Origin of the sequence: Streptomyces shenzhenensis, from assembly GCF_003688995.1 — a bacterium.
GTDB lineage: Bacteria > Actinomycetota > Actinomycetes > Streptomycetales > Streptomycetaceae > Streptomyces > Streptomyces shenzhenensis_A.
The window spans coordinates 57,672-115,342 of record NZ_PENI01000020.1 but is presented as its reverse complement, the minus strand read 5'-3'; the positions used below and the strand labels follow the sequence as shown (position 1 = coordinate 115,342).

44 protein-coding genes and 3 pseudogenes (1 of these 47 only partly in view) are annotated in these 57,671 nt (G+C 70.5%); 15 read left to right on the top strand and 32 right to left on the bottom strand.

Annotation, left to right across the window (positions count from 1 at the left end):
• Positions 1–191: 191 nt before the first annotated feature.
• Both CTZ28_RS27780 and CTZ28_RS27775 read right to left on the bottom strand, forming a co-directional pair.
• Complete coding sequence (locus tag CTZ28_RS27780; RefSeq protein WP_121892448.1) at positions 192–1,580, bottom strand: M16 family metallopeptidase; 1,389 nt, start codon at positions 1,578–1,580, stop codon at positions 192–194.
• Positions 1,577–2,980, bottom strand: a complete 1,404-nt coding sequence (locus CTZ28_RS27775; protein ID WP_121892447.1) for a M16 family metallopeptidase — start codon at positions 2,978–2,980, stop codon at positions 1,577–1,579. The genes CTZ28_RS27780 and CTZ28_RS27775 overlap by 4 nt, the downstream gene beginning before the upstream one ends.
• A 313-nt stretch (positions 2,981–3,293) precedes the next feature.
• Here CTZ28_RS27775 and CTZ28_RS27770 point away from each other — a divergent pair, with 313 nt between their 5' ends.
• A complete protein-coding gene (locus tag CTZ28_RS27770) occupies positions 3,294–5,753 on the top strand; it encodes a DNA gyrase/topoisomerase IV subunit A (RefSeq protein WP_121892446.1) in 2,460 nt (819 codons plus the stop codon).
• Positions 5,754–5,840: 87 nt separating this feature from the next.
• Here the strand turns inward: CTZ28_RS27770 and CTZ28_RS27765 are convergent, their stop codons facing one another.
• Positions 5,841–6,992, bottom strand: a complete 1,152-nt coding sequence (locus CTZ28_RS27765; RefSeq protein WP_121892445.1) for a CobW family GTP-binding protein — start codon at positions 6,990–6,992, stop codon at positions 5,841–5,843.
• Between the two features lie 321 nt (positions 6,993–7,313).
• On the opposite strand from CTZ28_RS27765, the gene CTZ28_RS27760 reads away from it, so the two are divergent.
• From CTZ28_RS27760 to CTZ28_RS27735, 6 genes and pseudogenes are all read left to right on the top strand, one after another.
• The gene (locus tag CTZ28_RS27760) at positions 7,314–7,898 is read left to right on the top strand and encodes a DUF6082 family protein (RefSeq protein ID WP_220795412.1); all 585 of its coding nucleotides are present in this window, start codon (positions 7,314–7,316) and stop codon (positions 7,896–7,898) included.
• A gap of 277 nt (positions 7,899–8,175) precedes the next feature.
• A complete protein-coding gene (locus tag CTZ28_RS27755) occupies positions 8,176–8,412 on the top strand; it encodes a hypothetical protein (protein ID WP_121892444.1) in 237 nt (78 codons plus the stop codon).
• Positions 8,413–8,588: 176 nt separating this feature from the next.
• Positions 8,589–9,310: pseudogene (locus CTZ28_RS27750) on the top strand (citrate/2-methylcitrate synthase); the annotation flags it as partial.
• The gene (locus tag CTZ28_RS27745) at positions 9,307–10,248 is read left to right on the top strand and encodes a sucrase ferredoxin (RefSeq protein WP_121892442.1); all 942 of its coding nucleotides are present in this window, start codon (positions 9,307–9,309) and stop codon (positions 10,246–10,248) included. The pseudogene CTZ28_RS27750 and the gene CTZ28_RS27745, both read left to right, overlap by 4 nt.
• Positions 10,249–10,350: 102 nt before the next feature.
• On the top strand, positions 10,351–12,069 hold the full coding sequence (locus tag CTZ28_RS27740) for a sensor histidine kinase (protein WP_183154614.1): 1,719 nt from the start codon (positions 10,351–10,353) through the stop codon (positions 12,067–12,069).
• Positions 12,066–12,746, top strand: a complete 681-nt coding sequence (locus CTZ28_RS27735; RefSeq protein ID WP_121892440.1) for a response regulator — start codon at positions 12,066–12,068, stop codon at positions 12,744–12,746. The genes CTZ28_RS27740 and CTZ28_RS27735 overlap by 4 nt, the downstream gene beginning before the upstream one ends.
• Before the next feature lie 18 nt (positions 12,747–12,764).
• Here CTZ28_RS27735 and CTZ28_RS27730 read toward each other — a convergent pair whose 3' ends face one another.
• From CTZ28_RS27730 to CTZ28_RS27720, 3 genes are read right to left on the bottom strand one after another with little or no spacing between them, the layout of a single operon-like run.
• Complete coding sequence (locus CTZ28_RS27730; protein ID WP_121892439.1) at positions 12,765–13,832, bottom strand: ABC transporter substrate-binding protein; 1,068 nt, start codon at positions 13,830–13,832, stop codon at positions 12,765–12,767.
• Between the two features lie 58 nt (positions 13,833–13,890).
• On the bottom strand, positions 13,891–14,754 hold the full coding sequence (locus CTZ28_RS27725; protein ID WP_121892491.1) for an ABC transporter permease: 864 nt from the start codon (positions 14,752–14,754) through the stop codon (positions 13,891–13,893).
• Positions 14,744–15,559: an ABC transporter ATP-binding protein gene (locus tag CTZ28_RS27720; RefSeq protein WP_121892438.1), complete on the bottom strand. Its 816-nt coding sequence runs from the start codon at positions 15,557–15,559 to the stop codon at positions 14,744–14,746. Before CTZ28_RS27720 ends, CTZ28_RS27725 begins: the two co-directional genes overlap by 11 nt.
• Positions 15,560–15,720: 161 nt before the next feature.
• Between CTZ28_RS27720 and CTZ28_RS27715 the strand changes: the two genes are divergently transcribed.
• Complete coding sequence (locus CTZ28_RS27715; RefSeq protein ID WP_121892437.1) at positions 15,721–16,413, top strand: response regulator; 693 nt, start codon at positions 15,721–15,723, stop codon at positions 16,411–16,413.
• A 44-nt stretch (positions 16,414–16,457) separates the two neighbouring features.
• Here the strand turns inward: CTZ28_RS27715 and CTZ28_RS27710 are convergent, their stop codons facing one another.
• The 6 genes from CTZ28_RS27710 to CTZ28_RS27685 all read right to left on the bottom strand — a co-directional run bounded on the left by CTZ28_RS27710 (position 16,458) and on the right by CTZ28_RS27685 (position 23,636).
• Positions 16,458–18,050 carry a solute symporter family protein gene (locus tag CTZ28_RS27710; protein ID WP_121892436.1) on the bottom strand — a complete coding sequence of 531 codons (1,593 nt, stop codon included), beginning with the start codon at positions 18,048–18,050 and terminating at the stop codon, positions 16,458–16,460.
• Positions 18,047–18,604: a DUF485 domain-containing protein gene (locus CTZ28_RS27705; RefSeq protein WP_121892435.1), complete on the bottom strand. Its 558-nt coding sequence runs from the start codon at positions 18,602–18,604 to the stop codon at positions 18,047–18,049. Before CTZ28_RS27705 ends, CTZ28_RS27710 begins: the two co-directional genes overlap by 4 nt.
• Before the next feature lie 69 nt (positions 18,605–18,673).
• Positions 18,674–19,354, bottom strand: a complete 681-nt coding sequence (locus CTZ28_RS27700) for a response regulator (RefSeq protein WP_121892434.1) — start codon at positions 19,352–19,354, stop codon at positions 18,674–18,676.
• The gene (locus CTZ28_RS27695; protein WP_121892433.1) at positions 19,351–20,502 is read right to left on the bottom strand and encodes a sensor histidine kinase; all 1,152 of its coding nucleotides are present in this window, start codon (positions 20,500–20,502) and stop codon (positions 19,351–19,353) included. Before CTZ28_RS27695 ends, CTZ28_RS27700 begins: the two co-directional genes overlap by 4 nt.
• Positions 20,499–21,023 carry a CcdC protein domain-containing protein gene (locus CTZ28_RS27690; protein WP_121892432.1) on the bottom strand — a complete coding sequence of 175 codons (525 nt, stop codon included), beginning with the start codon at positions 21,021–21,023 and terminating at the stop codon, positions 20,499–20,501. The genes CTZ28_RS27695 and CTZ28_RS27690 overlap by 4 nt, the downstream gene beginning before the upstream one ends.
• Positions 21,024–21,512: 489 nt before the next feature.
• The gene (locus CTZ28_RS27685) at positions 21,513–23,636 is read right to left on the bottom strand and encodes a DNA gyrase/topoisomerase IV subunit B (RefSeq protein WP_121892431.1); all 2,124 of its coding nucleotides are present in this window, start codon (positions 23,634–23,636) and stop codon (positions 21,513–21,515) included.
• A gap of 441 nt (positions 23,637–24,077) precedes the next feature.
• Between CTZ28_RS27685 and CTZ28_RS27680 the strand changes: the two genes are divergently transcribed.
• Complete coding sequence (locus CTZ28_RS27680; protein ID WP_030171920.1) at positions 24,078–24,308, top strand: DUF7455 domain-containing protein; 231 nt, start codon at positions 24,078–24,080, stop codon at positions 24,306–24,308.
• Positions 24,309–24,416: 108 nt separating this feature from the next.
• Here the strand turns inward: CTZ28_RS27680 and CTZ28_RS27675 are convergent, their stop codons facing one another.
• The 7 genes and pseudogenes from CTZ28_RS27675 to CTZ28_RS27650 all read right to left on the bottom strand — a co-directional run bounded on the left by CTZ28_RS27675 (position 24,417) and on the right by CTZ28_RS27650 (position 33,690).
• The gene (locus CTZ28_RS27675) at positions 24,417–25,277 is read right to left on the bottom strand and encodes a S1 family peptidase (RefSeq protein ID WP_121892430.1); all 861 of its coding nucleotides are present in this window, start codon (positions 25,275–25,277) and stop codon (positions 24,417–24,419) included.
• A 142-nt stretch (positions 25,278–25,419) separates the two neighbouring features.
• Complete coding sequence (locus tag CTZ28_RS48680; RefSeq protein WP_121892490.1) at positions 25,420–26,964, bottom strand: RNA polymerase sigma factor; 1,545 nt, start codon at positions 26,962–26,964, stop codon at positions 25,420–25,422.
• 458 nt (positions 26,965–27,422) lie between these two features.
• The gene (locus tag CTZ28_RS27665; protein WP_121892429.1) at positions 27,423–28,310 is read right to left on the bottom strand and encodes a FadR/GntR family transcriptional regulator; all 888 of its coding nucleotides are present in this window, start codon (positions 28,308–28,310) and stop codon (positions 27,423–27,425) included.
• A gap of 162 nt (positions 28,311–28,472) precedes the next feature.
• Positions 28,473–30,680 carry an ABC transporter ATP-binding protein gene (locus CTZ28_RS27660; RefSeq protein ID WP_121892489.1) on the bottom strand — a complete coding sequence of 736 codons (2,208 nt, stop codon included), beginning with the start codon at positions 30,678–30,680 and terminating at the stop codon, positions 28,473–28,475.
• Between the two features lie 75 nt (positions 30,681–30,755).
• Positions 30,756–31,514, bottom strand: a complete 759-nt coding sequence (locus CTZ28_RS27655) for an NUDIX hydrolase (protein WP_121892428.1) — start codon at positions 31,512–31,514, stop codon at positions 30,756–30,758.
• 131 nt (positions 31,515–31,645) lie between these two features.
• Positions 31,646–32,033, bottom strand: a pseudogene (locus CTZ28_RS48675) (glycogen debranching N-terminal domain-containing protein); the annotation flags it as partial.
• Positions 32,034–32,184: 151 nt separating this feature from the next.
• The gene (locus CTZ28_RS27650) at positions 32,185–33,690 is read right to left on the bottom strand and encodes a DUF4192 domain-containing protein (protein ID WP_121892427.1); all 1,506 of its coding nucleotides are present in this window, start codon (positions 33,688–33,690) and stop codon (positions 32,185–32,187) included.
• A 141-nt stretch (positions 33,691–33,831) separates the two neighbouring features.
• Here CTZ28_RS27650 and CTZ28_RS27645 point away from each other — a divergent pair, with 141 nt between their 5' ends.
• Positions 33,832–35,997, top strand: a complete 2,166-nt coding sequence (locus tag CTZ28_RS27645) for a RecQ family ATP-dependent DNA helicase (protein WP_121892426.1) — start codon at positions 33,832–33,834, stop codon at positions 35,995–35,997.
• A 282-nt stretch (positions 35,998–36,279) separates the two neighbouring features.
• Positions 36,280–36,900 (top strand): hypothetical protein, encoded by a 621-nt coding sequence (locus CTZ28_RS27640; RefSeq protein WP_121892425.1) that lies wholly within the window; start codon positions 36,280–36,282, stop codon positions 36,898–36,900.
• A 280-nt stretch (positions 36,901–37,180) separates the two neighbouring features.
• Here the strand turns inward: CTZ28_RS27640 and CTZ28_RS27635 are convergent, their stop codons facing one another.
• The 3 genes from CTZ28_RS27635 to CTZ28_RS27625 form a co-directional block, all read right to left on the bottom strand.
• Entirely contained in the window at positions 37,181–37,792 is a 612-nt protein-coding gene (locus tag CTZ28_RS27635; RefSeq protein ID WP_121892424.1) for a hypothetical protein, read from the bottom strand.
• 68 nt (positions 37,793–37,860) lie between these two features.
• Positions 37,861–38,562: a ribonuclease HII gene (locus CTZ28_RS27630; RefSeq protein WP_121892423.1), complete on the bottom strand. Its 702-nt coding sequence runs from the start codon at positions 38,560–38,562 to the stop codon at positions 37,861–37,863.
• A gap of 82 nt (positions 38,563–38,644) precedes the next feature.
• Complete coding sequence (locus tag CTZ28_RS27625) at positions 38,645–39,268, bottom strand: TetR/AcrR family transcriptional regulator (protein WP_121892422.1); 624 nt, start codon at positions 39,266–39,268, stop codon at positions 38,645–38,647.
• 187 nt (positions 39,269–39,455) lie between these two features.
• Here CTZ28_RS27625 and CTZ28_RS27615 point away from each other — a divergent pair, with 187 nt between their 5' ends.
• Positions 39,456–41,003 carry an MFS transporter gene (locus tag CTZ28_RS27615; RefSeq protein ID WP_121892421.1) on the top strand — a complete coding sequence of 516 codons (1,548 nt, stop codon included), beginning with the start codon at positions 39,456–39,458 and terminating at the stop codon, positions 41,001–41,003.
• A 295-nt stretch (positions 41,004–41,298) separates the two neighbouring features.
• Here the strand turns inward: CTZ28_RS27615 and CTZ28_RS27610 are convergent, their stop codons facing one another.
• From CTZ28_RS27610 to CTZ28_RS27600, 3 genes are all read right to left on the bottom strand, one after another.
• The gene (locus CTZ28_RS27610; RefSeq protein ID WP_121892420.1) at positions 41,299–42,201 is read right to left on the bottom strand and encodes an ADP-ribosylglycohydrolase family protein; all 903 of its coding nucleotides are present in this window, start codon (positions 42,199–42,201) and stop codon (positions 41,299–41,301) included.
• Between the two features lie 12 nt (positions 42,202–42,213).
• Positions 42,214–42,873 carry a histidine phosphatase family protein gene (locus tag CTZ28_RS27605; protein ID WP_121892419.1) on the bottom strand — a complete coding sequence of 220 codons (660 nt, stop codon included), beginning with the start codon at positions 42,871–42,873 and terminating at the stop codon, positions 42,214–42,216.
• Positions 42,874–42,991: 118 nt separating this feature from the next.
• Positions 42,992–43,597, bottom strand: coding sequence for a YdbC family protein (locus CTZ28_RS27600; protein ID WP_121892418.1), 606 nt, complete (start codon positions 43,595–43,597; stop codon positions 42,992–42,994).
• Between the two features lie 148 nt (positions 43,598–43,745).
• On the opposite strand from CTZ28_RS27600, the gene CTZ28_RS27595 reads away from it, so the two are divergent.
• The gene (locus tag CTZ28_RS27595; RefSeq protein ID WP_398656837.1) at positions 43,746–44,294 is read left to right on the top strand and encodes a TerD family protein; all 549 of its coding nucleotides are present in this window, start codon (positions 43,746–43,748) and stop codon (positions 44,292–44,294) included.
• A 268-nt stretch (positions 44,295–44,562) separates the two neighbouring features.
• On the opposite strand, the gene CTZ28_RS27590 is transcribed toward CTZ28_RS27595, so the two are convergent.
• Positions 44,563–47,448 carry a vitamin B12-dependent ribonucleotide reductase gene (locus CTZ28_RS27590; RefSeq protein WP_121892416.1) on the bottom strand — a complete coding sequence of 962 codons (2,886 nt, stop codon included), beginning with the start codon at positions 47,446–47,448 and terminating at the stop codon, positions 44,563–44,565.
• Positions 47,449–47,611: 163 nt separating this feature from the next.
• Positions 47,612–48,163: a transcriptional regulator NrdR gene (nrdR, locus tag CTZ28_RS27585; protein WP_121892488.1), complete on the bottom strand. Its 552-nt coding sequence runs from the start codon at positions 48,161–48,163 to the stop codon at positions 47,612–47,614.
• Positions 48,164–48,669: 506 nt separating this feature from the next.
• On the opposite strand from nrdR, the gene lexA reads away from it, so the two are divergent.
• Positions 48,670–49,449 (top strand): transcriptional repressor LexA, encoded by a 780-nt coding sequence (gene lexA, locus CTZ28_RS27580; protein WP_121892415.1) that lies wholly within the window; start codon positions 48,670–48,672, stop codon positions 49,447–49,449.
• Positions 49,450–49,598: 149 nt separating this feature from the next.
• On the opposite strand, the gene CTZ28_RS27575 is transcribed toward lexA, so the two are convergent.
• From CTZ28_RS27575 to CTZ28_RS27560, 4 genes and pseudogenes are all read right to left on the bottom strand, one after another.
• On the bottom strand, positions 49,599–51,575 hold the full coding sequence (locus CTZ28_RS27575; RefSeq protein ID WP_121892414.1) for an ATP-dependent DNA helicase: 1,977 nt from the start codon (positions 51,573–51,575) through the stop codon (positions 49,599–49,601).
• Between the two features lie 401 nt (positions 51,576–51,976).
• Positions 51,977–52,160, bottom strand: a pseudogene (locus tag CTZ28_RS48670) (MFS transporter); the annotation flags it as partial.
• A 263-nt stretch (positions 52,161–52,423) separates the two neighbouring features.
• Positions 52,424–53,422, bottom strand: coding sequence for a GNAT family N-acetyltransferase (locus tag CTZ28_RS27565; RefSeq protein ID WP_121892413.1), 999 nt, complete (start codon positions 53,420–53,422; stop codon positions 52,424–52,426).
• 62 nt (positions 53,423–53,484) lie between these two features.
• Complete coding sequence (locus tag CTZ28_RS27560) at positions 53,485–55,584, bottom strand: IucA/IucC family protein (protein ID WP_121892412.1); 2,100 nt, start codon at positions 55,582–55,584, stop codon at positions 53,485–53,487.
• Between the two features lie 556 nt (positions 55,585–56,140).
• Here CTZ28_RS27560 and CTZ28_RS27555 point away from each other — a divergent pair.
• Positions 56,141–57,364 carry a trypsin-like serine peptidase gene (locus CTZ28_RS27555; RefSeq protein WP_121892411.1) on the top strand — a complete coding sequence of 408 codons (1,224 nt, stop codon included), beginning with the start codon at positions 56,141–56,143 and terminating at the stop codon, positions 57,362–57,364.
• A 178-nt stretch (positions 57,365–57,542) separates the two neighbouring features.
• Here the strand turns inward: CTZ28_RS27555 and hflX are convergent, their stop codons facing one another.
• Positions 57,543–57,671 carry the final stretch of a GTPase HflX gene (gene hflX / locus CTZ28_RS27550; protein WP_121892410.1) on the bottom strand. 1,365 nt of this gene lie beyond the right edge of the window, so the window shows 129 of its 1,494 coding nt (coding positions 1,366–1,494); its start codon lies off the right edge, out of view; the stop codon is at positions 57,543–57,545.

Here is a 57,671-nt window from a genome sequence, read left to right as displayed (position 1 = left end):
AACAGCCCGGACGACGCTAAGGGGGACGACCTTTGATCCCCAAACGGAACCGGGCGTTTGTAGCACATCCCACAGGGCAGACACGCAATCTTCACCACAATTCGGACACCCCGGGGGGACGGAAGGGCCCTGCCGACCGGTCGGTCGTCAGGGCCCCACGCGCGTGTGCCGGACCGCGAACCACCCGGGGGCTACTCCGCGGACACCACGTTGACCTCGCCGATGCCGAGCGCCTCGACCGGCTCCTTGATCTGCGCCGCGTCGCCGACCAGGACGGTCACCAGCCGGTCCACCGGGAACGCGTTCACCACCGCGGCGGTGGCCTCCACGGTGCCGGTGGCGGCCAGCTGCTGGTACAGCGTCGCCTGGTAGTCGTCGGACAGGTACTGCTCCACCTGGTCGGCGAGGGTGCTCGCCACGGCCGCCGCCGTCTCGTACTTCAGCGGCGCCACCCCGACCAGGTTCTGCACGGCGACGTCGCGCTCGGTGTCGGTGAGCCCCTCCCCGGCCAGCGTGCGCAGCACCGTCCACAGGTCGGCCAGCGCGGGACCGGTGTTCGGGGTGTCCACGGAGCCGCTGATGGCGAGCAGCGAGACGCCCGTGCCGTCCGGGGCGGACCTGAGGACCTGGCCGAACGCGCGCACCCCGTAGGTGTAGCCCTTCTCCTCGCGCAGGACGCGGTCCAGCCGGGAGGTGAGGGTGCCGCCGAGGCAGTACGTGCCGAGCACCTGTGCGGGCCAGACCCGGTCGTGCCGGTCGGCGCCGACGCGGCCGATGAGCAGCTGCGTCTGGACGGCGCCGGGACGGTCCACGATGACGACCCGGCCGCGGTCGTCGGCGCTCACCGACGGCACCGGCCGCGGCTGGGACGTGGCGCCGGTCCAGGCCCCCAGGGACGCGCCGAGCAGCGCGTCCAGGTCGATGCCGGTCAGGTCGCCGACGACCACGGCGGTGGCCGTCGCGGGCCGCACGTGCCGCTCGTAGAAGGCGCGCACGGCCGCCGCGTCGATCTTGGCGACGGTCTCCTCGGTGCCCTGGCGCGGGCGCGACATGCGCGAGGCCGCCGGGAACAGCTCCTTGGAGAGTTCCTTGGCGGCGCGGCGGGACGGGTTGGCCAGCTCGTGCGGGATCTCGTCGAGGCGGTTGCGGACCAGCCGCTCCACCTCGCTGTCGGCGAACGCGGGGGCGCGCAGCGCGTCGGACAGCAGCCCGAGGCCCTTGGCCAGCCGGGAGGCCGGGACCTCCAGGCTCAGCCGGACGCCGGGGTGGTCGGCGTGCGCGTCCAGCGTGGCGCCGGCCCGCTCCAGTTCGGCGGCGAACTCCTCGGCGGAGTGCCGGTCGGTGCCCTCCGAGAAGGCCCGCGCCATGATCGTGGCGACGCCGTCGAGACCGGCCGGCTCGGCGTCCAGGGGCGCGGACAGCAGCACCTCGACGGCGACGACCTGCTGGCCCGGGCGGTGGCAGCGCAGCACGGTCAGGCCGTTGTCCAGCGTGCCGCGCTCGGGGGCCGGGAAGGCCCACGGCTTCGCCTCGCCCGCGCGGGGCTGCGGGTGGAACTCCATCGCGGCGAGCTCGGTCACTTGGCCGCCTCCTCGTTGTTGTCGCCGGCTTCGACGGTGGCTTCGGACTCGGGGTCCTCGGGGACGTCCACGTCCTCGGTGTGCTCCGCGGACTCGGCGGAGAGCGGCTCGTAGACGAGCACCGCGCGGTTGTCCGGGCGCAGCCGGGCCTGGGCGACCGCCTGGACCTCCTCTGCGGTCACCTCCAGGACGCGCTGCACGGCGGTGAGGGCGAGCTGCGGGTCACCGAACAGGACGGCGTACCGGCACAGTTCGTCGGCGCGGCCCGCGACCGTGCCGAGCCGGTCCAGCCACTCGCGCTCCAACTGCGCCTGGGCGCGCTCCATTTCCTCGGCCGTGGGGCCTTCCTCGGCGAACCGGGCCAGCTCCTCGTCGATGGCGGTCTCGATGACCGGCACCTCGACGTCACCGGAGGTCTTCACGTCCAGCCAGCCCAACGAGGGCGCGCCGGCCAGCCGCAGCAGGCCGAACCCGGCCGCGACCGCCGTACGGTCCCGCCGCACGAGCCGGTTGTACAGGCGGGAGGACTCGCCGCCGCCGAGGACGGTGAGCGCCAGGTCGGCCGCGTCGCAGTCGCGCGCGCCGTCCTGCGGCAGCCGGTAGGCGGCCATCAGGGCGCGGGCCGGGACCTCCTCCACCACGACCTCGCGCAGCTGCTCCCCGATGGTCTCGGGCAGCGAGCCGTCGCGGGGCTCGGGCTTGCCGTCGTGGGACGGGATCGAACCGAAGTACTTCTCGATCCAGGCGAGCGTCTGCCGCGGGTCGATGTCGCCGACCACGGAGAGTACGGCGTTGTTCGGCGCGTAGTAGGTGCGGAAGAACGCGCGCGCGTCCTCCAGGGTGGCCGCGTCCAGGTCCGCCATCGAGCCGATGGGCGTGTGGTGGTACGGGTGGCCCGCCGGGTAGGCGAGGGCGGTCAGCCGCTCGAAGGCGGTGCCGTAGGGCACGTTGTCGTAGCGCTGGCGGCGCTCGTTCTTGACGACGTCCCGCTGGTTCTCCATGGACTCGTCGTCGAGCGCGGCCAGCAGAGAGCCCATGCGGTCGGCCTCCAGCCACAGGGCCAGCTCCAGCTGGTGGGCGGGCATGGTCTCGAAGTAGTTGGTCCGCTCGAAGCTGGTGGTGCCGTTCAGCGACCCGCCGGCGCCCTGCACCAGCTCGAAGTGCCCGTTGCCCTTCACCTGCCCGGAGCCCTGGAACATCAGATGCTCGAAGAGGTGAGCCAGACCGGTGCGCCCCTTGACTTCGTGGCGGGAGCCGACGTCGTACCAGAGGCAGACCGCCGCGACCGGGGTCAGGTGGTCCTCGGAGAGCACCACGCGCAGACCGTTGGCCAGGCGGTGCTCGGTCGCTGTCAGGCCCCCGGAGCCTGCCTCGGCTGTGGCCGTGTGACCCATGGGCATGTACGTCCCTTCGATCGCGGATGCGGTCGCGAAACCGCGGTTTTCCTGCCAGTCCTGCCACTGTATGCAAGCGTGCGCGCCCTGGGCGAAGTTCCCGCGGGACGTACGCCCACAGCGGATCGCGTAGCCTGCGGGGGTCGTGCCGCGGGGCGGCCCCCCGCGGCAGCTGCGGCGCCGGGGCGGACCGGCCGACACCGGGGCCTGGCCCGGGTTGTCAGTGTCGAGGTCCACAATGGTCCGCATCAGATCACTTTCACGCTTCCGCACGAACGCCCCGTAGGCGAGCGACCGAAAACAGGAGGAGCCGGCAGCGATGGCCCGCCGCAGCACGAAGACCCCGCCGCCAGACGAACCGTTCGAGGAGAGAATCCTCGACATCGACGTCGTGGACGAGATGCAGGGCTCCTACCTTGAGTACGCGTACTCGGTCATCTACTCCCGTGCCCTGCCGGACGCCCGCGACGGCCTCAAGCCGGTGCACCGCCGCATCGTGTACCAGATGAACGAGATGGGCCTGCGCCCCGACCGCGGCTATGTGAAGTGCGCGCGTGTCGTCGGCGACGTCATGGGCAAGCTTCACCCGCACGGAGACGCGTCCATCTACGACGCCCTGGTGCGCATGGCCCAGCCCTTCTCGATGCGCGTCCCGCTGGTCGACGGCCACGGCAACTTCGGCTCGCTGGGCAACGACGACCCGCCGGCCGCCATGCGGTACACCGAATGCCGCATGGCCGAGGCCACCAGCCTGATGACCGACTCGATCGACGAGGACACGGTCGACTTCGCCCCGAACTACGACGGCCAGGAGCAGGAGCCGGTGGCGTTGCCCGCCGCGTTCCCGAACCTGCTGGTGAACGGCGCGTCGGGGATCGCGGTCGGCATGGCCACGAACATGCCGCCGCACAACCTCGGCGAGGTGATCGCGGCCGCCCGGCACCTGATCCGGCACCCGAACGCCGACCTGGACGCCCTGATCAGGCACGTGCCGGGCCCCGACCTGCCCACCGGCGGCCGGGTCGTCGGCCTCTCCGGCATCCGCGACGCGTACGAGACCGGCCGGGGCACGTTCAAGATGCGCGCCACGGTGTCCGTGGAGACGGTGACCGCCCGCCGCAAGGGCCTCGTGGTCACGGAACTGCCCTTCGCCGTCGGGCCGGAGAAGGTGATCTCCAAGATCAAGGATCTGGTCGGCTCGAAGAGGATCCAGGGCATCGCCGACGTCAAGGACCTCACGGACCGGGAGCACGGCCTGCGCCTGGTCATCGAGATCAAGAACGGCTTCGTGCCCGAGGCGGTCCTGGAGCAGCTCTACAAGCTGACGCCGATGGAGGAGTCCTTCGGCATCAACAACGTGGCCCTGGTCGACGGCCAACCCCTCACGCTGGGCCTGAAGGAACTCCTGGAGGTCTACCTCGACCACCGCTTCAACGTGGTGCGCCGCCGTTCGGAGTTCCGCCGCAGCAAGCGACGCGACCGGCTGCACCTGGTGGAGGGCCTGCTCACCGCCCTGGTCGACATCGACGAGGTCATCCGGCTGATCCGCTCCAGCGAGAACAGCGCGCAGGCGAAGGCGCGGCTGATGGAGCGCTTCTCGCTGTCGGACATCCAGACGCAGTACATCCTGGACACGCCCCTGCGCCGACTGACCAAGTTCGACCGGATCGAGCTGGAGGCGGAGAAGGAGCGGCTCAACGCGGAGATCGCGGAGCTGACCCGGATCCTGGAGTCGGACGCCGAGCTGCGCAAGCTGGTCTCCGCCGAACTCGCCGCGGTCTCCAAGAAGTTCGCCACCCCGCGCCGCACGCTGCTGCTGGAGGCGGGCGCCTCCCCGGTCGCGGCGGTGCCGCTGCAGGTGGCCGACGACCCGTGCCGGGTGCTGCTGTCCTCGACCGGGCTGCTGGCCCGGACGGCGAACGGCGAGCCCTTCCCGGCGGACACCGGCGCCAAGCGCGCCAAGCACGATGTGATCGTCTCGGCGGTACCGGCGACGGCGCGCGGCGAGGTGGGCGTGGTGACGTCCGCCGGGCGCCTGCTGCGGGTCAACGTGGTCGACCTGCCGCAGCTGCCGGAGGTGGCGGCGCCGCCGACCCTCGCCGGAGGAGCGCCCGTCGCGGAGTTCGTCACCCTGGAGGACGAGGAGACGGTGGTCTGCCTGACCACGCTCGACGAGTCGTCCCCGGGCCTGGCGCTCGGCACCGAGCAGGGCGTGGTCAAGCGGGTGGTGCCCGACTACCCGTCCAACAAGGACGAGTTGGAGGTCATCGCGCTCAAGGAGGGCGACCGGATCGTCGGCGCGGTGGAGCTGCGCACCGGCGAGGAGGACCTGGTCTTCATCACGGACGACGCACAGCTGCTGCGCTACCAGGCCTCCCAGGTCCGCCCGCAGGGCCGGCCGGCGGGCGGCATGGCTGGCATCAAGCTCGCCGAGGGCGTCAAGGTGATCACCTTCACCGCTGTCGACCCGGCCGCTGACGCGGTGGTCTTCACGGTGGCGGGCTCGCGCGGCACGCTGGACGACTCGGTGCAGACGACCGCCAAGCTGACCCCGTTCGACCAGTACCCGCGCAAGGGCCGGGCCACCGGCGGCGTGCGCTGCCACCGGTTCCTCAAGGGCGAGGACTGCCTGTCCCTGGCCTGGGCGGGCGCCGTCCCGGCGCGGGCCGCGCAGAAGAACGGCACGCCGGTCGACCTGCCGGAGCTGGACCCACGCCGCGACGGCTCGGGCACGTCGCTGCCGAAGACGGTGTGGGTGGTCGCGGGCCCGGTCTACTAGGCGGACGCCTCCGGCCGGGCTTCCCTGGACGGGTTTCTGGGGCGGCCGAACGGACGCCTCGGACGGCTGGACAGGGTCCCGGATCGGCTACTGGGCGGACGCGCCGGACGGCTCGGAAGGCCCGGCGGGCTCCAGGAACGGTGAATCCTCGGGGTCCGGATCCCCGGGGTCCGGTTCCTCGGCGGTCCACCGCCCGGGGTCCTGCTCGTCCGGGGCCGCCACATAGCGCAGGACGCCCCACATGCCGTGCTCGTCGGTGTGTGGGGCGTCGCTCTCGCAGGCCCTCAGCTCCCTGCCGAGGGCGCCGGTGTCGATGCCGGAGCCGATGAGGACGAGCTGGGTCAGCCGCTCCCCGGCCCCCGCCCACGGCTCGGGGTAGAAGCGCAGGAACCGCCCGACGGCGTGCACGGCGTACCGGTTGAGGCCGTCGTACGCCCCGAAGTCGACGTACCCCTTGATCCGGTACAGCCCCTCGGGCCTGCTGTCCAGGAACCGCATCAACCGGCGCGGGTCCAGGGGCACTTCGGAGACGAAGGACACACTGTCGTAGCCGGTGTGCAGATGACCGGCGTGCTCGTCCTCGCCGTGCTCGTGCAGGTCGTCGAAGGTCAGCTGCCCGATGCGCTCCCCGACCGGCCTGCAGTCGAAGAGGAACTCGGGATCGATACGGCCGTAGGAGGCGGGCACGACAGCGGCGCCGTCGGTGAGCGAGCCGACGAGGCCGAGCACCCGCGCGCCGTCCTCGGCCCGGTCGAGCTTGTTGACCACGACCAGGTCGGCGAGGGCGAGGTGCCGGTCGATCTCCGGGTGCCGGGCACGGGTGGCGTCGAACTCGGCGGCGTCGACCACCTCGACCAGCCCGCCGTACACGATCCCCGGATGCTCGCTGGCGAGCAGCATCCGGACGAGTTCCTGGGGTTCGGCGAGCCCGCTGGCCTCGATGACGATGACGTCGATGCCCGTGGCCGGTGCGGCGAGCCGGGCCAGGTACGCGTCGAGCTCGCTCGCGTCGACGGCGCAGCACAGGCAGCCGTTGCCCAGCGAGACCGTGGAGTCGCCGAGCGCGCCCGCCACGGCCATCGCGTCGATCTCGACGGCGCCGAAGTCGTTGACGATCGCCCCGATGCGGCTGCCGCCGCTGCGGTGGAGGAGGTGATTGAGGAGCGTGGTCTTCCCGGAGCCCAGGAATCCGGCGAGTACGACGACCGGGATCTGCTGCGGACTGCGGCGGTGCCCCACTGTGCGACCTCTCTCACGCGAACGCGTGCACCGGGGCTCACGGCCCGACGCACGGACGGGATGGCATGGCGATCCAGGATACGAGCAGGGAGAACTCCACGAAGTGAACGATTGTTAGCAGCCACCGCCGGGCAGACGATGGGCAGGCGCCGGAGTGTGCGACCCTCGCTTCCCTCCGTGCGCCGCCTCTCCGCCTCCCCGCCGATCAGAGCCGCTCGGCACACTCTGGGAGACGGCTAGCGCCGCCCACCGCTCGCCGGTCCCCTCCTGTAGCCCCGCACCCCGACGACCGGCGGACGACCGCCTGATTCGGGGGTTGACATGGCCACACGGAAGACGGGGAACTGGGGGCCGGGCTCAGTCACCGCGGTCCTCGCACTTTCGATCACCGGGACCGCGGCGTCCCTCCTGGCGTACCGCCGCGCCCTGGAGGCGCTCGTCCGCACGAACGCCGAGATCCTGCGGCGGCTGGACGCCCTGGACGATCAGCGCCGGCAGGCGTCCCGGCGGGCGGACCGCATCGAGTACCAGCGCGATCACCGGCAGCTCCTGCTCGCGGCGATGAAGGACCACGATCTGCTTCCCGTGCTCGACGCCTACGAGGGCGACGTGCCGCCTCGGGTGCAGAAGCAGTATCTCTTCGCCAACGCCCTGTACGTGCACGCCCTGCACGGCTACCGGATCGGCCTGCTCACCCGGGCCGAACTGCGCGGCTACGTCCGTGTGCTGTTCCAGAGCCCGACGGCCCGCGCCTACTGGGAGGCCACGCGCCACCACCGGGCGAGCCTGCGGGACGGCTCCGAAGAGGCCGAGATCGGCAAGATGACCGACGACCTGCTGACGGAGCTGGACGAGGCCGACACGGACGAGTGGTGGGTGGTGGGCGACCGTCCCGCCGAGGAGTGAGGCCCTGGAGAAGGAGGGGCTCCGCACGAAGAACAGGGCTCCGCACGAAGGATAGGGCTCCGCAAAGACGAGTAGGGCCGCAAAAACGAATCACCCGCTCAGACACACAAATCCCAGCCCCAAGCGCGATCTTCTCAGGCTAGGTTGTCCCCGCCTGCCACGTGCACACCCACCGTCCCAGCAGGCTCAGACATCGTTGCCGCCTCCGGACACACCCATGCTCCGGCCCCGGCACGAGGACCACCCATGACCGATTCAAGCAAGGACCGGGATCGACTTGAAGATCGTGCGCCGCATTGGTGCGTCACCTCGCGAAAGAGGGAGCGTTAACGGGCAGACCTGCCCGGACATCTTTGAACTGCAGGACGGGAATTTCGCGGTGATCGGTACGGACCGTACCGAGGCACTCGACTCCGAGCTGCCGCCGGACGCCGGACGCGCCGACTACGAGCGGATCGTGGTGATCAGCCGCGAGACGCTGGTGCGCGCGAAGGCCGATATTCCGGACGCCTAGGCACGGCCATCCGGTCACGGGGAGGCGCCGCCGAGGCGAGCGCACCGTGATCCGCGGATGAACCGCGCCCCGCACGGGCCCAGCTCGATGCACTTTCGGCAGCGGGCTGGGCTTTCCTCAACCCATCGCCGGGACCGCCGCGGGCAGGGCGGTCCGACGGAACGGGCCACCGGCCGGATGATCTCCGAGTCGGCCGTGCTGCGGCCCGGACAGCATCCCCAGGGCACCTACGAGGCATACCGCCACCTCATCCCGCCCCCGTCACCCTGTCACCCCGCCCGCACGCCCGGGACGGCGGCCGGCTCGTTCTGCGCCTGTGGGGCCGACTGACCGACCGTGCGCCCGACGAGGCGTCACTGCACGCCCTGGACACGGCACTTTCCCTCTTGACCGACCACGACCTGGCCGCCGCAACGCTCGCGGTACGGGTCGTCACCTCGGCCCGGGCCCATGTCCATGCGGTCGTCTCTGCCGGACTGGGCGTGCTCGAGGGCCCGTTGCACGGCGCTGCCGGCGGACTGGCCCACCGGTCGCTGCCCGATCCGCTGGACGAGGGCAGCGCGGTTCCGGTGATCGCGGCCGAACACCGCGCCGACCGCCGCATCACGGGGCGCGGACCCATGCGCGCGTGCCCTGTGTTCACCTCACGCGCGCATGCCCTGTTCGCGCTCCCGGAGCACGCCCCGCGCGCGGAACCCGCCCGCCTCGCGGCCCACGACATCGTCGCCATCACGGTCCGTCACACCCGCCGCACGCCGATGTGGACCCGCTGCGGATGCGCCCCAACGGCCACTACGTGGGCCCGGGGCTCTCGCGGTTCGGGCCGGTTCAGGGCGTGGGCGGGGACGGTGGGCCGGAAGTCGCCCCGGGCAAAGTCAGGTTAGGCTCACCTCTGTGAGTACGTGCGCAACCGTCTCCCGGAGCCTCGACGAGCCCATCTCCGGTACGGCGGCCATGGCGACGACATGGCTGCTGCTGGAACAACCCGGCCCCTGGGGGGCCAAGGCGCTCACGTCGAGCCATCTGGACCGCGCGCTCGGCCGCGCCCTGGAAACCGCCACCGGCGACACCGGCGTGAGGATCGCGCTCATCCGGCGCCCCGGGCGCCACGCCGACCCCAGAACCCCAGCTCAGCGCCGGGTGTACGCCGCCCACACCGTTCCCGGAAAGGTGTGGCTGCGTACCACCACGACCCGCGACCCGCGCAAACTCCTCGACCTCGATTTCGCCGCCCTCGGCGCGGGCGACCACCGCTCGTTCGACGCGGCGCTCGGCGGTCGCGCGCACCGCACCGGCCCGCTCGCGCTCGTCTGCACCAACGGCAAGCGCGACCGCTGCTGCGCGCTGCTCGGCCGTCCCCTCGCGAGCGAACTCACCACTTCCGGCGTACCTGGCGTATGGGAAGTCACCCATTTGGGTGGACATCGCTTTTCGCCTACGGTGCTCGTCCTGCCGTACGGCTACTCGTACGGGCGAGCCGAGGCACACACGGTCAAGGAAGTCCTGCAAGGCGTCCAGGAGAAGCGGATCGTCGTCCAGGGGTGCCGCGGAAACTCGGCCTGGGACAGACCCGGTCAGGCGGCCGAACTGGCCGTACGCGCGGCGAAGGGCGAGTACACGGCGGAGGCGCTGAGCGTCGTGCGCACCGACGGCGCGGCGCCCCGCTGGGCGGTGACCGTGGCCCATGCCGACGGCCGCCACTGGCGCGTCATCGTGGCCCAGGGCGCCTCGCTGCCGCCGCGCCCGGAGAGCTGCGGCGTCTCGGCGCTGGGCACACCGGCGCGAATGGACGTGGTGTCCGTGCGCGCGCTGACGGCCGCGGCCCTGGCGGGCTGACCCCGTCCGCCGGGAGCCGGCCCGCTTCCCCGAGAATCTGTCAGGAGATCCGCGCCACACCCCCCTACGGTTCGGTCCGCCCGCCCACGTACCGTCATGGGTATGAGCCCCACTCCCCCCGGACGCCGTCTGCGTCTCGGTCTGCCGCGGCGGGCGTTCTCGCAGGTCCTGCTGATGCAGGTGACGATCGCCGCGGGGGTCGCTGTGCTCGCCACCGGGCTGTTCCTGGCCCCGCTGAGCAAGCAGCTCGACCAGGAGGCGATGCGCCGCGCACTGGCGATCGCGGAGACCACGGCGCAGGATCCGCAGATCGCCGAGGGCGTCCAGCACACGGAGCCGTCCATCGACGGCCCGGTGCAGGTGGAGGCCGAGCGGATCCGGCTCGCCACGCACGCCGAGTACATCGTGGTCATGGACCTGCGCGGCGTGCGCTGGTCGCACACCACGCTCGCGGAGATCGGCGGCATCGTGTCCACCGACCCGAGCGCGGCCCTGGCCGGACGGCAGGTCATGGAGATCGACGACGGCACCCTGGGCCGCTCCGCGCGCGGCAAGGTGCCGCTGTACGACGCCGACCACCGGATCATCGGGGCGGTCTCGGTGGGCATCGCGTACGACAGCGTGCGGGCCCGCCTGCTCAGCGCGATACCGGGGCTGCTGGCCTACGCCGGCGGCGCCCTCGCGGTCGGCGCGCTGGCCGCCTGGCTGATCTCCCGCCGGGTGCAGCGGCAGACCCGGGACCTGGCCTTCTCCGACATCTCGGCGCTGCTCGCGGAGCGGGAGGCGATGCTGCACGGCATCCGGGAGGGTGTCGTCGCCCTCGACCGCACCGGCCGCATACGTCTGCTCAACGACGAGGCGCGGCGCCTGCTCGGCATCGGCGACGAGGCCGTCGGGCGGACCCCGGACGAGGCGCTGGGCGAGGGACGGACGACCGATGTCCTGGCCGGCCGGGTGACCGGCACCGATCTGCTCACCGTGCGCGGCCAGCGGGTGCTGGTCGCCAACCGGATGCCCACCGGCGACGGCGGCGCGGTGGCCACCCTGCGCGACCGCACCGAGCTGGAGCAGCTCGGCCGCGAACTCGACTCCACGCGGGGCCTGATCGACGCCCTGCGCGCCCAGGACCACGAGCACGCCAACCGCATGCACACCCTGCTCGGCCTGCTCGAACTGGAGATGTACGACGACGCGGTGGAGTTCGTCGGAGAGGTGGTCGGCGACCACCGGGTCACCGCGGAACAGGTCACGGAGAAGATCCAGGACCCGCTGCTCGCCGCGCTGCTGGTCGGCAAGGCGACGGTCGCGGCCGAGCGCGGGGTCGCCCTGTGGGTCTCGGACCGCACCCGGCTCCCGGACCGGCTGATCGAGCCCAGGGGCCTGGTCACGGTCGTGGGCAACCTGGTCGACAACGCGCTCGACGCCGTCGCCGGAACCCTCCACGCGCGCGTGGAGGTCGAACTGCGCGCCGAGGGACGCACGGCCGTGCTCAGGGTGCGCGACACGGGACCCGGTGTCCCGGTGGAGCAGCGCGAACTGGTCTTCACCGAGGGGTGGTCCACCAAGGAGCCGCCCGCGCACGGCAAACGCGGCCTCGGGCTGTCCCTGGTGCGCCGGTTCGCCGAGCGGCAGGGCGGGAGCGTGACGGTGGGCGAAGCGGGCGGCAGGGGCGCGGAGTTCACGGTCGTCCTGCCCGAGGCCCTGGCCGAGCCGGACCTGGAACCGGGGCCGGAGCACGGGCTGGAGCACGGGCTGGAGCACGGGCTGGAGCCGGCGCTGACGGCGCCCGCGGAGACCGCCACCGAGGAGGGTGCCCGATGATCGAGGTCCTGGTCGTGGACGACGACACCCGGGTCGCCCGGGTCAACGCCGCCTACGTGGCGAAGGTGCCCGGCTTCCACGTGGCGGGCGCGGCCCACAACGCGGCCGAGGCACTGCGCCAGATGGAGGCGCTGCCGCGGCTCGACCTGGTCCTGCTCGACCACTGTCTGCCCGACGAGACGGGCCTCGCGGTCGTCCGGGAGATGCGCCGGCGCGGCCACCAGACCGACGTCATCATGGTGACGGCGGCCCGGGACCTGTCGACCGTGCAGGCGGCGATGCGGCACGGTGCCCTGCAGTACCTGGTGAAGCCGTTCGCGTTCGCCGGACTGCGCACCAAACTGGAGGCGTACGCACAGCTGCGCCGCACCCTGGACGGCGGCGGCGAGGCCGACCAGTGCGAGGTGGACCGGATCTTCGGGGCGCTGTCCGCGCCGTCGGAGCCGGAGCTGCCCAAGGGGCACTCCCCCACCACCGCCGAACTGGTGCGCCAGTGCCTGATGAACGCCGGGAGCCCGCTGTCGGCCCAGGAGATCGCCGAGCGGACCGGGGTGAGCCGGCAGACCGCCCAGCGCTATCTGAAGCTCCTGGAGCGCACGGGACGGGCCCGGCTGACCCTCAAGTACGGCGACGCGGGCCGCCCCGAACACCGTTACGTGTGGGCGACCCGCGTCTGACGGCTCCCGGTCGGGGCGTCAGCCGGCCGACTGCGCGGCCTTCTCGACGAACTCCGTCGTGTAGGTCTTGCTCAGGTCGACCTGGGCGTTCTTGATGTTGGGGTTGAACGCCTTGAGGACCTTCTCGACGGTCTCCGGGCCGTTCTGCGGCATCACGCCGTCGTCGGTGAACATCGGCAGCGTGCTCTTGATCGCCTCCGCGTACAGGGTCTTGTTGCCCTGGGAGTAGTCGGCGGGCATCTTGGCCGCTATCTCGTCCGCGCTGTGCGTGGACATCCACTTGAGCGTCTTGACGAACGCGTTGACCAGCTTCTGCACGGTGTCCTTGTGGCTGTTCACCCAGTCCGTCTGCATGTACAGACTTGACGACGGGTACGGGCCGCCGAGCGCCTCCTGCGAGCCCTCCGGGGTGCGCATGTCGAGGAGGATCTTGCCGGCCTTCTTGTCCAGGATCGTCGCCACGGTCGGGTCGGTCGTCATGCCGCCGTCGATGGAACCCTGTTCCAGCGCGGAGATGAACGTCGGTCCCGCTCCCACCGCGACAGGCGTGAACTCGTGGACGTTCACCCCGTTCTTGACGGCGAGGTACTTGGTGAGGAAGTCCGTCGAGGACCCGAGCCCGGTGACGCCGAGCTTCTTGCCCTTGAAGTCCTTGGGCGAGCTGATGTCGCCGGCCGCCTTGTTGGAGACGACCTCCACCTCGCCCGGCGCGTGCGAGAACTGCACGACGGACTCGACGGACTTGCCCTTCACCTGGAGGTCGAGCGTGTGGTCGTAGAAGCCGACCGTCCCCTGGACCTGGCCGGCGACGAGCGCGGTCTCGGCCTGGACACCGGCGGGCTCGCTCAGCAGCTCGACGTTCAGGCCCTCGGCGCCGAAGTAGCCGAGCCGCTGGGTGAGCATCGCGGGCAGGTAGATGACCTTGTCCAGGCCACCGACCATGATCTTGACCTTCTCCCCCTTGCCGCCTCCGCCGCTGCCGCTGTCGGCGGTCGTGCTGGCCGCTTCGTTGGCACAGGCGGTGAGCGAGGAGAGGGCGAGCAGGCCGGCGGCGGAAAGCGCCGCGAGTCTGGCGGTCTTGCGCATGGCGGTTCACGTCCTTGTGAGAATGCGGTGCGGGGAAGGGGGGTGGCTCTGGGGGCCGTCAGTCGTCGGAGTCGGCCGGCTTCCAGCGGAAGATGCGCCGTTCGGCGAAGGTCAGCAGCCCCTCGGCGACGAGCGCGACGACGGCGAGAATGACCATCGCGGCGTACACACCGGCCGAGTTGAAGGTGCCCTGGGACTGCGCGACGAGCAGGCCGATGCCCTTGGTGGCGCCGATGTACTCGCCGACGATGGCGCCGATCAGGGCGAAGCCGAAGCTGACATGGAGGCTGGTGAAGATCCACGAGGTGGCCGACGGGATGACGACCTGGAGGGTCACCCTCCGGTCGCTGGCGCCCAGGATGCGGGCGTTGGCGACCAGGTTGCGGTCGACCTCCCGGGCGCCCTGGAAGGCGTTGAAGAAGACCGGGAAGAAGACGAGCACCACGGCGGACGCGACCTTGGACGCGGGGCCGAGGCCGAACCAGATCACGAAGATCGGGGCGAGGACGATCCTGGGTATGGAGTTGAGCACCTTGATGTAGGGACCGAGGACATCGGCGAGGAAGGCGACCCGCCCGAGCGCGATACCGAGCACGACACCGGCGACCACACCGATGACCCAGCCCAGCAGCGCCTCGTACAGCGTGTACCAGACCTGCTCGCCCAGTGAGCCGAGCGCCGTCCCGTGGGTGACCCAGGTGTAGATCTGGTCCCAGATCTTCGACGGCATCGAGAAGTTGAACGGATCGATGATCTTGGCCCGGGAGAACCACTCCCACAGGCCGAGCACGGCGACCAGGAGCAGCGCCCGGCCGGCCATGACGACGGCCTTGCGTCGGCGGGCGGCTCTGGCCCGGCTCTGGGTGCGGTCCGTGGTCTTGCCCGTGTCGACGACGGGGGTGCTGAGGACGTCATGCGACATGAGCCGCACCCCTCTCACGGGTGATACGGACCTCTTCGCCGAGGGACTCCCAGATCTCGCGGTAGATCTCGATGAACCGCGGTTCCAGGCGCACCGACTCGACCTTGCGCGGCCGGGGCAGGTCGATGTCGAAGACCTGCTTCACGGTCGCGGGCCCGGCGGTCATCACGACGACCTTGTCGGCCAGCGCGATGGACTCCTCCAGGTCATGGGTGACGAAGACGACCGAGGCGCCCGTGCCCTCCCACAGCTCCAGGAGCTCGTCCGACATCAGGGCCCGGGTCTGTACGTCGAGCGCCGAGAACGGCTCGTCCATGAGCAGGATCTCGGGATCGTTGACGAAGGTCGCGGCGAGCGCGACGCGCTTGCGCTGGCCGCCGGAGAGCTGGTGCGGGTAGCGGTCCTCGAAGGCGGCGAGACCGACCCGGGCCAGCCACTCGCGGGCCTTCTGCCTGGCCTCCGCCTTCGGTACGCCGCGGAAGCGGGGGCCCGCCATGACGTTGGACAGGACCGTCCGCCAGGGGAAGGTCGCGTCCTGCTGGAAGACGAAGCCGACCTTCTCGCCGACACCGGTGACCGGTTCCCCGGCCACCAGCACATCGCCCTCGGTGGGCTCCTCCAGGCCGCTGACCAGGGTCAGCGTGGTGGACTTGCCGCAGCCGGTCGGTCCGACGACGGCGACGAACTCACCACGCCCGATGGTGAGGTCCAGACCCCGGACAGCCGTGTGCAGACCCCCTGACGGGGTCCTGAAGATCTTGCTCGCGCCCCGCAGCTCGATGGCGGGGCTGGTGTCTGCGCTCATGGCCCGGGACCGTAGGTGTGGCCCCGGCCACAGCAGCAGTCTTCTGAGCGCAAGCCGTTCTTTTGCTCGCAGGAGCCTTTTGTGCTCGTTTTGCTCGCGTTACAACTGCGGAGCCGAAACACGGGCTTAACGCTCGCCTGGCCTTGAGGAAATGAGGCCCCATGATTGACGTCCTGGTGGTGGACGACGACTTCCGTGTCGCCGAGATCAACGCCAAGTACGTGGGAAAGGTTCCCGGCTTCCGGGTGGCCGCCCGCGCGCACAGTGCTGCCCAGGCCCTGGCCACCGTGGAACGCGGAGCCATCGATCTGGTCCTGCTCGACCACTACCTGCCCGACCGGACCGGTCTTGAACTGGTCCACCGGATGCGGGAAGAGGGCCATGGCACCGACGTCATCATGATCACCGCGGCCAGCGATGTCACGACCGTGCAGAAGGCGATGCGCCTGGGCGCGCTGCACTATCTGGTCAAGCCGTTCACGTTCACCGCGCTGCGCACCCGGCTGGACTCGTACGCCGCCCTGCGCCGCACCGTCGACCGGGTCGGCGGGCGGGGTCTGGCGGGCCAGGAGCAGGTCGACCGGATCTTCAGTGCGCTGCGCACCGCGCCCACACCGAGTTCACCCGGCCTGCCGAGCGGCCACTCGGAGCCCACCACCGACCTCATCTGCGGGGTCCTGCACCGCGCCGACCATCCGCTGTCCGCGCACGAGGTCGCCGCCGAGACGGGCCTGAGCCGCTCCACCGCACAGCGCTATCTGCGCCATCTGGAACAGGCCGGCCGGCTGCGTCTGTCCCTGAAGTACGGCGACACGGGACGCCCCGAGCACCGGTACGCCTGGGTGACCCCCTGACACCCCCGCCCGCCCGCCGGTACGGCTCGCAGCGGGGACTCTCCCTACACGGCTCCCGCCCCGGTCAGCGACCGCACCTCGGTCTCCGCGTGCTTGGCCTCGTCCGGGACCTCGTCCGAGGTGACGGTGCCGAGCCAGCCCGCGACGAAGCCCAGCGGGATGGAGACGATGCCGGGGTTCTCCAGCGGAAAGTACTGGAAGTCGACGGCCGGGAACAGCGACCCGGGGCTGCCCGACACCACCGGGGACAGCACGACCAGTCCCAACGCGGGCACCAGCCCGCCGTATACGGCCCACACGGCGCCGCGCGTCGTGAAGCCGCGCCAGAACAGCGAGTACAGCAGCACCGGCAGGTTCGCGGACGCGGCCACGGCGAAGGCGAGGCCCACCAGGAAGGCCACATTGAGGTCGCGGGCCAGCAGACCGAGCCCGATCGCGATCACACCGATGCCGACCGCCGCCACCCGGGCGACGGTGACTTCGCTGCGCGCCTCGCCACGCCGCCGCCGCAGCGAGGCGTACAGGTCGTGGGCCACGGACGCCGAGGAGGCCAGCGTGATCCCGGCGACCACCGCGAGGATCGTGGCGAAGGCCACGGCCGCCACGACCGCGAACAGCACCGTCCCACCGGTGGAGTCCGCCCCGCCGCCGAGATCGAGGGCGAGCAGCGGAACCGCCGTGTTCCCCGCCGCGTTCGCGTCCCGCACGGCATCCGGCCCGACGATCGCGGCCGCCCCGAACCCGAGGACGAACGTCATCAGATAGAAGCCTCCGATCAGCCCGATCGACCACACCACCGAACGGCGTGCCGCCCGCGCGGTCGGCACCGTGTAGAAGCGGGACAGGATGTGCGGAAGCCCGGCTGTGCCCAGGACCAGTGCGAGCCCCAGGCTGATGAAGTCGAAACGGGAGGTCCAGTCCCCGCCGTACTTCAGGCCCGGCGCCAGGAACGCGTCCCCGTGCCCGCTGCGCTCCGCGGCCGTGCGCAGCAGCCGGTCGAGGTCGCCGTGAAAACGCAGCAGCACCAGCACGGTCAGCACGATGGTCCCGCCGAGCAGCAGAACCGCCTTCACGATCTGAATCCAGGTCGTGGCCCGCATCCCTCCCAACGACACATAGACCACCATGAGCGCGCCGACACCGATCACCGTCCACGCCTGCGCCGCCGCGCCCGTCCGCCCGAGCAGCAGCGCGACCAGGCTGCCCGCCCCCACCATTTGCGCCACCAAATACAGAACGGAGACGGTGACCGAGGAAGTTCCCGCGGCGATCCGCACCGGCCGCTCGCTCATCCGCGCGGCCACCACGTCGGCCAGAGTGAACCGCCCGCAGTTGCGCACCAGTTCGGCGACCAGAAACAGCACCACCAGCCACGCGACGAGGAAGCCCACGGCATACAGGAGCCCGTCGTAGCCGAACAGCGCGATCAGCCCGGAGATGCCCAGGAACGACGCGGCCGACATGTAGTCACCCGCGATAGCAAAACCATTCTCCATCGGCGAGAAGAGCCGCCCGCCGGCGTAGAACTCCTCCGCGGAACCGTGTCGCCTGCGGCTCACCCAGGTCGTGATCCCCAGCGTGACGGCCACGAACGCGCTGAACAGCAGCAGCGCCAGCGTCTGATGCTGCCCCGTCACGACCCACCGCCCTGCGCACTGCGCGCCAGTTCCTGTGTGTCCCACCGCAGATCAAGCGCGGCCCGGTCCCTGCGCAGCCGCGCGTGCCGCGCATAGGCCCAGGTGAACAGGAAGGTGGTCAGGAACTGTCCCAGCCCGGCGAGCATGGCCACGTTCAGCGCTCCGGCCACGGGCCTGGCCATGAAACCGGGCGCGGTCGTCGCGGTGATCACATAGCCCACGTACCACGTGAAGAAGACGGCGACCCCGGGCACCACGAACCTGCGATACCTGCTGCGCACTTCCTGGAAAGCCGCGCTGCGCTGCACCTCCAGATAGACATCGCGGGTGCGAACGGCCGCCGCTTCCCTCCCCTCCGGCGCCGCGGACACAAAGGGCGCGGGTGCGCCCGTACCGTCCAACTCGCCCCAGCCCGAGGCCAGCGCGTCGTACCAGGGATCGTCGTAGCCCACCTCACGGGACGGCGTGCGTGCCGCCTCGTGGTGCTCGGCCGAACTCTCTGGACCGCCTGGACCGCCCTGGTCGCCGCCGGGACGACCGTTGCTTGACTGCATGCCCAAGGATGGACAGACCGGGAAGATCCCCGACTCTTCTTCTCTCCGCTGTTCACCCCATCAGGTGACTCAGTCCGCTGACGGCCGTACCAGCCCCTTCCCGTACGCGTAACGCACCGCCTGGGCACGGTCCTTGACCCCGGTCTTGGCGAAGAGGTTGTTGATGTGGGTCTTCACCGTGGCCGTCGAGACATGCAGTCTGCGGGCGATCTCCTGGTTGCTGAGCCCCTCCGCGATCAGCACCAGGACCTCGGTCTCCCGTACGGTCAGCCCGTCGGGCGCCTCGGCGCGCACCGGCTGCGGTTCCGGCTCGGACAGCCGCTCCAGCAAGCGCCGTTGGACGCTCGGCGACAGCCCCGCGTCCCCGGACAGCACGCTCTCCACCGCGCGTACGATCTCGTCGCCGCCCGCGTCCTTGGTGAGGTAGCCCCGTGCCCCCGCTCGGAGCGCGGGGAACAGCGACTCGTCATCCGCGAAGGTGGTGAGCACCACGACCTGGGTCCCCGGGTGCTCCGCCCGGATGCGGCGGGTGGCCTCCACCCCGTCGCAGCGCGGCATCCGCAGATCCATCAGCACCACGTCCGGCGCGAGTTCGGCGACCGCCTTGACCGCCTCCTCCCCGTCGCCCGCCGCGCCGACGACCTCGATGCCCGGCAGGAGTCCGAGCAGCATCACGATGCCTTCCCGGACGACGGTCTGGTCGTCGACCACGACCACCCGTGCGGGCTTCCTCCCTGCCTCCTCCGTCATACGGGCACCTTCAACGTCACCGCGAACCCCTCCTTGTCCGGCCCGGCCTCCAACGAGCCGCCCAGCAGTTCGGCGCGCTCCCGCATTCCCAGCAGACCGTACCCGCCGCCGGCCTGCGTGAGTTCGCCCGCCGTGCCACCCGAGTCCCTGACGTCCAGCCTCACCTCGTGCTCGCCGTACTCCAGCAACACATGGACCTTGGCCCCGTGCGCGTGCTTGCGAGCGTTCGTCAGCGCCTCCTGCGCGACCCGGCGCACGGCCTGTGCCGCTTCGACGGGCAGCGGTCTGCGATCACCCGTGACGGTGACCTCGGCCCCGTCGCCGACTCTGACCAGATCGCTCAGGTAGTCCTCCAGCGGGGTCATCTCGCCACGCAGCGCGGACAGCGCCTGCCGGGTCTCCGCGAGCCCGTCCCGGGCCATGCCGCGCGCCGCCACCACCCGCTCGAGGATCTGCTCCCGGTCCGCGTCCCGTTCGATCAGCAACCGGGCCGCCTCCAGGTGCACCAACTGGGCCGACAGGCTGTGCGCGAGGACGTCGTGGATCTCCCGGGCGATCCTGGCCCGCTCCGCGAGCGCCGCGGACTCGGCCTCCGCGGCCCGGGCGGCCCGCTCCTGCGCGAGCAGGCGCTGGGCGCCGCCGCGTGCCTCGGCGTCCAGCCGCATGACGTATCCCGCGAGAGCCATGCCCGTCACGATGGCGGCGGTGGTCAGCCAGACATCGTTGTTGATCACGGAGAACGAGGCGAGGGCGACCGCGGCGACGGGCAGGGCCGCTCCGAGCGGGAACCGCTCCAGCGCCGCGATGGCACAGCCGCACCACACGACGAGCGCCGGGCCCTCGAACGCCGTGGCCTGCGCGAGCCCGGCCATGCCCAGGAGCAGAACGATCAGCACGACGGACGGCCACAGCCGGTGGTCGTAGGTGGTGCGGTAGAAGCCCCAGGACAGGACCGCGGTCAGGAGGATCCCGCCCACCGCCGCGGCCGTCCCCCAGCCGTGGACGTGGTGGGCGTCGAAGGCACCCCACGCCAGCACGCCGATCACCACCACCCGCACCGACCAGGCGAGCAGGCGTCTCGGCCGGGTGATCCCCTCGCGGCCGAGTGCCTCCCGTGAGGGCCAGCGCGTCCAGACGTTCTCCGTCACACGCCCTCCTTCCACGCCGACCGGCGCATGGCGTCACCGTACGCCGTGGCACGGCCGGCCCCGGCGGTGAGGGACTGCGCACGCCAGACCAGGATTCCGGAGCGGACGACGAGGGTGCCCGCGAACGCGAGGAACAGGGCCGAGCTGTCCTGGTGGATACCTAGCGCCGCGCCGAGGCCGAAGAGTCCGACGCGCAGTGCTATGCCGACCACCCAGACGGTCACGCTCGCCTTGGTGCTCTTCGTCCAGACGACACCGTCCGACTCGGTCCACATCCGTGTCGTCCAGGCCCAGCCGGCGCCCATCGCCAGGCCTATGAGCAGTTCGGCGCCGAGCAGTGCGACGGACTCGGTGCGGTGGTGGGCGTCGATGATGCCGGGCTCGCGCAGTGCGACGATCACCAGAATCACGGGCAGGATCCACCAGCGCCGGTCGGTGTCGATGGGGCGAGCGCGGAACTGCCGCACGAGCACCAGCGCGACCACGGCCACGATCACCAACGCGTCGACCAGCCCGGACATCAATGCCTCCGTGAGCGGAAGGGGATGTCGGCAGCGGGTGCTTCCGACGCCTACGACGCTACGGAAATTCGCAGGTCAGCGAATCGGAGCCGGGGTGGATCACGGGTGGATCCGCATGGCGGGCGGGCCTCCACCCACGGGTGGAGAACCGGGGCGCCCCGGCCGCTCGGCCAGTGATGCGGAGGCGCTGGCGTGCAGGTGCTGGGGTGCGGGTGCTGAGGTCGGGACCGCGGTGCGTTCGGCCCGGTGACGCACCGACGCCGGTGTGCCGTCGTCTGCGCCAGCGCCGACGCCAGAGACAGTGCCTGACCGTTGACGTACCCGAGCCCGGGTCCTCGCGCACCCTGGCGGTGCCGTCCTGCGGGACCGCTCCGCCGGACCGCGGGAGGCGCTGGTGTGGCCGATGCCAGGCCCGTACCGGCTGGGGCCGGACCGTGCCGGCCGCCGTCGGGCCCGCCGCGGCCCCTGGCAGGGGCCGCGGCGTGGTCGCTAGGCGTCGATCCGCGAGCGGTCCAGCGTGGCCGCCGAGCTGGAGATGAACTCCTTGCGGGGAGCCACCTCGTTGCCCATCAGCAGATCGAAGACCTGCTCGGCGGCGTCCAGGTCGGACAGGTTGATCCGGCGCAGGGTGCGGTGGCGCGGGTCCATCGTCGTCTCGGCCAGCTGATCGGCGTCCATCTCACCCAGACCCTTGTAGCGCTGGATGGAGTCCTTGTACCGGACGTTCTTGCTCTGGAACTCCATGAGCTTGTCGCGCAGCTCACGGTCCGAGTACGTGTAGACGTACTTGTCCTGGCCCTTCTTCGGCTGGACGAGTTCGATGCGGTGCAGCGGCGGCACCGCCGCGAACACCCGGCCGGCCTCGACCATGGGCCGCATGTAGCGCTGGAACAGCGTGAGCAGCAGGCAGCGGATGTGGGAGCCGTCGACGTCGGCGTCCGTCATCATGATGATCTTGCCGTACCGCGCGGCGTCGAGGTCGAAGGTCCGGCCCGACCCCGCTCCTATGACCTGGATGATCGCGCCGCACTCGGCGTTCTTCAGCATGTCGGTCACGGACGACTTCTGGACGTTCAGGATCTTTCCACGGATCGGCAGCAGCGCCTGGAACTCGGAGTTCCGGGCGAGCTTCGCGGTGCCGAGCGCGGAGTCTCCCTCGACGATGAACAGCTCGCTGCGCTCCACGTCGTCACTGCGGCAGTCGGCAAGCTTGGCGGGCAGCGACGAGGACTCCAGGGCCGTCTTGCGGCGCTGCGCGTCCTTGTGCTGGCGGGCCGCGATGCGCGTACGGGCGGCGGCGACCGCCTTCTCCAGGACCACCCGTGCCTGTGCCGCGGCGTCCCGCTTCGCGGAGGTCAGGAACGCCTTGAGTTCCTTGGAGATCACGTTGTTCACGATGCGGCGGGCCGCGGACGTGCCGAGGACCTCCTTGGTCTGGCCCTCGAACTGCGGCTCGGCCAGGCGCACGGTGACGACCGCGGTCAGCCCCTCCAGGGCGTCGTCCTTGACGATGTCGTCCTCGGCGACGCGCAGCAGCTTCTTGGTGCGCAGCACCTCGTTCATCGTCTTGGTGACGGCCTGCTCGTAGCCGGCGACGTGGGTGCCGCCCTTGGGGGTGGCGATGATGTTGACGAACGACCTCAGGGTCGTGTCGTAGCCGGTCCCCCAGCGCATCGCAACGTCCACGCCCAGCTCGCGGGTGACCTCCGTCGGGGTCATCTGGCCGTGCTCGTCGAGCACCGGGACGGTCTCCTTGAAGGTGCCGTGACCGGAGAAGCGGAGGACATCGCACACCGGCTTGTCGGTGGCCAGGTACTCACAGAACTCGCTGATGCCACCGTCGAAGCGGAAGGACTCCTCGCCCTTGCTGCCGCCGTCACCGAGACCGAACTCGTCACGCACGACGATGGTCAGTCCGGGCACGAGGAACGCGGTCTGCCGGGCCCGCTGGTGCAGGGTCTCCAGGGCGAGCTTGGCGTCCTTGAGGAAGATCTGACGGTCGGCCCAGTACCGCACGCGCGTGCCGTTGCGGGTCTTGGGGATCTTCTTCGTCCTGCGCAGGCCGCTCTTGGCCTCGAACTTGGCGCTCGGGCCGTTCGCCGCGAAGGCGCCCGGGACACCGCGCCGGAAGCTGATCGCGTGGGTGTGCCCGCCGCGGTCCACCTCGACGTCGAGGCGGGCGGACAGCGCGTTGACGACGGAGGCGCCGACGCCGTGCAGACCGCCGGAGGCCGCGTACGAGCCGCCTCCGAACTTGCCGCCGGCGTGCAGCTTGGTCATGACGACCTCGACGCCGGACAGGCCGGTCTTGGGCTCGACGTCCACGGGGATGCCGCGGCCGTTGTCCCGCACCTCCACGGATCCGTCGTCGTGAAGGATCACCTCGATGTCGTCGCAGTACCCGCCGAGGGCCTCGTCCACGGCGTTGTCGATGATCTCCCACAGGCAGTGCATCAGGCCACGGCTGTCGGTCGAGCCGATGTACATACCAGGGCGCTTGCGCACGGCCTCGAGACCTTCGAGGACGAGAAGGTGCCGCGCGGTGTAATTGGAGCCGTCCCGGTCTGCTCCTGCCAGCAGCGCAGTGGACGGCACGGACGTGTCGGCGGTCACGCGGTTCGCTCCTCGCTGAATTTCAGGTGGGGCCCTTCTGGGTAAGGGCGCGGCTTGGGTCGCCGTCAAGAGGGTACCGAGGCCTGGTAGAGCCGTTGTAACGCCACCCTCGTCTTGAACTCACACTAGTCCAGAGTCGTATGGGTGTTCGATCCCCCCATGGAGTGAAGTACATATCACGTTCCCTTCGGGGCATGAACCATTTAGGCTCCGGGCACGTCCTCATTCACAACCGGCAAGCCAGCCGGGGGGACCGAAACCTGATAGACAGCGCGAACCCGTAAGACACATAGACACGCAATACGGCACATTCGCCGCCAACCGGCAGCAGACAGCCGCCCCGGAGAGATTTTTCGAGGAAAAGCCACGAGCGGGAACGTTTTCGGGCTGGTTGGATGTTGACCCTGGTACGACAGCTCGTCGAGCTAGAGAAGAGGCGACGTGACTACTGTTCTGACCCCCGCGAGCCCGCTGACGGCCGCCGATCGCTGCGACCGCTGCGGCGCCCAGGCATACCTGCGCGTCGTCCTGCTGAGCGGCGGAGAACTGCTCTTCTGCGCCCACCACGGCCGCAAGTTCGAGCCGGAACTCAAGAAGATCGCCGCTGAGATACAGGACGAGACGGAGCGGCTGACGTCCGTTCCGGCATCCGCCTCCGAAGATGAGCGCTGATACCTCGCATCCACGACGAGCCAGTCCCGGCACAGGCCGGTGAACGGGCGGCTGCTCCTCCCGGAGCGGCCGCCCGTCGTTGTGTCCCCCGGCAGACCGTCGAGGGCGTCAGGCACCCGTGTGCGGCGTCCGCACGCCACTGTGGCTCGCACCCAGGGCCCTGACGACTTCGGAGATCCGGGTGTAGACGCCAGGGCTCCCTGCCCGCCCGCAGCCGCTCCCCCACGACACGAGTCCGATGAGCCGCCCGTTGGCGACCAGCGGCCCTCCGCTGTCGCCCTGGCAGGCGTCGGGGCCGCCCTGGGTCTCTCCGGCGCACAGCATGGATTCGGAGCGATACGCTCCGTCCACGCCGCCGGGATAGGCGTGCTCGCACTGGGCGTCCGGCAGGACGCGCACGCGTGCGGCATGCAGCTGCCGCGGATAGTCGCCGGCACCCGTCGTGTCGCCCCATCCGTACACCGTGGCGCTCGTGCCCGGCGCGTAGGCCGGGTCGCCCGCTGCCGCCATGCCGATGACGTCGCTCTGCGGCAGGGACGTGGCGAGAGTGAGCACGGCGAAGTCGCCGGCGTTGGTGTGCGCGTCGTAGCGCGGATTGACCCGGACCTCGCGTACGGCGATCTCCTTCCCTTGGTCCGACAGAAGGTCCGTACGACCCGCGATGACCTTGAGGTCGCGCACCGCGTTCGGCGGCGCCCCGAGAACTTCCTCGGTCATGCAGTGGGCCGCGGTCAGCACGGTGGTCGGGCCGATCGCCACGCCACCGCAGAACTGCCCCGCCCGCATTCCTCCGAACCGGTCACGGCTGGACAGCGCGACCGTCCAGGGGCTCTGGGAGACGTCGACGGGGAAACCGCCGACGACCACGCTGTCGGCGGCCCCGGGGGACGCCGTGGCCAGCGGTATGACGGTCGCGGCAGCCGCCAGGACCAACGGCCGGATCAGTGCTCGCACGGTAGGGCGACGCATGCACGCTCCTCACTCTGAGTGCCTATGAGACACCCAGAGTGATCCAGAGTGCGACAACGCGCAGCGCGAAGGCCCGGCGCCCCCTGCGGGGGACCGGGCCTTCGACGTTCTACGACCGAGACTGATCGACGCGGTCGCGGAACTAGTCGAGATAGTCGCGCAGAACCTGCGAACGCGACGGGTGGCGCAGCTTCGACATCGTCTTGGACTCGATCTGACGGATACGCTCACGCGTCACGCCGTAGACCTTGCCGATCTCGTCGAGAGTCTTCGGCTGACCGTCGGTGAGACCGAAGCGCATCGAGACGACGCCCGCCTCGCGCTCGGACAGGGTGTCGAGGACCGAGTGCAGCTGCTCCTGCAGGAGCGTGAAGCTGACCGCGTCGGCCGGGACGACGGCCTCGGAGTCCTCGATGAGGTCGCCGAACTCGCTGTCGCCGTCCTCGCCCAGCGGGGTGTGCAGCGAGATGGGCTCGCGGCCGTACTTCTGGACCTCGATGACCTTCTCCGGGGTCATGTCGAGCTCCTTGGCCAGCTCCTCCGGGGTGGGCTCGCGGCCCAGGTCCTGGAGCATCTGGCGCTGCACGCGCGCGAGCTTGTTGATGACCTCGACCATGTGCACCGGGATACGGATGGTGCGCGCCTGGTCGGCCATGGCGCGGGTGATCGCCTGCCGGATCCACCAGGTGGCGTAGGTGGAGAACTTGTAGCCCTTGGTGTAGTCGAACTTCTCGACCGCGCGGATCAGGCCCAGGTTGCCTTCCTGGATGAGGTCCAGGAACAGCATGCCGCGGCCGGTGTAGCGCTTGGCCAGGGAGACCACCAGGCGGAGGTTGGCCTCCAGGAGGTGGTTCTTGGCGCGTCGGCCGTCCTCGGCGATGATCTCCAGCTCGCGCTTGAGCTTGGGAGCCAGCTTGTCGGCGTTGGCCAGCTTGTCCTCGGCGAACAGGCCCGCCTCGATGCGCTTGGCCAGCTCGACCTCCTGCTCGGCGTTGAGCAGGGGGACCTTGCCGATCTGTTTGAGGTAGTCCTTGACCGGGTCGGCGGTGGCGCCGGCGGCGGCGACCTGCTGCGCGGGCGCGTCGTCCTCGTCCTCGTCGGAGAGGACGAAGCCGGCGCTCTCGGTGCCCTCGGGCTCCTCGGCACCCTTGGCGTCCTCGAGCACCTCTTCTTCGAGCAGCTCGCCGTCGTCCTTCTTGGCGGTGGTCTTCTTGGCCGCCGTCTTCTTGGCCACGGCCTTCTTCGCGACCGTCTTCTTGGCGGTCGCCTTCTTGGCTGCGGTCTTCTTGGCGGGCGCGACTTCCTCGGCCGGATCGGTGGCGACGGGCTCGGCCGACACGGCCGGGGCAGCCGTGGTGGCGGTGGCCTTCCTGGTGGTCGTCACCGTCTTCGCCGCGACCGTCTTGGTGGCGGTGCGCTTGGCCGGACTCTTTGCTGCGACGCTCTTTCGGGTGCGCTTGGGCTCCGCGGCACTGACCATCAGCGTCACACCCTCTTCCTCGAGGATCTGGTTGAGGCTGCGCAGTACGTTCTTCCACTGAGTGGCCGGAATCTGGTCAGCTTCGAAGGCCCGACGCACATCGTCGCCGGCGATCTGCCCCTCAGCCTTTCCCCGCTCAATGAGCGCCATGACAGAGACGGACTCGGCGATCTCCGACGGGAGCGTACGGGATGTGCTGGCCGACACGAACAACCTCTCGGAACGTTGGAAAACGGCTTCCGGCCCCGTCCAGGGCGGACTGGAGCCGACCACCGGCCTGGGGATGGGCCGACGGCGCGGGCGGACGCCGGGAGGTTGCACAGCGCCTTGAACGGCGTCCGTATTCCCTCCGCGACTGTCACCTCTTAGGTCATCGCGCTGGTCCCTCGAGCGTTACGCCCAATCTTCGTGGCCCGAGTCACACCCCGTAAGCACTCAAAGGCGGTCAGACGCGGGCAGACGAGGTTGCCGACAGCGTCGGCCGGGACCATTCCGGCCATCAGGCCGCATCGCCCTGCGGCTGAGCCCCGCCGGGCCCCTCCGGACCGATACCGGGCCCCTCCGGACCGATGAGGATCCGGCGGGGTCCGGCAAGGGATGGTTCCCGGGCTCGGCGCAGCCGCCACAGGGCGGTGCGCTCCGACCGCAGCGCCCGCGCTCCGCGGTCAGTGCTCGCGCGGCGCCGGCACCACACGCTCCACCTCGGGGTGGACGGTGAGCAGTTGCCGCATCGCCGCCTCGGCCGCGGCGGCGTCGCCGGTGCCGAGCGCGTCGACGATGCGCGCGTGCTGGGCGAGGGAGGCGTCATTCGGCCGGTCACAGCCGGTGACCGGGCCGCCGGACACCTGGAGAGCGGCCGACACGATGCCCGACAGGTGCTCCAGCATGCGGTTGCCCGCGATCTGGATGAGCAGCGTGTGGAACTCGGCGTCGGCACGGGAGAAGGTGAGGGCGTCGCCCTGTCCCATGGAGTGGCTCATGATCTCGACCATGTCGGAAAGTCGCTGCTGAACGTCCTCGCGCCCGTGCCCCGCGGCGAGGCGCGCGGCGAGCGGCTCGATCGTCCAGCGCAGCTCACTCAGTTCGCGGCGCTGGTCGTCGCGCTGCGGCCCGAATGCGCGCCATTCGATGATGTCCGGGTCCAGGAGGTTCCAGTCGCTGACGGGACGCACGCGCGTGCCGACATTCGGACGGGCGCTGACCAGACCCTTGGCCTCCAGGACACGGAGGGACTCACGGACGACGGTACGGGACACCTCGAAGCGCTGGCCGATCTCCTCGGGCACGAGCGGGCGGTCCGCGCCCAGGTCGCCCGAAACGATCATCTGGCCCAACTGCTGGACGAGTTGGCCGTGCAGTCCGCGTCCGCGGTTGCCCGCGGAGCGTCGTCCCACCCGGCCCAGTTCGGGGTCCGCGCCGTCCCAGGCGGGCACTCCGACCCGGTCGGCGGCCGGGCTTTCGGCGTAGGGGTAGCGGTCGAGTTCGCCCGGGCCGACCAGACCTGAGTCGGTGGAGCGGGCGGCGGTCATCATGGTGTGCGCAAGGGTACTCACGGATCCTTTGTCGGCGCTGTCTCCAACTCCCTTGAGGGCTTTGGTGAAAAGCACACGAAAGGGTGATCGCTCACCCCGTCGCAATTGACGCCTTATCGGAAAGAAATGGGCGCGCTCCGGGGAGTTGTGCACACGGCAGGAACGGAAGGGCACGGACGGTCGTCATCTGACCCTGCTACGCAGCGTCGTGAGCAGATACGCACAGAGCAGAGCGGTCAGCGACAACGTCAGCGCGCCGCCCACGGGTTGAGCGAGCACCCGGGCCACCGCCGCCAGGTACCGCTCTCCCCCGAAGGGCCACTGGAGCAGGAAGACCTCGCGCATCCGGACCGGCAGACCCGCCGCGGTCCGCACGGCCGGGCCGCCCAGCATCTTCTGCACGACGGGAACGACCACGACCGGTACGGCGAGCACCGCGGCGACCCCGGCCGTCGTGGACCGAAAGACGCCGGCCGCCAGCACCCCGGCCCAGGCACACCCGACCACGAGCCCGAACCAACTCACGCTCAGCGAAAACCAGTCGGCGGGAACTTCCGCGAGCTCCCGCCCGTAGACGACATAGAGCACCTCGGCATCACAGCCCACGGTGAGGAAGGCCAGCGCCATCGCCGTGGCTCCGGAGACCAGCAGTTTCGCGGTGAGCAGCCCCAGCCGGCGGGGCACGGACCCGCGGTCCGCCGCCAGGGCGGGATGGCGGAACTCCTCACCGAAGGCCAGCGCGCCGAGCAGTCCCGCACCGAGCGCCGCGGGTGGCAGGGGCACCTCCCGTGGCCAGGCCGCGAACAACCGCGCCTGCGAGGTGTGGCCGACGCGGGCGAGCAGAACGGCCGTGACCGCGGAAACGGCGAGCACGGCACCGCAGGTGAGGAAGCCCGTGCCGATCCCGGTGGCGCGGCGCAGTTCGTAGCGGAGGGGGCGGAGGGGGCTGGGGGCGGGGCGGACGGAGATGGGGGGAGGGAGGGGGGACAGGGGGGCAGGGGTGAGCGATCCGGCGCGGCGGCGCAAGGGTCCGGCCTCTTGACGGGCACCGGGTACGCGGCCGGAGGCCGGTGCCGCGGGCTTGGCGGCGGCACCGGGTGCAGCGGGTGCGGCGTCTGGGGCATGTGCAGTGGTTGAGGCCGTTGTTTCGGCTCCTGGCGTGGGTGCGATCGGTTCCGTGCCGCCACCCGTTGCGTGACCGTCGGACTCCACGGAGCCATCGGCGTGGGCCGGTGCCCCCTCGGGGGGAGGCGTGCCGGGCAGGTCACGGGATGTCGCCGCCGACGCCGCGCCCACGGGAAGTGGTGCCTCGGAGTCGCCCGGGCCCTTCGTCACCAAGGGTGATTCGTGGGCCGCCCGCGGTCGTCTCAGGATGGCGGACAGGCCGCGGCCCGGTTGCAGCCGAACTCCTTCCGGGATCCACCGGCCTTGCCCTCGCCAGCCCACCGGCGTTCGGTCCGCGGGCCCCGGATCGCCCGGCACCTCCGGCCCGTCGGCCGGGCGGGTACCGGCGCCCGGCCCCATGTCACCCACCTCGTCGGCGAGTTGATGGACGAGGATGCCGTGCCGGAAGGCGGCGTCGCCGATGTCCGCCGTCGTACTGCCGTACACAGAAAGACGGTTGCCCTCTTCCCGAACGATCTCGACGGAGCGCCGGTCGGCTCGTGCTTCCTTGGTGAGCAGGGCCGCGAGGCGGGCCGCGTGCGGGGTGCGGACCGCCACCCGGGGACGCAGGCGCGTGCGGGCGAACTCCACGGCCTCCTGGTCGGCGACGAGTCTGCCCCGCTCCAGGGTGACGACGCGGTCCGCGTTGCGTGCCGCCTCCTTGGGTTCGGCGGTGGTGAACAGGACCGTACCGCCCTGGGTCGCGTGCGCCCGGAGCATGCCGTGCAGCCAACGGGCTTCGCGGGCGGACAGCCCGTTCACCGGTGCGTCCAGTACCAGGGTGTGGGGGTCGGGCAGCAGGGCGCAGGCCAGACCGAGCCGACGGTCCATGCCCCGTGAGAGCGTGCCCAGGCACTCCTCCCGCAGGCTGACGAGGCCGGTGACTTCGAGAACCTCGTCGGCGCGCCGGACCGGGACCCCCGCGGCGGCGCACAGCATGCGCAGATGCCCGCGGACCGAGCGGGCAGGATGCCCGGGTACGTCACCGAGGAGGACGCCCACCTCGCGCGACGGGTGGGCGATCCGGTGCAGCGGCCGCCCTCTGAAGTGAGTGATCCCGCGGCCCTGTTGGAGTTCGAGCATCAGTCTGAGTGCCGTTGTCTTACCGGCGCGGGGCGCACCCAGGAGTGCCGTGACACGGCCCGCGTGTGCCTCGAAGGAGACATCGTTGACGGCGGGCGGGTGCGCCTTGCGGGAGTTGCTGGTCAGTCCGAAGGCCTGGATCACCTGCAGCAAGATAGCGCGTTGAGTCCGTTTTTTCGGGTATCAGCCTGTCTGTCCTGCGGTGAGGGTCTCGGCCTGTCAGACCTCGGGGCGCAGCATCGGAGGGTTGAGCAGAGTGGCGCCGCCGGCCCGGAAGAGCTGGGCGGGACGGCCGCCCTGGCGTGTGGTCGTGCCGCCGGTGGGGACGAGGAATCCGGGGGTTCCGGTCACCTTGCGGTGGAAGTTGCGCGGATCGAGGGCCACTCCCCAGACCGCTTCGTAGACACGGCGCAGCTCGCCGACGGTGAACTCGGGCGTGCAGAACGCGGTGGCAAGGGACGAGTACTCGATCTTGGATCGGGCCCGCTCCACCCCGTCGGCCAGGATCTGGGCGTGGTCGAAGGCCAGCGGTGCCAGCGGTTCGCCGTCCCGGCCGTACCCGCCCTGCTGCAGCAGTTCCTCCACCGGAGCCCAGCGTGCGTTGCTCGCGTCGCCGCCCGCGCGGGGCGCGGGCAGGTCGGGGGCGAGCGCCAGGTGAGCGACGCTGACCACACGCATGCGTGGGTCCCGCTCGGGATCGCCGTACGTCGCGAGTTGTTCGAGGTGGGCGCCGTTGTCCTGGGCGGGGGCGGACGGGTCGTGTGCGTGCAGTCCCGTCTCCTCGGCCAGCTCACGCGCCGCGGCCTGCGCGAGATCCTCGTCGGCCCGCACGAAGCCGCCGGGCAGTGCCCATCGCCCCTGGAACGGCGCCTCACCCCTGCGCACCGCCAGCGCACACAGGGCGTGGCGACGCACGGTCAGCACGACCAGGTCCACGGTGACGGCGAAGGGCGGAAAGGCTGACGGGTCGTAGGGCATGCGGCGATCATAGTCGTCTGCCTGACGATAAACACTCCCTTCGCCGGCCGCATCGGTGGCTGATCCGTTTGGGTCCGGTGCCGGTTGCGTGAACGGATTCCGTTTCTTCCTCCGGATGGCGTCGTGTGAGGTCATGCTCCCGGCTGCGGGCCGTCCGCAGCCTTCTCGACCATGGCGAGCCCTTGGCGACCGGCCCGTACGGAGAGGGGCGCGCCCGCGACCGCAGCCCCGTTGGACGATCTCGCCCAGGGGCACGGGCTGCACCGGCCGAAGGGTGATCGTCCGGGTGGGGACGTCGGGGCGGATGCCCGTGAGCGCGGTCAGGAGCAGCACGCCGGAAGCTGCCGCCATGGCCGCCGGCGGCAGGCCGCGGGGTGCGGAACAGGGGTGGTCCCCTGGGCGCTCTGTTCTCCGGCGTACGTCTCGCGCGGCCGGCGGTCCGAATGGCTCGGCTGCCGAGAGCAGGCCGTTCGCTTCTTTCTCGTGGGCGCACACAGCACCGACGCCGTGATCGAAGGGGCGCCGCACGGCTCGTGGCTCGGGGCGGGCCTGTTCCGGTCGGCCGTGGGCGCGGTTCCAGGCTCGCCGTCGTGTCCGGTGGAAGGTCGCGCTCCCGGCGCAGCGGTTCTGCGGTGGCCGGCGCGTCGGCAGGCGGCGGGTCCGGCGCCGCTCACGAATCCTCCGCGGCGCCGTCGTCACCGGACCGTGTGCCTCCCGTCGGTGCGGGCCCGTGTCGCGTGTCGTTCCTGTTCGCCGCACGGGTGCCGCCCGGAGCCGGCGCGCCGGGGCGTGTGGAGCCTTCGGCCCCGGACGGGCGCCTGGGGGCGAGCCGCGGACGCCGACCCTCCGCTCGCACCGGACGGGCGGCGCCGTCAGCGCCTCCCCGGATGCGGACGCGGCGCCGACGGCGTGATCCCGGCTCGGAGGGGTCCTTGCCTGCTGCGGGCGTCTTCTTCTGGTCCGTCGCCGCTGCCGCTTCGGTCCGTGCCTCCGCGTGTTCGGCGCGCTCCGCGCGCAGACATCGGCGGACCGTCTCCGGATCCAGACCCTCGTTGCATGCCTGGTGCAGAAGACGGGCGAACAGATAGTCGGGGTCCGCTCCGAGGGCCATCGCCAGTGCTTCCCTTGCCTCCAGATCGTCGCCGCTGGACCAGGCGACCCAGCCCGCGAGGGTGAGCGGCGCGGCGGCGTGTTCGCCGTACGGGCCGACGCAGCGGCGGGCCAGGGCACGCCACAGGCGCAGGGCGGGGCCGGCGTCGTCGTCCTCCATCCACGCGGCGGCCCGGTCACGGGTGGTGCGGTCCTGGAGGCCGAGGATCAGCTGGGCCGCTTCGTCGTGGGTGAGCAGTGCGTCGTCGCGCAGATCCGCCGGGAGTGTGCCGGGCACCGCCGGCGCCGCCGCGAACCGGGTGAGCACGCGCTCGGCGAGGCGCAAGGTCTCCTCCGCCACGTCGGCGCGGGCCGCGTCGTCGAGGATCCGGGGCACCAGAGCCGTTCCTGCCGTGTCCAGGGCGATCTCCTGTTCCAGTGCGGCGGAGGTCTCCCAGGGCAGCAGTCGGGCCCGCAGCTCGCGCAGCGTGCCGCGCACCTGGAGGCCGGCGTAGGTCGCGGCGGCGGCCAGCACGGAGGTGCCGGGCAGGCCCATGGGTGTTCCGTCGTCCGGACAGCAGCCCACGTTCGGGCAGCAGTACGACCAGAAGCGGCCGTCCGAGATGCACAGGGCCTCGATGACGGGCACGTCCAGGGTGCCGCATTCGGTGCGCAGGAACTGGGCGAGCGGCTGAAGGCGTTGCATGACCTCGCGGCCGGTCTCGCCCTTCGCCGGTTCCTGGCAGACGTAGGCGACGATCTGTGCGGGCCGGGCTCCCCGGCGTTCGCTGCCGGCCACCAGGCCGTGTGCCAGTTGCCGGGCGGCCGGCTCCCAGTCGTCCCTGCTCGCGGGAATGCCGAGCCGTGCCCGGCCGCCGAACCGGCCGCGTCCGTCCCGGTCGTGGAGGGCCACCAGCACGATGCTGTCCTCGGGGCGGTATCCGAGCAGATACGGCAGGGCGTCGGCCAGCTCGGCCGGGGTGCGCAGGGTCACCTGGGCGTCGTGGGCGGTGCGACAGTCGGGTGCCTTTTGTTCCGTGACGTCGCTGTTTTCGGTGGGTCCGGTCGATTCGCTGTGATTCGTCATGCGCAGACGATCTCGCGGATGTCGAAGTTCCGGTTGAGCCTGTGGATAAGTCAGAGCAGGGACACGTCAACGGCGGCCGGGGCCCGTCCCTTGTCCACAGGTGCCGTCCGGTTGTCGCCGGTGTCCTGTTGGATGGGACGCATGGAGCACACGAGCAACACGGATCTGCGTGCACAGGCCGACACCGTCCTCGCCCGGCTGGTCGGGGACGCCACGGGCGCAGCCCGGCTGCGCGAGGACCAGTGGCGGGCGATCGAGGCGCTGGTCGCCGATCGCCGCAGAGCCCTGGTCGTCCAGCGCACGGGGTGGGGCAAGTCCGCGGTCTATTTCGTGGCGACCTCGCTGTTGCGGGCCCAGGGCAGCGGACCCACCGTGATCGTCTCGCCGCTCCTCGCGCTGATGCGCAACCAGGTGGAGGCCGCGGCCCGGGCCGGCATCCACGCCCGGACCATCAACTCCTCCAACACCGAGGAATGGGATGCCATCCAGGCGGAGATCGCGGCGGGTGATGTCGATGTCCTGCTGGTCAGCCCGGAACGCCTCAACAACCCCGACTTCCGCGATCAGGTCCTGCCCAAGCTGGCCGCCGCGACCGGGCTGCTCGTCGTGGACGAGGCCCACTGCATCTCCGACTGGGGCCATGACTTCCGTCCCGACTACCGTCGGCTGCGCACGATGCTCGCGGACCTCCCGCCCGGCGTGCCCGTGCTGGCCACCACCGCCACGGCCAACGCGCGCGTGACCGCCGATGTCGCGGAGCAGCTCGGTACGGGCGGCTCGTCGGACGCGTTGGTCCTGCGCGGCCCGCTGGACCGGGACAGCCTGAGCCTGGGCGTGCTACGGCTGCCGGATGCCGCGCACCGCATGGCCTGGCTCGCCGACCACCTCGACGACCTGCCGGGCTCGGGCATCGTCTACACGCTGACGGTCGCAGCCGCCGAGGAGGTCACCGCCTTCCTGCGACAGCGCGGGCACACCGTCGCCTCGTACACGGGCAAGACGGAGAACGCCGAACGGCAGCAGGCCGAGGAGGATCTGCTCGCCAACCGGGTCAAGGCGCTGATCGCGACCTCCGCGCTCGGTATGGGCTTCGACAAGCCGGACCTGGGGTTCGTGGTGCACCTGGGCTCGCCCTCCTCCCCCATCGCCTACTACCAGCAGGTGGGCCGGGCCGGCCGAGGCGTGGAGCATGCCGAGGTGCTCCTTCTGCCGGGGCGGGAGGACGAGGCGATCTGGGAGTACTTCGCGTCGCTGGCCTTCCCGCCCGAGAACCTGGTGCGCCGCACGCTCGATGTCCTCGCCGGTTCGGACCGTCCGCTGTCGCTGCCTGCCCTGGAGCCCCTGGTGGAGCTGCGGCGCTCACGCCTGGAGGGCATGCTGAAGGTTCTTGACGTGGACGGGGCGGTCAAGCGGGTCAAGGGCGGCTGGATCGCCACCGGGCAGCCGTGGACGTACGAGGCCGAGCGGTACGACTGGGTGGCCCGCCAGCGGAAGGCCGAGCAGCAGGCCATGCGCGAGTACGCCGCCGCCACGGGCTGCCGGATGGAGTTCCTGCAGCGGCAGCTGGACGACGAAGGGGCGAAACCGTGCGGCCGCTGCGACAACTGCGCGGGGGCCCGGTTCTCGGCGGACACGTCCGTGGTCGCGCTGGACGCCGCGCGCGCCGATCTGGGCCGCGCGGGTGTCGAGGTCGAGCCCCGGCGTATGTGGCCGACGGGGCTGCCGGCGATCGGTATCGACCTCAAGGGGCGGATTCCCGCCGGGGAGCAGGCGGCGCCGGGGCGCGCGTTGGGGCGCTTGTCGGACATCGGCTGGGGCAATCGGCTGCGGCCGATGCTCGCGCCCGGGGCAACGGACGCGCCCGTGCCGGACGACGTGGCGAAGGCCGTGGTGGACGTGTTGGCCGGCTGGGCCAAGGGGCCCGGCGGCTGGGCCCCGGGGGCCGCCGACACGCAGCCGCGGCCGGTCGGCGTGGTCACCGTCGCCTCACGCAGCCGGCCGCAGCTGATCCACTCCCTGGGCACGCGCATCGCGGAGATCGGCCGCCTGCCGCTGCTCGGGTCGGTGGAATACGTCGCAGAGGCGCCGCGGATGTCCCGCAGCAACAGCGCGCAGCGTCTGCACGCGCTGGACGGGGCGCTGGCCGTGCCACCCGCGCTGGCCTCCGCGCTGATGGCGGCGAGCGGTCCGGTGCTGCTCGTGGACGACTACACCGAGACCGGCTGGACCCTGGCGGTCGCGGCCCGCCTTCTCAGAAAGGGGGGAGCGCAGGGAGTGCTGCCGCTCGTTCTGGCCGTCCAGGGCTGACACCAGCCGGGCCGGCGTGCGCTCGGCGGGTGGCGTCCGAAAGCGTCCTGATCGCCCGCCCCACGAGTCGCCGGACGACCCTCTGGGTAGGGATATAAGCCACAGACCGCTGGATAAGGGTCGGTGACCCCAATTGCTCGTTGCCGCATCCCAGTTCGACAGGAAGAATTGAAGTCCGCTCCCCGCACGGCTCGTCCGTGATCCGGTTGGGCTTTCTGCGGTGTGCGCGTCCCTCGAATCCGACCCCGCCCGCAGTGTGGGCGCGTAGCCGAAGGGAGGAACGTGACCTTCGGATTCGCTCCGTCCTCGGCGGCATCGTTCTCGACGCCCGCGTCCGCCGCTTCCGCCAGCCGCCTGCTGGAGCCCGCGGAGTGGGCCGCCGCGGGGATCCCGCTGCTGCGCAACCCCCGTGAGGTCGTCAGCGGGCTGCACACCCGGCACCGGCCCAGGGCGACGACCGCGGTCGTCGCGGTCCTGGACCCCGAGGAAAGACTGCTGGCGAGCGCCTCGTTCGCCCGTCGCCCGGTACCGGCCGACGGGTGGATGTTCCGCAATGCGCTGCTGTCCCAACTGCGCCGGGTCATCCCGCACGACCTGCGGCGCCGCACGCCCGTGCGCACGGCGGTGCTGCTCTACTGCCGTGAGGGCGACGCGCGTTGGACGGAGGAGGACGGCGCCTGGATGTGGGGACTGCGTGACGCCTGCACGCTGCACGGGTTGCGCTGCGGGGCGTACATCACGCTGACCCGGGACGGCTGGCAGGTGCTCGGCGAGGGCCGTGGCGGGCGTCGCCCGAACATGGACTCGGTGCCGGAACCTTTCGCCACCGCGGACGCCCCGCCTTCGCCACCCCGCACCGGTGGCGCCGTCTCCGAGGTATTGCGCCGCGCGGCGGCCCGTTGAGCGGTACCGTCTGACCAAGCGGAGCCGCTCCGTGCTCTGCGGAGCCTGCCGGTCTCGCGTCGGCCTGTTCGGCCGACGCCGGGACGAGCGCAGCGGTGGGATCGGCGCAGTGCCCTGGTGACAGCAGACGAATGCCCGGTGCCGGTGCGGCGCTCCCCTCAGGAGCAGTCGTCCTCCGGTATCCGGGCATGCCGAAATCACCACCGTGCCCATGCCGCCGAAGCGGCATCTTCGACGTCCTCGCCGTCCTGCGATGTTCCGGCAGGATGCCGGACGCGGCTCAGACGCCCGTGCCCAGCACCGAGTTGATCTGCTGCGGGTCACCGCAGACGATCAGCAGAGCACCGGCTCGGGCATGAGCCAGCGGGAGGGCGACGGCAGCAGCGGTATCCGGACCGCCGTTGACCGCCACGACCACCACCGGACGGGATGCCGCACGGGAGGCGACGGCGGCGTCCGTGTAGAAGACGTCGTCGCCGGCATCGTGCTGCGCCCAGTAGGAGGCGTCGCCGAAGGACAGTTCGTGCTCGGCCCACGGGTGCGGCCGACCGGTGGTGATCACCAGCACATCACCGGGGGCGCGGCCCGACTCCAGGAGCAGGTCCACCGCCTCGTCGGCGGCATCGAGCGCTCCCTCGGCGGAGGCCGGGATCAGTTGGATCTGCGGGTTCGCCGCCGGAGCGGCGGAAGCGGCCGGACCCGGCGGGCCCGGCTTGGCAGCGGCTACGTCACGCGGCGTACGTTGCACGGGCGGCGCGGGCCGGAGAGGGCCTGGACGACCGGGACGCGACGGAGCCGCGGGGCGGGGGCCGGGTACGGGACGAGGGGTCGGCGCGGTGCGGGGACCCTGGGCACTCTCGTGAATCTGAGGCTCCTCGGGAATGAGAGGCATGAGCTGATATTTATCAAACGCCGGTCTGGTTCGCGTGACCGGGTGGCACAACAGTGCGAGTGGAACCGTCAGAAGTCGAAGCCGAGCTGACCCTCGATCTCCGGAACGCTTCCCTCCGCCCAGCTGCGGACCTTCTTGAGGTGCCGCCACTGGGGCAGCGCATCAAGATACGCCCACGACAAACGGTGGTACGGGGTGGGGCCCCGCTCCTCCAGCGCGGCCTTGTGCACGGGAGACGGATACCCGGCGTTAGCCGCAAAACCGAAGTCTGCATGGTCGATACCCAGTTCGGCCATCATTTTGTCGCGCTGAACCTTGGCGATCACCGAGGCCGCCGCCACCGCCACGCAGGAGCGGTCGCCCTTGATCACCGTACGCACCTTCCAGGGCGCACCCAGGTAGTCGTGCTTCCCATCGAGGATCACCGCGTCGGGGCGGACCGGAAGGGCCTCCAGGGCACGCACTGCCGCGAGCCGCAACGCCGCCGTCATCCCCAGTTCGTCGATCTCCTCCGGGGAGGAATGCCCCAGGGCGTAGGACGTCACCCACGTCCGCAGTGCCTCGGCCAACTCCGTGCGCCGTTTGACGGTGAGCAACTTGGAGTCGGTGAGCCCCTCGGGAGGCCGGCGAAGTCCGGTGACGGCCGCGCAGACGGTGACGGGTCCGGCCCACGCGCCGCGGCCCACCTCGTCGACACCGGCAATGACCTTCGCTCCGGTCGTGGCGCGAAGGGAGCGCTCGACGGTGTGAGTAGGTGGTTCGTACGGCATGGCGCCCTTAGCGTACGCCGCCAGGATCCCCGAGCGACACCCCGGCCCACCGCTCCGGCCGAGGTGCCACCGCGCCCCGGGGTCAGGCCCCCTCAGGCCGGAGCAACGGCAGCATCAACTGGTCGATCATCTCTTCGATGTCACGATCGGGCCATTCACTGACGCACACTTTGGCGCGGTACATCATCATCGCCGGAATGGCGTCGTAGACATAGCCGTTAGCGGCGTCGGGGCGCACCTCTCCCCGCTCCACTCCTCGGATGATGACCTCGTGCAGCAACTTGATCGTCGGCTCCACGAGGCCCTCGATGATCACACTGTGGAAGCGCTCCGCCTGCATCGAGTCGCACTCGTGAATCACCGAGCGCAGCGCGGAACCGGGGCGGGAGAACATCGCGTCACGCGCCTGGAGGCACAGGGCCAGCAGATCCTCACGCACACTCCCGAGGTCGGGGGCCTCCTCCAGCTGCGGCAGTGCGGCCTGCAGAGCGTCCGCGACGAGATCTTCCTTGGACGACCAGCGGCGGTAGACCGCGGCCTTGCCGGTCTGGGCGCCGGCCGCGACCCCCTCCATCGTGAGGCCGTTCCAGCCGACGGTGCTGAGCTGCTCCAGGGCGGCATCGAGGATCGCGCGTTCCAGCACGGCGCCGCGTCGGCGAAGGGAGGCCGCCTGAGCGGGGGCGGCCGTCCAGTGCGAGGTAACCATCTGGATTTCTCCAACAGACAAGGGGAGGCGGGGATTCCGGCACAGGGGACGCGCCACATGGCGGCAGCGGGGGACGCGACGCGCGGGGAAGGATTAAGTGAACGCTTGCGTTCTCTGTTGGGGACTCACTACCGTCGACGCGACAGTGAACGCGAGCGTTCACTAACGCCTTCGTGGGGGACCCATAGTGACAACCTCTCAGCTCATTCAGGACAAAACACCAGGAGCGCCCGGCCGGAAGGGGCATTCCGGTATCGCGCTCACTGTCATCGCGGCCTGCCAACTCATGGTGGTACTCGACGCGACGATTGTGAACATCGCGCTCCCGCACATTCAAGACGCGCTCAAGTTCAGCACCACGGATCTCACCTGGGTGGTCAGCGCCTACACGCTCACCTTCGGTGGCCTGCTGCTGCTCGGCGCGCGAGCCGGCGACATCCTCGGCCGCCGCCGAGTGTTCATGGCCGGCATCCTGCTGTTCACCTTCGCCTCGCTGCTCGGCGGACTCTCCCAGGAGCCCTGGCAACTGCTCGCCGCGCGTGCCCTGCAGGGCGTGGGTGGCGCGATCGCTTCGCCGACCTCGCTGGCCCTCATCACCACCACGTTTCCCGAGGGGCCGGAACGCAACCGGGCGTTCGGTGTCTTCGCCGCCGTGTCCGCGGGCGGCGGCGCCGTCGGTCTGCTCGCCGGCGGCATGCTGACCGACTGGCTCGACTGGCGGTGGGTGCTCTTCGTCAACGTACCGATCGGCATCCTGATCGCCGCGCTCGCACCGCGGTTCATCAACGAGTCCGAACGGCACCCGGGACGCTTCGACATCGCGGGCGCGCTGACCTCGACCCTGGGCATGGCCTCTCTCGTGTACGGCTTCATCCGCGCCTCGGAGGACGGCTGGCGCGACAGCCTGACCCTCGTGTCCTTCGGAGCGGCCGTGGTGCTGCTGCTGGCCTTCGTCTTCACCGAGATGCGGGCCAAGGAACCGATCACCCCGCTGAAGATGTTCGCCGACCGCAACCGCTCGGGCACGTATGTGATCATGTTGAGCCTGGCCGCGGCGATGTTCGGGATGTTCTTCTACATCGTGCTGTTCGTGCAGAACGTGCTGGGCTACAGCCCGATCAAGGCCGGGTTGGCCTTCCTGCCCGTGACGGTCGCGATCGCCGTCGGGGCCGGCCTGTCGCAACGGTTCCTGCCCACGCTCGGTCCCAAGCCCTTCATGATCACCGGCGCGACGTTCGTCGTCACCGGACTCACCTGGCAGACCTTCATCAGCCCCGACAGCTCCTACCTCGGAGGGGTGCTGGGTCCGATGCTGGTGTTCGGCTTCGGCATGGGCCTGAACTTCGTGACGGTGACGGTCACGGCCGTCTCCGGCGTCGCCCAGCACGAGGCGGGCGCGGCGTCCGGGCTGCTCAACGCCACACAGCAGGTGGGCGGTTCGCTGGGACTGTCCATCCTGACCACGGTCTTCGGCTCGGCGAGCAAGGACGAGGCGGCGAAGCAACTGCCGAAGTTCCTCGCCGACGGCTCGCCCGCCCAGAAGGCGGAGTTCGCCAAGACGCAGCAACTGCCCGCGCCTTGGGGACACGAAGTGCTCGCGCACGGCATCTCGACCGCGTTCATACCCGCCGTCGCGATGGCCGTACTCGCCCTGGCCACCGCCTGGCTGGTGATCAAGGTGCGCAAGAGCGATCTCGAAGCCCTCTCCGGAGTCGCGGGCCCGGGGATCGGCTGAGCCGGAAGACTCCCCACACGACCGCGGATGACCGGACCCGGCCCAAAGGACAGACGGCGAGGGCGGCGGTCCGGCCATCCGCAGCACGGCCGCCCAGGCCGAGAGGAAGACCAGCACCACCGGCACAACCGGCACCAGCACGACGAACGCCATCACCACACCCCCTGCCACCCGCGAGCTCTCTCGTCCGCGCGCACCCACACGTCGCACAGCCGATATCAGGACAACGCCCGCTCGTCACGCAGAGTTCCCGGCATTCACACAGGGTTCTGAACGCTGGTGCCGACCGAAAGTGTCAGGCCGCCGCCATCCAGTCCGGAAGCGTCTCCGCACGCTCCAGCCACTCGCTCGGCGGCGTCCCGGCCTTTCCCGCTGCCAACACGCCGCCCACTATGGCGCAGGTGGTGTCGACATCCCCGCCGACCTCGGCAGTCGTCCAGAACGCCGCCTCGTAGTCACCGAGCACGCGGGCCGCCGACCAGAGGGCGAACGGGACGGTGTCGTGGGCGGACGTATGCCGTCCGCAGCCCAGGACGGCGGCGACAGTGCCCGCGTCGCCGTAGTCCAGCATGTCCCGGGCGCGCCGCAGACCCGAGGCCACGGCGCTCTCCGGCACGAGCGCGACGACGCCGTCGAGAAGCGCCTCAGGACCGGGCGGGCCGCCGGGGGCGGCGGCCAGCGCGGCAGCCGCGGCGACGGCCATGGCCCCGGCGACGGCCTCAAGGTGCTGGTGCGTCGTGTACGCCGAGATCTCCGCCTGGTGGATCGCCTGTTCCGGATCGTCCGCGTACCAGGCGCCCAGGGGTGCGATCCGCATCGCCGCGCCGTTGCCCCAGGACCCCTGTCCGTCGAAGAGCCCGGCGGCCAGCTCACGCCAGTCGTGGCCCTCGCGGACGAGCCGCAGCAGGCGGTTGACAGCCGGCCCGTATCCGCGGTCGAAGTCGTGGTGCGCGGCGAAGGAGTGAGCGAGCGCGTCCTGGTCGATGCGGTGGTGCGCAGCGAGGACGGCGACCACGGAGCAGGCCATCTCGGTGTCGTCCGTCCACTGCCAGGTGCCGGGCGGCAGTTCGCGGCGCTTCAGCAGTGGACGGTTCGCCGGGACGAAGAACTGGGAGCCGAGCGCATCCCCCACGGCCAGTCCCCGCAGGCTGGTCAGGGCGCGGTCCAGGCGCCCCAGAGGGGAGGAATCAGCGGTCATGATCCTGCCACTCTATCCGGTGGTCCAGTGCGGCAGCGGGTCCCGCCAGCGCTCGAAGGGCCGGTCGAGCGTGTACTTGCCGTCATCACCGAGAACGAGCATGCGCATCTCCGCGTTCCCGGGGTTCGACAGCGATTCGAATTCCGCGACCGTCCAGTGGAACCAGCGCATGCAGAACAGCCGCATCGCCAGCCCGTGGGTCACCAGGAGCACGTTCGGAGGATGGTCCGGGGCCTCGAAGCTGCGGAACAGGCTCTCCAGGAAGCCCCCGACCCGGTCGTACACGTCGGCGCCCGACTCGCCCTGCGGGAAGCGGAAGAAGAAGTGCCCGTACGCGTCACGGTAGGTCTTCTGGAGGCGTACGTCGTCGCGGTCCTGCCAGTTCCCCCAGTCCTGCTCACGCAGTCGCGGTTCCTCGCGTACCCGTATCAGCTCGGGGTCGAGGTGGAAGGCGCGGAGCGTCTCGTGCGTACGCCGGTACGGGGAGACGTACACGCTCACCCGCTCGCGGCCGAACACCTCCCGGACCCGCTTCCCGGTCTCCGCAGCCTGCTGCCAGCCGCGCTCGGTGAGCGCGAGGGCATGGTCGGGTTCCCGCTCGTAGACGGAGTCATCGACATTGCCCGTCGACTCGCCGTGCCGGACCAGTACGATGCGCCGTGGTCGTGCCATGCCGAAACCCTAGATCGAGTGACGCCCGGCCGAGCAATTCTGGGCGCTCCATACGGCGTAGGTCACACGAATCCTGCACCATGGGCCACACAGGGGCACACGCCTCGCGCCCTCGGCGTCAGACCGTCCAGGTCGGCTCCAGTTCCACGATGTCACCGGTGAGCGCCGCGACGTCCGCCTCGGTCTGTGCCCGCAGGGCCAGCCGCTCCACGCGCTCGGTGCGGTACTTGCCGTGCTCGGCGGCCGAGCGCCACATCGACAGGATCAGGAACTCGTGCTCCGGGGCCTCGGCGAACATGCCGCGGATCATGCCGGGCGAGCCGGCCATCGCGGGGTTCCAGACCTTCTCCTGCATCAGCGTGAAGTTCTCCACGCGTTCTTCGTGGATACGGCAGAGGGCGACACGGATCAGGTCGGAGTCCGCGAACCGCGGTTCGAAGCCGGTCTTCACATCGAAGCGGTACTCGAACAGCTTGACCTGGCTGTCCTTGAAGGTGCCCGCCTGGGTCGCCGCAAGCCGGTCGTGGGAGCGGGCCATGAAGGAGTCGTAGAAGGCGCGGCTTTCCCAGAAGGCGAAGGTGTGCGCCACGCCGGGCCGCTGTCGGCTCCAGCCGCCGCCCTGCCCGCGAAATCCCGGCTCCCCCAGAAGCCCCGCCCATTTTCGCTGCCCCCGCTCGAACCCGCGGCGGTCCACCACGGTGCAGCGAATCCACTTGACCAGCACCGCGCCATCGTAAGGCCATGGAGCGTGGCACCGGTCACGCTCCGCGAGAGATCACCCACGCGCCGGCCCGCAGCACATGGCACGATGGACAACGAACCTTGGCTACCAGGGAGTTGGGACGCAACCCAGAGGGGGAAGGGGAAGCCTGGTGAACGGCTTGAGCAAGGGGATCCGCAAGGTCGAGGTCGCGTTGAAGTGGGATCCGAGCCCGGCGGGACAGCCGCCGACCGATCTCGACCTCATCGCCGCGACGTACGGGAAGGACGACCCGTACGGCACGCCTGATTATCTGGTGCACTTCGGCAGCCGCTCGCCCGACGGCACGATCTCCCTCAACCGGGACAGTGCGGACGGGAAGGGATTCGGCTCGGACGAGGTCATGGCGCTGGAACTCGACCGGCTCAACGACCGGTACGCGCGCGTGGTGGTCGGTGTCGTCATCCAGCAGCGGTCCGCGGACCGCAGATTCGCCGACGTCCTCAATCCGGAGGTGGACATACGCGAGGGCTACACCGTCCTTGCCGAGGACGATTTCGCATCCGTCCCCGGGGCGACCGCGGCGACCGTGGCGGAGTTCGTCCGTGGCGAGTCCGGTGCGTGGGAGTTCCGTCCCGGGGTCCATGGCTTCGAGGACGATCCCGCGACCTTCAGCAGGACCATGGGCCGGCGCGGCGGCCCCAGCGGTCAGCCCGGGTAGGGGGTCGATCGCAGGAGTCCGCGCCGATGCGTCCAGGGCCGCCGGCGGTGGGTGACGCCGTACGGCGAACCGCCCGTGTCGCGTGTGCCGTCGCGTATGCCCGGGTCGGCCGGAAGCACCCATTCCGGGCGCCGAGCGAGCAGCACGTTGTCGTGCTCCAGGATGTGCTGAAGGGGACCGGTCGGCGACCGGTCCCCTTCAGAATCCACAGATCAGCCGGCTTCGCGGGTCACGTCGAGTGGTGCCTCCGACGCGATGCCGCCCGGTGTCAGCTGCAGCCGCTCGTCGAGCCGCAGCCCTCGCAGATGTAGCAGGAGCCGGCCCGCTGCATCTTCGTGCCGCAGGAGAAGCACAGCGGGGCGTCGGCCTGGATGCCCAGCTGCATCTCCACCAGCTCGGCGCTGGTGTGTGCCTGCTTCGGGGCGGGGCCGGCCGCCTCGCCGCCGGCCCGCGGGGTGGACACGGCCTTCAGGTCGGTCTGGCGCGGCGCCGACTGGGCCAGGCCCTCGACGTCGACCTCGTCCTCCGCCTGCTCGTAGGAGCCGGTCTCCAGGTGACGCTGGCGCTCCTCGGCGGAGTGAATGCCGAGCGCGGAGCGCGTCTCGAAGGGCAGGAAGTCCAGCGCCAGACGGCGGAAGATGTAGTCGACGATCGACTGGGCCATCCGCACGTCCGGGTCGTCGGTCATGCCGGCCGGCTCGAAGCGCATGTTGGTGAACTTGGAGACGTACGTCTCCAGGGGCACGCCGTACTGAAGGCCGACGGAGACGGCGATGGAGAAGGCGTCCATCATGCCCGCGAGGGTCGAACCCTGCTTGGACATCTTCAGGAAGACCTCACCGAGACCGTCGTCCGGGTAGGAATTGGCCGTCATGTAGCCCTCGGCGCCGCCGACGGTGAAGGACGTGGTGATGCCTGGACGTCCCTTCGGGAGGCGCTTGCGGACCGGGCGGTACTCGACGACCTTCTCGACCTTGGGGGCCTCCTCGGCCTTGACCTCGGTCTTCTTGTCGTCGTCCTTCTTCTTCGCGGAGAGCGGCTGGCCGACCTTGCAGTTGTCGCGGTAGATCGCGAGCGCCTTGACGCCCATCTTCCACGCCTCGAAGTAGATCTCCTCGACCTCCTCGACGGTCGCCGATTCCGGCATGTTGACCGTCTTGGACAGGGCGCCGGAGATCCACGGCTGGATCGCGGCCATCATGCGGACGTGGCCCATCGGGGAGATCGCCCGCTCGCCCATGGCGCAGTCGAACACCTCGTAGTGCTCCGGCTTGAGGCCGGGGGCGTCGATCACATTGCCGTGCTCGGCGATGTGGGCGACGACCGCCTCGATCTGCTCCTCCTGGTAGCCCAGGCGGCGCAGGGCCTGCGGGACGGTGCCGTTGACGATCTGCATCGAGCCGCCGCCGACCAGCTTCTTGAACTTGACCAGGGCGAGGTCGGGCTCCAGGCCGGTGGTGTCGCAGGACATCGCGAGACCGATGGTGCCGGTCGGGGCGATGACGGACGCCTGGGCGTTACGGAATCCGTTCTTCTCACCGAGGCGCAGCACGTCCTGCCAGGCCTCCGTGGCGGCGGCCCAGACCGGGGTGTCCAGGTCGTCCATGCGCACGGCCGTGCCGTTGGCGTCGGCGTGCTGCTTCATGACGCGCTTGTGGGCGTCGGCGTTGCGGGCGTAGCCGTCGTACGGGCCGACGACCGCGGCGAGTTCCGCGGAGCGGCGGTACGACGTGCTGGTCATCAGGGAGGTGATGGCGCCGGCCAGGGCGCGGCCGCCGTCGGAGTCGTAGGCGTGGCCGGTGGCCATCAGCAGGGCGCCCAGGTTGGCGTAGCCGATGCCGAGCTGGCGGAACGCGCGCGTGTTCTCGCCGATCTTCTGGGTCGGGAAGTCGGCGAAGCAGATGGAGATGTCCATCGCGGTGATGACGAGTTCGACGACCTTCGCGAAGCGCTCGACCTCGAACGACTGGTGGCCCTTGCCGTCGTCCTTCAGGAACTTCATCAGGTTCAGCGAGGCGAGGTTGCAGGACGTGTTGTCCAGGTGCATGTACTCGCTGCAGGGGTTCGAGCCGTTGATCCGGCCGGACTCCGGGCAGGTGTGCCAGTGGTTGATGGTGTCGTCGTACTGGATGCCGGGGTCGGCGCACGCCCAGGCGGCCTCGGCCATCTTGCGGAACAGCTCCTTGGCCTCGACCTCCTCGATGATCTCGCCGGTCATCCGCGCGCGGAGGCCGAACTTTCCGCCCTGCTCGACGGCCTTCATGAACTCGTCGTTCACGCGGACCGAGTTGTTGGCGTTCTGGTACTGGACGGAGGTGATGTCGTCGCCGCCCAGGTCCATGTCGAAGCCCGCGTCACGCAGTGCGCGGATCTTCTCCTCCTCCTTCACCTTGGTCTCGATGAAGTCCTCGATGTCGGGGTGGTCGACGTCGAGGATGACCATCTTGGCGGCGCGGCGGGTGGCTCCGCCGGACTTGATCGTGCCCGCCGAGGCGTCGGCGCCGCGCATGAAGGAGACCGGACCGGAGGCGTTGCCGCCGGAGGACAGCAGCTCCTTGGAGGAGCGGATACGAGAGAGGTTCAGGCCGGCGCCGGAGCCGCCCTTGAAGATCATTCCCTCTTCCTTGTACCAGTCGAGGATCGACTCCATGGAGTCGTCGACGGACAGGATGAAGCAGGCAGAGACCTGCTGGGGCTGGGGCGTGCCCACGTTGAACCAGACGGGGCTGTTGAAGCTGAAGATCTGGTGCAGGAGGGCGTACGCCAGCTCGTGCTCGAAGATCTCGGCGTCGGCGGGCGAGGCGAAGTACTTGTAGTCCTCTCCGGCCTTCCGGTACGTCTTCACGATGCGGTCGATCAGCTGCTTGAGGCTGGTCTCGCGCTGCGGGGTGCCCACGGCACCACGGAAGTACTTGCTGGTGACGATGTTGACCGCGTTCACCGACCAGAAGTCGGGGAACTCGACGCCACGCTGCTCGAAATTGACCGAGCCGTCGCGCCAGTTGGTCATGACGACGTCACGACGCGCCCACTCGACCTCGTCGTACGGGTGTACGCCGGGAGTGGTGTGGATGCGCTCGATACGCAGTCCCTTGGTGGCCTTGGCGCCCTTGGCTCGGGAACCTCGTGCCGGACCGCTCGCCGTCTCTGTCATGCCGCCTCCCTGTACGGGCTAAAACGCCCTGAAGTGCCCCGATGTTCCCGTGGCACGGTGTTCTGTCTTGTGTTGCGGGCTCCCACACGCTGCCGCCCACAACAGGTCTTCACTCGCCGCCGACCGGCCGGATCCCGGACCCCCGTCCGCCCCGGCGCACCTTTCAGTCGGCAGCGTGGGCGGGCACGGGGACCTCGTCAGTCCCTCCGCGCCCGCGCTCGTCCTCCTGGCTCCCCGCTCCCGCGTCATCGTCGTCCGCGGCGGGGCCTCGCGTCGCTTCCCTGAGCTCGGCGATGGCCGCCTCGAAGTCCTCGAGCGAGTCGAACGCCCGATAGACGGAGGCGAACCGCAGATAGGCGACGAGGTCCAGCTCCTGCAACGGGCCGAGTATGGCCAGCCCCACGTCGTGGGTGGTCAGCTCGGCGCTCCCGGTGGCCCGCACCGCCTCCTCGACCCGCTGGCCGAGCTGGGCGAGCGCGTCCTCGGTGACGGGCCGCCCCTGGCATGCCTTGCGCACACCATTGATGACCTTGGTACGACTGAAGGGCTCGGTGACTCCGGACCGCTTGACCACCATGAGCGAGCACGTCTCCACGGTCGTGAAGCGGCGGGTGCAGTCCGGGCACTGGCGGCGCCTGCGGATCGACGTGCCGTCGTCGGTCGTCCGACTGTCCACGACACGGCTGTCGGGGTGCCTGCAGAAGGGGCAGTGCATGATCTCCAACCCTCCTCACAGCAGACTCAACGGCCTCGAAAGACCTCCTGGGTCCCTCGAAGCAGCCCCCAGCATAGGCGATCTCTCGGACATCGAAGACCCGGGGGACCACAACTTGTGGGCAGCTGTAGCAATCCAACCACTACATGTGGTGCTTGGCTCAACACATCGACACGCGCGCGTGTCGCGTGCGTACCGAGGGAAGGGATACGGGGATACCGTGGACGCCACGCGGAGGACGCGTGCGACTGCGGCACAGAAGGGGATCGGTTCCCGGTCGACGGGACTCCGGATGGCAGACTGAGCGCGCAACCCACGAGGTCAGCACCCCGGCGGTGAAGAGTACAACAATGAGCCCTTTTATCCGCCAGGCAACGCGTTAGCCATACACCCAGACATGTGATCACGTGAAGCGAACCGCGTTTTTTCACTCGAACGTGTGTTTGGCGCAACCTTTCGAAAGCAACTACCGTTGTCCAGCAGGGAGACCATCGAGAGGGGCCGACGTGACCACCACCGCAGACAGTGCCACCATCACTGCCCAGGACCGCTCCCCGGGCCGACTTGAGCCGGTGCATGCGATGAACGAAGCCACGAATCCGGAAGGGCACAAGCGCTCCCTGCCCGGCCGACCTCCAGGCATCCGGGCGGACAGCTCGGGGCTCACCGACCGGCAGCGCCGGGTGATCGAGGTCATCAGGGACTCCGTGCAGCGGCGTGGCTACCCGCCATCGATGCGGGAGATCGGCCAGGCCGTCGGCCTCTCCAGCACCTCATCGGTCGCGCACCAGCTGATGGCACTCGAGCGCAAGGGCTTCCTGCGCCGCGACCCGCATCGCCCGCGCGCGTACGAGGTCCGTGGCTCCGACCAGACGGTGACCGTGCAGCCCACGGACACCGCCGGCAAGCCCGCCGCGTCCTACGTCCCGCTCGTCGGCCGCATCGCCGCCGGTGGCCCGATCCTCGCGGAGGAGTCCGTCGAGGACGTCTTCCCCCTCCCCCGACAGCTGGTGGGCGACGGCGAGCTGTTCGTCCTGAAGGTCGTCGGCGACTCCATGATCGAGGCCGCGATCTGTGACGGGGACTGGGTCACCGTCCGCCGCCAGCCGGTCGCCGAGAACGGCGACATCGTGGCCGCGATGCTCGACGGCGAGGCCACCGTCAAGCGCTTCAAGCGTGAGGACGGCCATGTCTGGCTCCTCCCGCACAACTCCGCTTACGAGCCCATCCCCGGTGACGACGCGACCATCCTGGGCAAGGTCGTCGCCGTCCTGCGGCGCGTCTAGGCCGGACGGGCGGGCCGTCGGTTCGTCCCCTGACCGGGCCCCGGAACCTCTGCGCCGGTTCCGGGGCCCTGTGCTGTCCGGAACCCGGTCACCGGCGGCGTCGCATCGCGGGTTGGTCTGTCCCGGCGCCGGGACAGACCAACCCGCGATCACTTCGCTTCCGCCTGCTGCGCGGCGGCGTCGATGGCGGCGAGCGACTTCCGCACCTGGTTACGGTCCGTCGTGTACCAGAAGCCGGGCAGTGACGCCTTGAGGTAGCCGCCGTACCGCGCCGTGGCCAGCCTCTGGTCCAGCACGGCGACCACGCCGCGATCCCCCGTGGCCCGGACGAGCCGGCCGGCGCCCTGCGCCATCAGAAGCGCCGCATGGGTGGCGGCGACCGCCATGAAGCCATTGCCGCCCGCGTCCTCCACCGCCTTCTGGCGGGCGCTCATCAGTGGGTCGTCGGGGCGCGGGAAGGGGATCTTGTCCATCACGACCAGCTGGCAGCTGGGACCGGGCACGTCGACGCCCTGCCACAGGGACAGGGTGCCGAACAGACAGGTCTTGGGGTCCGCGGCGAAGTTCTTGATCAGCTCGCCGAGGGTCTCCTCGCCCTGGAGCAGGATCGGGAACTCGGGGACCCGCGAGCGCAGCTCCTCGGCGGCGAGCTGAGCCGCCCGCATGGAGGAGAAGAGGCCGAGCGTGCGGCCCCCCGCCGCCTGGATGAGTTCGGTCAGTTCGTCGAGCATGTCCGCACGGTCGCCGTCCCGTGCCGGGCGGGACAGGTGCTTGGCCACATACAGGATGCCCTGTTTGGGGTAGTCGAAGGGCGAGCCGACGTCGATGCCCTTCCACTGCGGGAGATCCTCGCCCTCCGTGCCCTCCGGGGCGAGGCCCAGGGAGGCGCCGACTCCGTTGAAGTCACCGCCCAGCTTGAGCGTGGCGGACGCGAGGACGACGGAGCGGTCCGCGAAGAGCTTCTCCCTGAGGAGTCCCGAGACGGACATGGGGGCGACACGGAGAGAGGCGCCGAAGCGGTCGTGGCGTTCGTACCAGACGACATCCCACTCCGAGCCGTTCACCACGCGCTCCGCCACGTCGTGCACCGTCTCCACGGACGCCAGCGCCTGCTTGCGGACCGCGTCCTCGTCCTGGACCGACTTGTCACGCGTCGCGCCGATCGCGGAAATCACGGTGCGGGCGGCGTCCCGCAGCGCCATCAGAGCGTAGGCGAGGTCCTCCGGGATCTCCTCCAGCCGGCCCGGAAGGGCCAGCTCCATCAGCCGCTCGAAGCCCTCGGCCGCGGTCTGGAGCTGGTCCGCGGCCTTCTCGTTGGCCAGCTTCGCGGCACGGCGCACCGCCCGGTTGACCTGGCCGGGCGTCAGCTCGCCGGTCGCGACGCCGGTGACGCGCGAAACCAGTTCGTGCGCCTCGTCCACGATCAGTACCTCGTGCTGAGGGAGCACCGGGGCGCCCTCGATGGCATCGATCGCGAGCAGCGCGTGGTTGGTGACGACAACCTCGGCGAGCTTGGCCCGCTCGCGGGCCATCTCGGCGAAGCACTCGGCGCCGTAGGCACACTTCGAGGCGCCCAGGCACTCCCGGGAGGACACCGACACCTGCGCCCAGGCACGGTCGGACACGCCCGGTGTCAGGTCGTCCCTGTCCCCGTTCTCGGTCTCGTCCGCCCAGTCGCGCAGCCGCAGCAGGTCCTGGCCCAGCTTGCTGGTCGGCGCAGCCGCCTCGAACTGGTCGAAGAGCCCCTCCTCCTCGTCCTGCGGTACGCCCTCGTGAAGACGGTGCAGGCACAGATAGTTCGACCGCCCCTTGAGCATCGCGAACTCCGGGCGGCGCCGCAGCAGCGGATGCAGCGCCTCCACCGTGCGCGGCAGATCGCGCTCCACGAGCTGGCGCTGCAGAGCGAGGGTGGCCGTCGCGACGACGACACGCTCCCCGTGCGCGAGTGCCGGCACGAGGTAGCCCAGCGACTTGCCGGTGCCGGTGCCGGCCTGAACCAGCAGATGGGATCCGTCGTCGATCGCTTCGGCAACCGATTCGGCCATGGTCACCTGGCCGGGGCGCTCCGTGCCGCCGACGGCTGCGACAGCGGCATGCAGGAGTTCGGGGAGTGAGGGCTTCGTCATAGCCCGACCACCCTACGGCCCGGCACTGACAAACGGGCGGTCAAGCCGGAGTGGAGGGGTGGGCCCAGGCGTGGGCCGGTGGCCGGGCCAAGTGACGGGCCGGTGGACGGGACTTCACGGCTGCCGCGGGCGCGGGGGCCGTCCGATCGACGGGACCGGTGAGGGTCGGGGCGGATCACGGTGGAGACTCCTCGGCGGCGTCGGACGTGGAGCGGGGCGGGGTACGGGTGGGGCCGGTCTCAGGACGGGGTGGCGGGGCAAGGCCTCGCAAGGGCCTGGGCGGCACGGGGCCGAGGCCCGGCAGACCTCGACCGCATGGGACCGAGGCCGGGCAGGGCCTGGGCAGCACAGGACCAAGGCCCGGCAAGGCCTCGACCACACGAAATCCGGTGGCATCCGAGGTACCCCACCGCGAGCGCTCCGGCGGTCAGGAGCATCAGCCGCCAGTGGTGCCGGACGACGTCGACAAGCGGCACGAGCGCGGTCCTCGATGGCCAGGAACCGGGGACTTTCGGTGAGCGAGGAGCACGGCCACAGCCCGGCCAGGGCGAGGGCCCCGGCCATTTGGAACGGCACCCGCCAGCCTCACGGCGCGAACTGCGCGATCGGACCGGGCGAGCGAGTCCGGCGGGCTGTTCCGGCAGGTGGATGGAGATCGCGGCCTGTGCCGGGCAGCGCGCGCCCTCCCGTCTCCGGATCGCTTGACTCACGGCGGAGCACGAAGCGGCCCGCGACCCGGTTGCCGCGATGGAGAACGACCCGGCCGCCTTGCTCGACTCCGTTTCCGGCGACCGGGAACCGGAGCGGTCCGAGGTTCGTACTACATGTGAACGGATCGTCACCGAGCGCTACAACACATCACGCAGTGACCGGTCCCGGATCATGAGGCCGGCCCGCTTGGCGGGCAGGTCGACCTCGGCGGCGAGCCGGAAGCCCGCGGAAAGGAAGGCGGCCATGGACGGCGTATTGCGGAGGTCGGGCTCGGCGATGACTCGGGCGCAGGCGGGACGTCGGCTCAGGATCAGCTCGGCCACTGCTCTGAGGAGGGCGGACCCCAGACCCCGCCCCCGGTCGGCGACGCCGCCGATGAGGAGATGGATCCCGGTGTCGTGCGGGCGGGCCGGATAGTGGCGGGCCAGTGGGTCCAGATCCGCCCGATAGATCTCCCAGTAGCTCATGGGGGTGCCGTCCAGCGTGCCGAGGCACGGCACGCTCCGCCCGTCGCCGGTGAGCTGGGCACACAGATGCTCCTCGGTCCTGTCCTGGGAACCGGCCAGATCCCAGAACGCGGCGACCGCGGGGTCGTTCATCCAGCGGCTGATGAGCGGGAGATCGTGATCGAGGCGGACGGGGACCAACTGGAACAGGCCCACGGATGTGCCGGTCGGGCCCCAGCCGGCGACATGGTCGAGCAGGTCGTCGTCCGCGGCGGAGAACAGGGCGGCATCCGCCGCGGAGAACGATCGCGCGTCGGTCTCAGCGGACGAGTGGGCAACGGTCTCGAAGAGCGAGCCGGCTTCCCCCGCGGAGGGCGGTCCGGCCTGCACCGCGGACGGCAAGTCGGCCTGCGCGGCGAACGAAGAGCCGGTGTCAAGCGCCGAGCGCCGACCGGCATCCGCCGCAAAGCCTGGGCCGACCCCCGTCGGAGACAGCCCCCGCTCGTCCCCCGTTGCAAGCGGACCGGCACCGGCTGAGTCATCGGTGTCCCTCGGTTCCCCGGCGATGAGGGCGATGAGTTCGGCGGGAAGGCGCAGGTCCAGCGTTTCCTCGCTGTCCCCTCCGGGGCCGGAGGAACCGGGGTGAACGGGCACGGGTCCGGTGTCGGTGCTCGCGTCGGCAGGGGACATGGCGCGCTCCTGTCAGAGTCCGAGGTGGCTACGTTCCTCGAAGGGTGAATGAATTGTTCGGTTCAGGAATGAAGGGGGTTGGCGATGGTTACGTAGACGGACTGGGTGTCGACCGGGCCGACGAGTTCGTCGAGGCCGTGCAACCTGGTCAGCAGGTTGGCCTTGCAGCGCAGGACAGGTGAGTCGAGCATGCGGGCGGGCAGGGAGGTCCGCAGCGGCGTGGGGCCCGCGGCGATGCCGGCGAGGAAACGGCGGAACGCGGCCAGCAGCAGACACTCGTCGGCGAGGCGCTGCGAGCCGAACGCACCGATCAGGCCGAGCACGTTGTTGATGGCGAGGTAGTAGGCGAACCGTTCGTCGGTGACCTCGTCGGAGACGAACGTGTCGCTGTGCTCGCCGATGCCGGGCAGTCGTGCGTCGAGTTCGGCTCGCCGGGACTCGCGGAAGTAGTAGCCCTGATTGTCCCGGTAGCGGCCGCCCGCAGGCCAACCGTCGTCGTCCAGCACGAGCAGCGTGTTCTGCTGGTGCGCCTCCAGGGCGATCCCCGCCTCGCTGTCCAGCCACAGCACGGGACGCACGACCTGCTCCAAGTAGCGCAGGAACCACTCCGTGGCGACCGTTCCAAGGGGACGACCGGTCCGCTCGGCGAGGCGCGTGACGACTTGGGCGAGGCGGGACTGGAAGGGCCGGGCCGTCGCGCCCGCGAGATGCCCGTGGGCGGCGGGCACGGCCATGGGCCGAGGCGCGACGAGACCGGCGAGGCAGGAGACGTCGTCGGCGGGTGCGAAGGGGTTGTGCCGGAGCACCACATCGAGTCCCCGGACGGGCAGGCCGTCCGGGTCGTCGACGGCCAGCCAGGCGGGGTCGCGGACGATGTCGAAGCCCGGGTGCACGGCCTGCCACTGCCGCGACAGGCCGGAGCGCAGCAGGCGGTGCACCTCGACGCCGCGGTGGAGTTCCTTACGGAGGTTCTCCCGGCGCGAGTTGGTGATCCGGAGGCCCAGGGACAGCTTGAGCATCGCGGGAGCACCGGTTTGATGGACGGTACGTACGGAGGAGGTGGGGTGCCACGGGGAACCGAAGGGACCGAGTTCTCTGAGCAGTCCCGCGTCGAGGAGGGCAGCGATGTCGTGTCGGTGCCGGATCTCGCGCGACTGCCAGGGGTGCAGGGGCAGGGCGGCGAACCCGTCGGGCAGGGCCAGCCCGGGGCCGGCGAGCAGTGCCGTGAGGTGCGCCGCCCGGACAGGGCGTCCACGCTCGGTCCAGGCCGAATCGGTAGCGAGCAGGGAAGGCGATACGGCCATCCAGTGCAAGGGGAAGGAGCCGCGCAACTCCGGTGAGTAGGGACGGGCTTCCGCTTCGGACAGGCCCTCGCGGCTCTTCGGGGTCGGATGCAGCGGGTGTCCGAGCAGGAGTGCCTGTTCGGCGCTGAGGAACCGGTCGGGTCCGTCGGCGGGGTGGGTGCGCCGGTCTCTGATGAAGAGGGCGGTGCGGTGGAGCGAGTCGGCCACTCGTGCGGCCAGGTCTCTGCCATCGGGGGTCGCTGCGGCGTCCGGACCGGCGGGGGTGCCGGTACGGCCGAGCGTCTCCCTGGTGATCAGCGCCGCGAGGGTCACGGCGTCGACCGGTGGGGCGTCCTCGGGGACGTCGGCGAGGCGCGGGCGGCCGAATCGGTGCCAGCCGGTCGGGGACCAGTAGCGGACGGGTGCGGTCAGGGCCGTGCCGCTGTGGGGCAGCGGGATGCGGAGGGTACGGGAGCGGGTGCCGGTGCCGGCATCTGGGCCGAGGTCGGGGCCGGTGTCGGGCGCTGCGAGGTTCATCTCGCGGACCCAGCAGCGAAGCAGGTTCTCCACGGCCGCGCTCTGGGCGGCCGTGGAGGGGTCGGGGTGTTCCAGAGGGTCGTCGGACACGCCCCACGGACGGTCCGCTTCCGGGATCCGGGGTTTCTGCTCGGGTACCCGCTCGGCCGTCGGCGAGAGCGGGGCGTGTGTGCCGTGGGAGGTGGTGTCAGGAGCACGGGAACGGCCGTTGGGGGTGGCGCTGGCATTCAAGACTGTTCCTAGGGAGGGTGCGGAGCAGGTGTTCGATGGCCTTCGGCATTGCTCGGACTCATGCGCCGAGGAGTCGGGACGATGGCGAGACAGCGAGGGAAGGCGGTTCATGAGGGCGCGAGGGTGACGGTTCATGGAGGGGGCGAAGGTACGGCGGTCCATCGGGCTTGCCTGGCTGACGGGACGGTGCCGAGTCGAGTCGGCGTCGTGGTCCGCCGCGTCCGACCGGTGTGGCGTCCGGTGGCGGCTCGGGCGACGTCCCTGACGAGGGCGGCCAGGTCACATTCGTGAGCGGTGTGCACTCCCCCGGACGGCTCCCCGGTCCTCGGATCGGTCACCGAATCGGCCTTCGGATCGGTCACCGAATCGGTCGCGGCCACGGCTCCGAGTCCTCCCGCTGTCCAGGGGCGAGTTGATCCGCGGGACCGGGCACGGGCCGCAGGCCCCTCACGGCTACAACACCGGACCGCCCACCGGGTTACGGGTTGCCTCAAGATCCTTGCCGTGACGCAACTGTTGCTGTTCCGTCGGAAGTCCCCCACAGCGAGCGCATAGTGTGTGGTGCCGTTCCCAGAGAGCCGTGAGACCTGCGTGAACTCCCCATGAGTTCCACCGGACATCACGGTCGCAGCACCGAGTTTCCTTACCAGCAGGGGGAGTCAAGACCATGCGATCCATACGGCCGTCCTTCACCGTTCGCCGCGGGAGGAGTGCGGGCCGCAGAACCTCCCCCGTGCTGGCGGCCGTCGCCCTCGTCTCGGCGCTGGCGCTCACCGCCACGGCGTGCACCAGCGACGGCGACGACACTGCGGGCGGCCAGGCCGGCGCCTCCGCTGCCGCCGACGACGGAAAGATCAAGATCCCGGAGGACATCAAGGAAAGGCTCAAGGAGCACGGGATCGATCTCGACCAGTGGAAGAACGGCGCGTGGAAGAACTGGAACAAGGACGACTGGCTGCGTGAGGCGAACGAATTCATCAACCCGATCATCAAGGGCCTGTGGGACCCGGACCGCATGCGGGATGCCGACGACCCGGACCGGGGCGTGGACGACAACGACCTCTCCGATGACCAGGGTGTGACCGACCCGACGCCGGCGCCGGTGCAGGCACAGGCGGTGCAGCCGCCGTACCGCACCCATGCCGGCACCGCCGGCAAGGTGTTCTTCGACGCCCCCGAGGGCACGATGGTCTGCTCGGCGACGGTGGTGCAGGACCCGGCGCACCCCGGCAAGTCCAACATGGTGTGGACCGCAGGCCACTGTGTGCATGCCGGTAAGAAGGGCGGCTGGTACCGCAACATCGCGTTCGTGCCGTCGTACAACGACACGGGCATGACGAACGAGGAGTTGCAGAGCGCCACCAAGGAGCAGATCGCTCCGTACGGGATCTGGTGGGGCGACTGGGCGCAGACCTCTCAGCAGTGGATCGAGCAGGGCGGTGAGACGGGCGGGGACGGTGCCTCGTACGACTTCGCCGTGATCCATGTGACGCCCGAGGAGGGCGGCAGCGGCAAGTCGCTGGAGGAGACGGTCGGTTCGGCGCTCCCGGTGGACTTCGACGCCCCGGCGGTGCCGAAGGTGGCGAGCATCATGGCGACCGGGTACCCGGCGGCGGCGCCGTTCGACGGTCAGTCGCTGTACCAGTGCCAGGACAAGCCGGGGCGGCTGTCGCTCAGCACGTCGGACCCGACGATGTACCGCATCGGCTGCACGATGACGGGTGGTTCGTCCGGCGGCGGCTGGGTGGAGACCGGTTCCGACGGCAAGCCGACGCTGGTGTCCAACACGTCCATCGGTCCGGTGAGGTCGGGTTGGCTGGCCGGTCCGCGACTGGGTGACGTGGCCGAGGGTGTGTACAGCGCGGTCAGCGAGAAGTTCGCCGGGCAGTAGCGGACGGCGGGCACAGTCGCGGACGGCCGGTCGCTGTGCGCACGCCGGGCAGAGCGGGGCTGCTACCGCAGTACAAGGTTCCCGGCAAGTCCGAGGCGACGCTGTCGGGTGGCCCCGGCAGTCCGAAGGCCCGCTCCCGCGGTCGGCGGGGCGGGCCTTCGGACTGTGTCGCGGTGGCTCAGGCGAGCGACGCGGGAACGTACGGCGCGAGGTCGGCCGCCAGTTCCTCGTGCACCCGCACCTTGAGCAGCGTGCCCTCCGCGGTGTGCTCCTCGGAGATCACCTCGCCCTCGGTGTGGGCGCGGGC

What these genes read in the sequence shown, in the direction of transcription:
- CTZ28_RS27635 (WP_121892424.1), bottom strand. Translation starts at nt 37,792, where the DNA reads ATGCCTCTCATTCCCGAGGAGCCTCAGATTCACGAGAGTGCCCAGGGT.
- CTZ28_RS27565 (WP_121892413.1), bottom strand. Translation starts at nt 53,422, where the DNA reads ATGTCCCCTGCCGACGCGAGCACCGACACCGGACCCGTGCCCGTTCAC.
- CTZ28_RS27650 (WP_121892427.1), bottom strand. Translation starts at nt 33,690, where the DNA reads ATGACGAATCACAGCGAATCGACCGGACCCACCGAAAACAGCGACGTC.
- CTZ28_RS27675 (WP_121892430.1), bottom strand. Translation starts at nt 25,277, where the DNA reads ATGCGTCGCCCTACCGTGCGAGCACTGATCCGGCCGTTGGTCCTGGCG.
- CTZ28_RS27725 (WP_121892491.1), bottom strand. Translation starts at nt 14,754, where the DNA reads ATGTCGCATGACGTCCTCAGCACCCCCGTCGTCGACACGGGCAAGACC.
- CTZ28_RS27775 (WP_121892447.1), bottom strand. Translation starts at nt 2,980, where the DNA reads ATGCCCATGGGTCACACGGCCACAGCCGAGGCAGGCTCCGGGGGCCTG.
- CTZ28_RS27700 (WP_121892434.1), bottom strand. Translation starts at nt 19,354, where the DNA reads ATGACGGAGGAGGCAGGGAGGAAGCCCGCACGGGTGGTCGTGGTCGAC.
- CTZ28_RS27740 (WP_183154614.1), top strand. Translation starts at nt 10,351, where the DNA reads ATGAGCCCCACTCCCCCCGGACGCCGTCTGCGTCTCGGTCTGCCGCGG.
- CTZ28_RS27730 (WP_121892439.1), bottom strand. Translation starts at nt 13,832, where the DNA reads ATGCGCAAGACCGCCAGACTCGCGGCGCTTTCCGCCGCCGGCCTGCTC.
- CTZ28_RS27760 (WP_220795412.1), top strand. Translation starts at nt 7,314, where the DNA reads ATGGCCACACGGAAGACGGGGAACTGGGGGCCGGGCTCAGTCACCGCG.
- CTZ28_RS27625 (WP_121892422.1), bottom strand. Translation starts at nt 39,268, where the DNA reads ATGGTTACCTCGCACTGGACGGCCGCCCCCGCTCAGGCGGCCTCCCTT.
- nrdR (WP_121892488.1), bottom strand. Translation starts at nt 48,163, where the DNA reads ATGCACTGCCCCTTCTGCAGGCACCCCGACAGCCGTGTCGTGGACAGT.
- CTZ28_RS27720 (WP_121892438.1), bottom strand. Translation starts at nt 15,559, where the DNA reads ATGAGCGCAGACACCAGCCCCGCCATCGAGCTGCGGGGCGCGAGCAAG.
- CTZ28_RS27690 (WP_121892432.1), bottom strand. Translation starts at nt 21,023, where the DNA reads ATGTCCGGGCTGGTCGACGCGTTGGTGATCGTGGCCGTGGTCGCGCTG.
- CTZ28_RS27705 (WP_121892435.1), bottom strand. Translation starts at nt 18,604, where the DNA reads ATGCAGTCAAGCAACGGTCGTCCCGGCGGCGACCAGGGCGGTCCAGGC.
- CTZ28_RS27605 (WP_121892419.1), bottom strand. Translation starts at nt 42,873, where the DNA reads ATGGCACGACCACGGCGCATCGTACTGGTCCGGCACGGCGAGTCGACG.
- CTZ28_RS27655 (WP_121892428.1), bottom strand. Translation starts at nt 31,514, where the DNA reads ATGCCCTACGACCCGTCAGCCTTTCCGCCCTTCGCCGTCACCGTGGAC.
- CTZ28_RS27610 (WP_121892420.1), bottom strand. Translation starts at nt 42,201, where the DNA reads ATGACCGCTGATTCCTCCCCTCTGGGGCGCCTGGACCGCGCCCTGACC.
- CTZ28_RS27590 (WP_121892416.1), bottom strand. Translation starts at nt 47,448, where the DNA reads ATGACAGAGACGGCGAGCGGTCCGGCACGAGGTTCCCGAGCCAAGGGC.
- CTZ28_RS27575 (WP_121892414.1), bottom strand. Translation starts at nt 51,575, where the DNA reads ATGACGAAGCCCTCACTCCCCGAACTCCTGCATGCCGCTGTCGCAGCC.
- CTZ28_RS27560 (WP_121892412.1), bottom strand. Translation starts at nt 55,584, where the DNA reads ATGAACCGCCTTCCCTCGCTGTCTCGCCATCGTCCCGACTCCTCGGCG.
- CTZ28_RS27555 (WP_121892411.1), top strand. Translation starts at nt 56,141, where the DNA reads ATGCGATCCATACGGCCGTCCTTCACCGTTCGCCGCGGGAGGAGTGCG.
- CTZ28_RS27630 (WP_121892423.1), bottom strand. Translation starts at nt 38,562, where the DNA reads ATGCCGTACGAACCACCTACTCACACCGTCGAGCGCTCCCTTCGCGCC.
- CTZ28_RS27645 (WP_121892426.1), top strand. Translation starts at nt 33,832, where the DNA reads ATGGAGCACACGAGCAACACGGATCTGCGTGCACAGGCCGACACCGTC.
- CTZ28_RS27735 (WP_121892440.1), top strand. Translation starts at nt 12,066, where the DNA reads ATGATCGAGGTCCTGGTCGTGGACGACGACACCCGGGTCGCCCGGGTC.
- CTZ28_RS27770 (WP_121892446.1), top strand. Translation starts at nt 3,294, where the DNA reads ATGGCCCGCCGCAGCACGAAGACCCCGCCGCCAGACGAACCGTTCGAG.
- CTZ28_RS27715 (WP_121892437.1), top strand. Translation starts at nt 15,721, where the DNA reads ATGATTGACGTCCTGGTGGTGGACGACGACTTCCGTGTCGCCGAGATC.